Source organism: Microbacterium sp. JZ101 (assembly GCF_053903175.1).
The window spans coordinates 1,023,894-1,081,564 of the sequence record NZ_CP096400.1; the positions used below are offsets into that span (position 1 = coordinate 1,023,894).

Annotated in this window: 53 protein-coding genes (2 of these 53 cut by a window edge); 39 read left to right on the top strand and 14 right to left on the bottom strand. The window is 72.2% G+C overall.

Annotated features, from left to right (window positions below; all coding sequences use genetic code 11):
- The 9 genes from argS to M1D56_RS04735 all read left to right on the top strand — a co-directional run.
- A protein-coding gene (argS, locus tag M1D56_RS04695) for an arginine--tRNA ligase (protein ID WP_271172245.1) crosses the window boundary here: on the top strand, positions 1-1,073 show its 3' portion. The gene continues 595 nt to the left of window position 1, outside the view; 1,073 of the gene's 1,668 nt are visible here — the last part of the coding sequence; the start codon falls outside the window, past its left edge; it ends in the stop codon at positions 1,071-1,073.
- A gap of 1 nt (position 1,074) precedes the next feature.
- Complete coding sequence (locus tag M1D56_RS04700) at positions 1,075-1,845, top strand: LmeA family phospholipid-binding protein (protein WP_456284846.1); 771 nt, start codon at positions 1,075-1,077, stop codon at positions 1,843-1,845.
- A gap of 120 nt (positions 1,846-1,965) precedes the next feature.
- Complete coding sequence (lysA, locus tag M1D56_RS04705) at positions 1,966-3,396, top strand: diaminopimelate decarboxylase (protein WP_456284847.1); 1,431 nt, start codon at positions 1,966-1,968, stop codon at positions 3,394-3,396.
- Entirely contained in the window at positions 3,393-4,697 is a 1,305-nt protein-coding gene (locus M1D56_RS04710; protein WP_271172242.1) for a homoserine dehydrogenase, read from the top strand. The genes lysA and M1D56_RS04710 overlap by 4 nt, the downstream gene beginning before the upstream one ends.
- 2 nt (positions 4,698-4,699) lie before the next feature.
- Complete coding sequence (gene thrC / locus M1D56_RS04715) at positions 4,700-5,788, top strand: threonine synthase (protein ID WP_271172241.1); 1,089 nt, start codon at positions 4,700-4,702, stop codon at positions 5,786-5,788.
- A complete protein-coding gene (thrB, locus tag M1D56_RS04720; protein ID WP_271172240.1) occupies positions 5,785-6,717 on the top strand; it encodes a homoserine kinase in 933 nt (310 codons plus the stop codon). Before thrC ends, thrB begins: the two co-directional genes overlap by 4 nt.
- A 153-nt stretch (positions 6,718-6,870) precedes the next feature.
- Entirely contained in the window at positions 6,871-9,096 is a 2,226-nt protein-coding gene (rho, locus tag M1D56_RS04725; protein ID WP_456284848.1) for a transcription termination factor Rho, read from the top strand.
- 19 nt (positions 9,097-9,115) lie between these two features.
- Positions 9,116-10,189, top strand: a complete 1,074-nt coding sequence (gene prfA, locus M1D56_RS04730) for a peptide chain release factor 1 (RefSeq protein WP_324012044.1) — start codon at positions 9,116-9,118, stop codon at positions 10,187-10,189.
- A 380-nt stretch (positions 10,190-10,569) separates the two neighbouring features.
- Positions 10,570-11,973: an amidase gene (locus M1D56_RS04735; RefSeq protein ID WP_456284849.1), complete on the top strand. Its 1,404-nt coding sequence runs from the start codon at positions 10,570-10,572 to the stop codon at positions 11,971-11,973.
- 70 nt (positions 11,974-12,043) lie between these two features.
- Here the strand turns inward: M1D56_RS04735 and epsC are convergent, their stop codons facing one another.
- Complete coding sequence (gene epsC / locus M1D56_RS04740; RefSeq protein ID WP_456284850.1) at positions 12,044-12,613, bottom strand: serine O-acetyltransferase EpsC; 570 nt, start codon at positions 12,611-12,613, stop codon at positions 12,044-12,046.
- 7 nt (positions 12,614-12,620) lie between these two features.
- Complete coding sequence (gene cysK, locus M1D56_RS04745) at positions 12,621-13,559, bottom strand: cysteine synthase A (protein WP_282978117.1); 939 nt, start codon at positions 13,557-13,559, stop codon at positions 12,621-12,623.
- A 111-nt stretch (positions 13,560-13,670) separates the two neighbouring features.
- Here cysK and prmC point away from each other — a divergent pair, with 111 nt between their 5' ends.
- The 16 genes from prmC to M1D56_RS04825 all read left to right on the top strand — a co-directional run bounded on the left by prmC (position 13,671) and on the right by M1D56_RS04825 (position 29,776).
- Positions 13,671-14,558, top strand: coding sequence for a peptide chain release factor N(5)-glutamine methyltransferase (prmC, locus tag M1D56_RS04750; protein WP_456284851.1), 888 nt, complete (start codon positions 13,671-13,673; stop codon positions 14,556-14,558).
- 80 nt (positions 14,559-14,638) lie between these two features.
- Positions 14,639-15,346, top strand: a complete 708-nt coding sequence (locus M1D56_RS04755; protein WP_271172234.1) for an L-threonylcarbamoyladenylate synthase — start codon at positions 14,639-14,641, stop codon at positions 15,344-15,346.
- Positions 15,343-16,518: an MraY family glycosyltransferase gene (locus M1D56_RS04760; protein ID WP_271172233.1), complete on the top strand. Its 1,176-nt coding sequence runs from the start codon at positions 15,343-15,345 to the stop codon at positions 16,516-16,518. Before M1D56_RS04755 ends, M1D56_RS04760 begins: the two co-directional genes overlap by 4 nt.
- On the top strand, positions 16,518-16,988 hold the full coding sequence (locus tag M1D56_RS04765) for a hypothetical protein (protein WP_324012038.1): 471 nt from the start codon (positions 16,518-16,520) through the stop codon (positions 16,986-16,988). The genes M1D56_RS04760 and M1D56_RS04765 overlap by 1 nt, the downstream gene beginning before the upstream one ends.
- A gap of 176 nt (positions 16,989-17,164) precedes the next feature.
- Positions 17,165-17,971 (top strand): F0F1 ATP synthase subunit A, encoded by an 807-nt coding sequence (gene atpB / locus M1D56_RS04770; protein WP_271172231.1) that lies wholly within the window; start codon positions 17,165-17,167, stop codon positions 17,969-17,971.
- A gap of 43 nt (positions 17,972-18,014) precedes the next feature.
- Positions 18,015-18,254 (top strand): F0F1 ATP synthase subunit C, encoded by a 240-nt coding sequence (gene atpE / locus M1D56_RS04775; protein WP_156241867.1) that lies wholly within the window; start codon positions 18,015-18,017, stop codon positions 18,252-18,254.
- Between the two features lie 28 nt (positions 18,255-18,282).
- Positions 18,283-18,834 carry a F0F1 ATP synthase subunit B gene (locus M1D56_RS04780; protein ID WP_271172230.1) on the top strand — a complete coding sequence of 184 codons (552 nt, stop codon included), beginning with the start codon at positions 18,283-18,285 and terminating at the stop codon, positions 18,832-18,834.
- Positions 18,834-19,616, top strand: coding sequence for a F0F1 ATP synthase subunit delta (locus tag M1D56_RS04785; RefSeq protein WP_324012035.1), 783 nt, complete (start codon positions 18,834-18,836; stop codon positions 19,614-19,616). Before M1D56_RS04780 ends, M1D56_RS04785 begins: the two co-directional genes overlap by 1 nt.
- Before the next feature lie 64 nt (positions 19,617-19,680).
- Positions 19,681-21,324 carry a F0F1 ATP synthase subunit alpha gene (gene atpA / locus M1D56_RS04790; protein ID WP_271172228.1) on the top strand — a complete coding sequence of 548 codons (1,644 nt, stop codon included), beginning with the start codon at positions 19,681-19,683 and terminating at the stop codon, positions 21,322-21,324.
- A gap of 22 nt (positions 21,325-21,346) precedes the next feature.
- Positions 21,347-22,237: a F0F1 ATP synthase subunit gamma gene (locus M1D56_RS04795; protein ID WP_271172227.1), complete on the top strand. Its 891-nt coding sequence runs from the start codon at positions 21,347-21,349 to the stop codon at positions 22,235-22,237.
- Between the two features lie 31 nt (positions 22,238-22,268).
- Positions 22,269-23,717: a F0F1 ATP synthase subunit beta gene (atpD, locus tag M1D56_RS04800; RefSeq protein WP_271172226.1), complete on the top strand. Its 1,449-nt coding sequence runs from the start codon at positions 22,269-22,271 to the stop codon at positions 23,715-23,717.
- 2 nt (positions 23,718-23,719) lie between these two features.
- Positions 23,720-23,980 (top strand): F0F1 ATP synthase subunit epsilon, encoded by a 261-nt coding sequence (locus tag M1D56_RS04805; protein WP_271172225.1) that lies wholly within the window; start codon positions 23,720-23,722, stop codon positions 23,978-23,980.
- 91 nt (positions 23,981-24,071) lie between these two features.
- A complete protein-coding gene (locus M1D56_RS04810; protein WP_456284852.1) occupies positions 24,072-24,830 on the top strand; it encodes a YaaA family protein in 759 nt (252 codons plus the stop codon).
- Between the two features lie 70 nt (positions 24,831-24,900).
- On the top strand, positions 24,901-25,656 hold the full coding sequence (locus M1D56_RS04815) for a large exoprotein (protein WP_456284853.1): 756 nt from the start codon (positions 24,901-24,903) through the stop codon (positions 25,654-25,656).
- A gap of 148 nt (positions 25,657-25,804) precedes the next feature.
- The gene (locus M1D56_RS04820; RefSeq protein ID WP_271172222.1) at positions 25,805-26,710 is read left to right on the top strand and encodes a PP2C family protein-serine/threonine phosphatase; all 906 of its coding nucleotides are present in this window, start codon (positions 25,805-25,807) and stop codon (positions 26,708-26,710) included.
- Positions 26,711-27,010: 300 nt separating this feature from the next.
- Positions 27,011-29,776 carry an FtsK/SpoIIIE domain-containing protein gene (locus M1D56_RS04825; protein WP_456284854.1) on the top strand — a complete coding sequence of 922 codons (2,766 nt, stop codon included), beginning with the start codon at positions 27,011-27,013 and terminating at the stop codon, positions 29,774-29,776.
- A 27-nt stretch (positions 29,777-29,803) separates the two neighbouring features.
- Here M1D56_RS04825 and M1D56_RS04830 read toward each other — a convergent pair whose 3' ends face one another.
- Complete coding sequence (locus M1D56_RS04830; RefSeq protein WP_456284855.1) at positions 29,804-30,799, bottom strand: asparaginase; 996 nt, start codon at positions 30,797-30,799, stop codon at positions 29,804-29,806.
- A 62-nt stretch (positions 30,800-30,861) separates the two neighbouring features.
- On the opposite strand from M1D56_RS04830, the gene M1D56_RS04835 reads away from it, so the two are divergent.
- Positions 30,862-31,329, top strand: coding sequence for an OsmC family protein (locus tag M1D56_RS04835; RefSeq protein WP_421075635.1), 468 nt, complete (start codon positions 30,862-30,864; stop codon positions 31,327-31,329).
- A gap of 3 nt (positions 31,330-31,332) precedes the next feature.
- Here the strand turns inward: M1D56_RS04835 and M1D56_RS04840 are convergent, their stop codons facing one another.
- Positions 31,333-32,103: a lysophospholipid acyltransferase family protein gene (locus M1D56_RS04840; RefSeq protein WP_282978104.1), complete on the bottom strand. Its 771-nt coding sequence runs from the start codon at positions 32,101-32,103 to the stop codon at positions 31,333-31,335.
- Positions 32,104-32,257: 154 nt separating this feature from the next.
- On the opposite strand from M1D56_RS04840, the gene M1D56_RS04845 reads away from it, so the two are divergent.
- A complete protein-coding gene (locus M1D56_RS04845; protein WP_271172217.1) occupies positions 32,258-33,214 on the top strand; it encodes an FKBP-type peptidyl-prolyl cis-trans isomerase in 957 nt (318 codons plus the stop codon).
- Between the two features lie 5 nt (positions 33,215-33,219).
- Positions 33,220-34,305: a 1-deoxy-D-xylulose-5-phosphate reductoisomerase gene (gene dxr / locus M1D56_RS04850; RefSeq protein WP_456285267.1), complete on the top strand. Its 1,086-nt coding sequence runs from the start codon at positions 33,220-33,222 to the stop codon at positions 34,303-34,305.
- Between the two features lie 133 nt (positions 34,306-34,438).
- On the opposite strand, the gene M1D56_RS04855 is transcribed toward dxr, so the two are convergent.
- The 3 genes from M1D56_RS04855 to M1D56_RS04865 form a co-directional block, all read right to left on the bottom strand.
- Positions 34,439-36,049, bottom strand: a complete 1,611-nt coding sequence (locus tag M1D56_RS04855) for a Mur ligase family protein (protein WP_421075636.1) — start codon at positions 36,047-36,049, stop codon at positions 34,439-34,441.
- Between the two features lie 74 nt (positions 36,050-36,123).
- Complete coding sequence (locus M1D56_RS04860) at positions 36,124-36,819, bottom strand: YcnI family protein (protein ID WP_456284856.1); 696 nt, start codon at positions 36,817-36,819, stop codon at positions 36,124-36,126.
- A gap of 154 nt (positions 36,820-36,973) precedes the next feature.
- Positions 36,974-37,576: a hypothetical protein gene (locus M1D56_RS04865; protein WP_456284857.1), complete on the bottom strand. Its 603-nt coding sequence runs from the start codon at positions 37,574-37,576 to the stop codon at positions 36,974-36,976.
- 77 nt (positions 37,577-37,653) lie between these two features.
- On the opposite strand from M1D56_RS04865, the gene M1D56_RS04870 reads away from it, so the two are divergent.
- Positions 37,654-38,988 (top strand): M50 family metallopeptidase, encoded by a 1,335-nt coding sequence (locus tag M1D56_RS04870; protein ID WP_421075639.1) that lies wholly within the window; start codon positions 37,654-37,656, stop codon positions 38,986-38,988.
- A 17-nt stretch (positions 38,989-39,005) separates the two neighbouring features.
- Here M1D56_RS04870 and M1D56_RS04875 read toward each other — a convergent pair whose 3' ends face one another.
- Positions 39,006-40,940: a chorismate-binding protein gene (locus M1D56_RS04875; RefSeq protein WP_456284858.1), complete on the bottom strand. Its 1,935-nt coding sequence runs from the start codon at positions 40,938-40,940 to the stop codon at positions 39,006-39,008.
- A gap of 243 nt (positions 40,941-41,183) precedes the next feature.
- Between M1D56_RS04875 and ispG the strand changes: the two genes are divergently transcribed.
- Both ispG and M1D56_RS04885 read left to right on the top strand, forming a co-directional pair.
- Positions 41,184-42,335 (top strand): flavodoxin-dependent (E)-4-hydroxy-3-methylbut-2-enyl-diphosphate synthase, encoded by a 1,152-nt coding sequence (gene ispG, locus M1D56_RS04880; RefSeq protein WP_271172211.1) that lies wholly within the window; start codon positions 41,184-41,186, stop codon positions 42,333-42,335.
- A gap of 22 nt (positions 42,336-42,357) precedes the next feature.
- The gene (locus M1D56_RS04885; RefSeq protein ID WP_456284859.1) at positions 42,358-43,113 is read left to right on the top strand and encodes a metallophosphoesterase family protein; all 756 of its coding nucleotides are present in this window, start codon (positions 42,358-42,360) and stop codon (positions 43,111-43,113) included.
- A 6-nt stretch (positions 43,114-43,119) separates the two neighbouring features.
- Here the strand turns inward: M1D56_RS04885 and M1D56_RS04890 are convergent, their stop codons facing one another.
- Together M1D56_RS04890 and M1D56_RS04895 are read right to left on the bottom strand one after the other, a co-directional pair.
- Positions 43,120-43,806, bottom strand: coding sequence for an alpha/beta fold hydrolase (locus tag M1D56_RS04890; RefSeq protein WP_456284860.1), 687 nt, complete (start codon positions 43,804-43,806; stop codon positions 43,120-43,122).
- 58 nt (positions 43,807-43,864) lie between these two features.
- Entirely contained in the window at positions 43,865-44,476 is a 612-nt protein-coding gene (locus M1D56_RS04895; protein WP_456284861.1) for an NAD(P)H-dependent oxidoreductase, read from the bottom strand.
- A gap of 66 nt (positions 44,477-44,542) precedes the next feature.
- Here M1D56_RS04895 and M1D56_RS04900 point away from each other — a divergent pair, with 66 nt between their 5' ends.
- On the top strand, positions 44,543-45,130 hold the full coding sequence (locus M1D56_RS04900; RefSeq protein ID WP_456284862.1) for a TetR/AcrR family transcriptional regulator: 588 nt from the start codon (positions 44,543-44,545) through the stop codon (positions 45,128-45,130).
- 10 nt (positions 45,131-45,140) lie between these two features.
- On the opposite strand, the gene M1D56_RS04905 is transcribed toward M1D56_RS04900, so the two are convergent.
- Genes M1D56_RS04905 through M1D56_RS04915 form a run of 3 tightly spaced genes read right to left on the bottom strand, consistent with a single transcriptional unit; the run spans position 45,141 to position 47,958 of the window.
- Positions 45,141-46,568 (bottom strand): RNB domain-containing ribonuclease, encoded by a 1,428-nt coding sequence (locus tag M1D56_RS04905; RefSeq protein WP_456284863.1) that lies wholly within the window; start codon positions 46,566-46,568, stop codon positions 45,141-45,143.
- A 35-nt stretch (positions 46,569-46,603) separates the two neighbouring features.
- Complete coding sequence (locus M1D56_RS04910) at positions 46,604-47,494, bottom strand: sigma-70 family RNA polymerase sigma factor (protein ID WP_456284864.1); 891 nt, start codon at positions 47,492-47,494, stop codon at positions 46,604-46,606.
- 5 nt (positions 47,495-47,499) lie between these two features.
- Positions 47,500-47,958: a carboxymuconolactone decarboxylase family protein gene (locus tag M1D56_RS04915; protein ID WP_282978092.1), complete on the bottom strand. Its 459-nt coding sequence runs from the start codon at positions 47,956-47,958 to the stop codon at positions 47,500-47,502.
- 132 nt (positions 47,959-48,090) lie between these two features.
- Between M1D56_RS04915 and M1D56_RS04920 the strand changes: the two genes are divergently transcribed.
- From M1D56_RS04920 to rbfA, 6 genes are all read left to right on the top strand, one after another.
- Positions 48,091-49,845: a proline--tRNA ligase gene (locus M1D56_RS04920; protein ID WP_282978091.1), complete on the top strand. Its 1,755-nt coding sequence runs from the start codon at positions 48,091-48,093 to the stop codon at positions 49,843-49,845.
- 51 nt (positions 49,846-49,896) lie between these two features.
- The gene (locus M1D56_RS04925; RefSeq protein WP_455968174.1) at positions 49,897-51,372 is read left to right on the top strand and encodes an alanine/glycine:cation symporter family protein; all 1,476 of its coding nucleotides are present in this window, start codon (positions 49,897-49,899) and stop codon (positions 51,370-51,372) included.
- A gap of 106 nt (positions 51,373-51,478) precedes the next feature.
- A complete protein-coding gene (nusA, locus tag M1D56_RS04930; protein WP_271172201.1) occupies positions 51,479-52,468 on the top strand; it encodes a transcription termination factor NusA in 990 nt (329 codons plus the stop codon).
- Positions 52,469-52,565: 97 nt separating this feature from the next.
- Positions 52,566-52,805 (top strand): YlxR family protein, encoded by a 240-nt coding sequence (locus M1D56_RS04935; protein ID WP_456284865.1) that lies wholly within the window; start codon positions 52,566-52,568, stop codon positions 52,803-52,805.
- Between the two features lie 60 nt (positions 52,806-52,865).
- On the top strand, positions 52,866-55,640 hold the full coding sequence (gene infB, locus M1D56_RS04940; protein WP_310089089.1) for a translation initiation factor IF-2: 2,775 nt from the start codon (positions 52,866-52,868) through the stop codon (positions 55,638-55,640).
- Between the two features lie 74 nt (positions 55,641-55,714).
- Complete coding sequence (gene rbfA, locus M1D56_RS04945) at positions 55,715-56,158, top strand: 30S ribosome-binding factor RbfA (RefSeq protein ID WP_271174195.1); 444 nt, start codon at positions 55,715-55,717, stop codon at positions 56,156-56,158.
- Positions 56,159-56,161: 3 nt separating this feature from the next.
- On the opposite strand, the gene M1D56_RS04950 is transcribed toward rbfA, so the two are convergent.
- Positions 56,162-57,034 (bottom strand): HhH-GPD family protein, encoded by an 873-nt coding sequence (locus M1D56_RS04950; RefSeq protein ID WP_421076006.1) that lies wholly within the window; start codon positions 57,032-57,034, stop codon positions 56,162-56,164.
- A gap of 160 nt (positions 57,035-57,194) precedes the next feature.
- On the opposite strand from M1D56_RS04950, the gene M1D56_RS04955 reads away from it, so the two are divergent.
- Positions 57,195-57,671 carry the 5' portion of a hypothetical protein gene (locus M1D56_RS04955; protein WP_421076005.1) on the top strand. It continues 192 nt past the right edge of the window, so the window shows 477 of its 669 coding nt (coding positions 1-477); its start codon is at positions 57,195-57,197; its stop codon lies off the right edge, out of view.

Consider the following 57,671-nt stretch of genomic DNA (forward strand, 5'->3'; position numbering starts at 1 on the left):
GCCAGTACATCGCCGATCTCGCTGCGCACGTCCTCGAGCAGCGCCCCGATCTGCTCGAGCTCGACGACGACGCGCAGCTCGCCGTCGCCCGCGAGCTCGGCTATGCGCGCCAGCTCGAGGAGATCAAGCAGTCCCTCGAGACGTTCAACGTGCACTTCGACGTCTTCTTCAGCGAGCGCACGCTGCACGAGAAGGGCGCCGAGGGCGCCAGCGCGATCGACCAGGCCATCGACCGCCTGGCCGAGCAGGGACACGTGTTCGAGGACGGCGGTGCCGTCTGGGTGCGCACGACCGCGTTCGGCGACGACAAGGACCGCGTCGTCCGCCGCTCCGACAGCGAGATCTACACGTACTTCGCTGCCGACGCGGCGTACTACCTCTCGAAGTCCGACCGCGGCTATCAGCACAAGATCTACCTGCTGGGCGCCGACCACCACGGCTACGTCCACCGTCTCAAGGCCCTCGCGGGCGCGGCGGGCGACGACCCCCAGAAGGACATCGAGGTGCTCATCGGGCAGCTCGTCTCGGTGAACGGGGCGCGCCTGTCCAAGCGCGCGGGCAACATCATCGAGATGGACGACCTCATCTCGTGGATCGGGACGGACGCGCTGCGGTACTCGCTCGCACGGTATCCCGCCGACTCGCCGCTCGCGCTCGACCCCGAGCAGCTGCGCAGGCGCACGAACGACAACCCGGTCTTCTACGTGCAGTACGCGCACGCGCGCACGGTGAACGTCGCGCGCAACGCCGTCGACGCGGGAGTCGACCGCTCGACGTTCGCGCCCGAGCTGCTCGACCACGAGACCGAGAGCGCGCTGCTCGGCGCCCTCCAGGAGTTCCCCCGCGTCGTGGCGTTCGCCGCCGAGCTGCGCGAGCCGCACCGCATCGCGCGCTACCTCGAGGAGCTCGCCGGCCTGTACCACCGCTGGTACGACAGCTGCCGCGTCACGCCCAAGGGCGACGAGCCCGTCGAGCCCGTGCACGGCACGCGCCTGTGGCTCAACGACGCGACCGGCCAGGTGCTCCGCAACGGGCTCGACCTCCTCGGTGTGAGCGCGCCCGAGCGGATGTGACGTGGCGCGCCGCCGTCGTCCGCTGAGGGCGCTCGTCGCCGTCGGCGCGATCGTCGCCGTCGCGGTCGCGGCGTTCCTCGTCGGCGAGGCGGTCGCGCGCGAGCTCGTGAAGCAGCAGGTGCGCGACGTGATCGTGTCGGAGCTCGCGCTGCCGGCCGACCAGCCCATCGAGGTCGGGGTCGGCGGGCTCGTCATCCCGCAGCTCATCGCGGGCCGGCTCGACGACCTCGCCGTCGCGAGCGACGACGTCGCGGTCGGCGGGCTGTCCGGCGACGTCGCGGTGCGCGCTCACGGGGTGCCTGTGCGGGGAGACGACCTGAGCGCGCTCGGCGGCACCGCCGCCATCCGGATGGACGCGGCGGATGTCGACGCGCTGCTCGCCGCGGTCGGCGGCAGCTGGGCGACGTGGGGGGATGCCGCCGTGCAGCTCCCCGGGCCCGCCGCGCGCCTGTCGACGCACGTGAGCCTGCTGGGCGCGGACATCCCGCTGTCGTTCAGCGCCGTGCCGAGCGTGTCGGACGGCGACGTCGTGCTCACCCCCGAGGCGATCTCGATCGGCGACCTCGAGCTGACCGCGGACACGCTCGCGCAGGCGCCGGTCGACCTCAGCGCCCTCGCGCGGCCGTTCACGCTGTGCCGCGCCGCTGCGCTCCCCGACGGCCTCGAGGTGACCGCGGCCGACATCGTCGACGAGCATCTCGTCGTCCGCCTCGCGTTCGCTGACGGCGTCCTCTCCGACGCCGACGCCCTCGCTGCGGCGAGCTGCGGCTGATGCGTCGTCGTGCGTCGTCCCGCGGCACGGGTCGCGCGCGGCGTGCCATAGACTCTCAGTCACCGCGGCGACGTGACCATCCCGCGCCGCGGCGAACCCCCATCCACTGATTGGTGCCCCGTGTCCTCGTCCGCCCTCGCGCCCGAATGGCTCACGTCTCCCGCTGACCCGAACGACCTCGCGCCCGGTGTCTGGCCGGCATCGGCGTCGCGCGATGCGAACGGGGTGCTCGTCATCGGCGGGGTGCCCGCCACGGCGCTCGCGCGAGAGTACGGGACCCCGGTCGTCGTGATCGACGAGGACGAGGCGCGCTCGCGCGCCATGCGCACGCGCGACGCGTTCGCGTCCGCTGCGGCTCGCCGCGGCGGCGACGCGCGCGTCTACTACGCGGGCAAGGCGTTCCTGAGCGCCGAGATCGCGCGGTGGATGGTCGACGCGGGCCTGCGGATCGACGTCTGCTCGGGCGGCGAGCTCGCGGTCGCCCTGGCCGCCGGCGTGGCGCCCTCGCACATCGGCTTCCACGGCAACAACAAGCAGGCGTGGGAGCTCGAGCGCGCCGTCACCGCCGGCGTCGGCACGATCATCGTCGACTCGCTCATCGAGATCGAGCGCCTCGCGGCGATCACGGAGCGCCTCGACGTCATGCAGAGCGTGCTCGTGCGGGTGAACAGCGGCGTCCACGCCGAGACCCACAGCTTCCTCGCGACGGCGCACGAGGACCAGAAGTTCGGGTTCCCGCTCAGCGCGGCCGAGGAGGCGGTGGCCCGCATCCGCGAGCTGCCGCACGTGCGCTTCGCCGGCCTCCACTGCCACATCGGCTCGCAGATCTTCGGCGTCGCCGGCTTCCGCGAGTCGGCCTCGCGGCTCGTCGAGCTGCACGAGCGCCTCCTCGCGGGCGGCGACATCCCGCTGCTCAACCTCGGCGGGGGCTTCGGGATCGCCTACACGCGAGCCGACGATCCCTCGCCCATCGAGGAGCTCGCGGAGGGCATCGTCGGGGCCGTCGCAGACGAGTGCGACGCGCGCGGCATCCCGCTGCCGACCCTCGCCTTCGAGCCGGGCCGCAGCATCATCGGCACTGCGGGCGTCACGCTCTACGAGGTCGGCACCGTGAAGCCGGTCCGCGTGCAGACGCCCGACGGAGAGCGCGACCGCGTCTATGTGAGCGTCGATGGCGGCATGAGCGACAACGCGCGCGGCGCGCTGTACGGCGCGCAGTACTCGGCGCGGCTCGCGTCGCGCGAGGGGATGGACGCTCCCGCGCTCGTGCGCGTCGTCGGCATGCACTGCGAGTCGGGCGACATCGTCGTCGACCACGAGTACCTTCCGGGCGACGTCACGCCCGGCGACCTGCTCGCCGTCCCCGCGACGGGCGCGTACACCGTGCCGCTCGCGAGCAATTACAACCACGTTCCGCGTCCGCCCGTCGTGGCGGTCCGCGGGGGGAGCGCCCGCGTGATCGTGCGCGGCGAGACGATCGACGATCTGCTCGCGCGCGACGCCGGGCTCGACACCGAGACCGGCCTCGCGGCCGGAGAGGGAGAAGGATGATCGACCACCGCACGCTGAGGGTCGCCCTGCTGGGCGCCGGTTCCGTCGGCTCGCAGGTCGCGCGCCTGCTTCTCGAGCACGGCGACGACCTCGCCGAGCGCAGCGGCGCGAGCCTCGAGCTCTCGGGCATCCTCGTCCGCGACCTCGACGCCCCTCGCGACGTCGAGCTCCCGCGCGAGCTGCTCACGACCGACGCCGAGAACCTCATCGTCGGCGCCGACATCGTCATCGAGCTCATGGGCGGCATCGAGCCCGCCCGCACCCACATCCTCACCGCCCTGAACTCGGGCGCCGACGTCGTGACGGGCAACAAGGCCCTCCTCGCCGCTCACGGCGCCGAGATCTTCGACGCGGCCGACCAGGTCGGCGCGTCCGTCTCGTACGAGGCCGCCGTCGCGGGCGCGATCCCGATCATCCGCCCCCTGAAGGACTCGCTCGCAGGCGACCGGATCGTCCGCATCTTCGGCATCGTCAACGGCTCGACGAACTTCATCCTCGACAAGATGGACCGCGAGGGGCTCTCCGCCGAGGAGGCGCAGCGCATCGCGACGGATCTCGGCTACCTCGAGGCCGACCCGACCCTCGACCTCGAGGGATACGACGCGGCCCAGAAGGCGGCCATCCTCGCGAGCCTCGCTTTCCACACCGAGGTCGCGATGGAGCACGTGCACCGCGAGGGCATCGAGTCGATCACGGCCGACATGATCGAGGGCGCGCGCCGCGCGGGCTTCGTCATCAAGCTCCTCGCCGTGTGCGAGCGCCTGCCCGGCGCCGACGGGGAGGACGAGTCGATCTCGGTGCGCGTGTATCCCGCGCTCATCAGCCGCGACCATCCTCTCGCGACGGTGCACGGCGGCAACAACGCCGTGTTCGTCGAGGCGGAGGCGGCGGGCCCCCTCATGTTCTACGGCGCGGGAGCGGGCGGCGTGCAGACCGCGTCGGCCGTGCTCGGCGACGTCGTCTCGGCCGCCCGCCGTCACATCGCCGGCGGCGTGGGCGTGGGGGAGTCGGCGCGCCAGAGCCTGCCGACCGCCGAGATCGGGCGCATCACGACGCGCTACCAGATCACCCTCGAGGTGTCGGACGAGCAGGGCGTGCTCGCGACGATCGCGGGCATCCTCAACGACGGCGGCGTCTCCGCGGCGACCGTCGAGCAGACCGTCGATGACGAGGGCACCGCCCGCATCGTGATCGGAACCCACAGGGCTCGGGAGCAGGCGCTCAGCGACACCGTCGCCCGCCTCGCTCAGAGCGATGTCGTCGAGCGCGTGGCCTCGGTGCTGCGCGTGGAAGGAGAATGACCATGGCCCACGTCTGGCGCGGAGTGATGCGCGAGTACGCCGACCGTCTGGGCGTCACCGACGCCTCGACCGTCGTGACCCTCGGCGAGGGCGGCACGCCGCTCATCCCGGCACCCGCCCTGTCGCAGCGCACGGGCGCGGATGTCTGGATCAAGTTCGAGGGCATGAACCCGACCGGCTCGTTCAAGGACCGCGGCATGACCGTCGCGCTCTCGCGCGCCGTCGAGCACGGCGCGAAGGCCGTCATCTGCGCGTCGACCGGCAACACGTCGGCCTCGGCCGCGGCGTACGCCGCGCACGCGGGGATCACCGCGGCGGTCCTCGTGCCCGAGGGCAAGATCGCCATGGGCAAGCTCAGCCAGGCCGTCATCCACGGCGGCCAGCTCATCCAGATCCGCGGCAACTTCGACGACTGCCTCGAGATCGCGCGCGAGCTCAGCGAGAGCTACCCCGTGCACCTCGTGAACTCGGTCAACCCCGACCGCATCGAGGGCCAGAAGACCGCGGCGTACGAGATCGTCTCGCAGCTCGGCGACGCCCCCGACTTCCACTTCATCCCGATCGGCAACGCGGGCAACTACACCGCCTACTCGCGCGGGTACGTCGAGGACGCCGAGGCCGGCACGTCGACGCGCGTGCCGCGCATGTTCGGCTTCCAGGCCGAGGGCTCGGCGCCCATCGTCCGCGGCGAGGTCGTGAAGAACCCGGAGACGATCGCCACGGCCATCCGCATCGGCAACCCCGCCTCGTGGGAGCTCGCCCTCGCGGCGCGCGAGAAGACCGACGGGTACTTCGGCGCGATCTCCGACTCGGCCATCCTCGCCGCGCAGCGGCTCCTCGCGAGCACGGCCGGCGTGTTCGTCGAGCCGGCGTCCGCGATCGGCGTCGCCGGTCTCCTCGAGCGCGCCGAGGCGGGCGCGATCCCCGCGGGCTCGCGCGTCGCGATCACCGTCACGGGGCACGGGCTCAAGGACCCGCAGTGGGCGCTCAAGCAGGAGGACGGCTCCGAGGTGACCCCGACGGTCGTCGACGCCTCGACGTCCGACGTCGCCGACGTGCTCGGGCTCGCTCCCGTCGGAGCGCCCGCGTGACGCCAGCCCGGCGCTCGGTGCACGTCCGCGTGCCGGCCACGAGCGCCAACCTGGGCCCCGGGTTCGACACCCTCGGCCTCGCGCTGTCGGCGTACGATGAGCTCACCGTGACGGCCCTGCCGGAGGGTGAGCTCGAGATCGAGGTGACCGGGTCGGGCGCGGAGGAGATCCCCCGCGACGAGTCGCACCTCATCGTGCGCGCCATCCGCCACGTCTTCGCCGATGCGGGGCGCCCCGCGCCGGGCCTGCGGCTCGTCGCGCACAACGGCGTCCCGCACGGGCGCGGCCTCGGCTCCTCGGGCGCCGCCGTCTCGGCCGGCGTGCTCGCCGCGAAGGGGCTCCTCGAGGGCGACGTCGAGCTCTCCGAGAACGACCTCCTCCGCCTCGCGACCGAGCTCGAAGGACACCCCGACAACGTCGCCCCTGCCCTCTTCGGCGGGCTCACGATCGCGTGGGTCGACGAGCGGGGCCCGCAGCACAAGAAGCTCCTCGTGCATCGCGGCGTCGCGCCCGTCGTCTTCGTCCCGGAGACGACCATGTCGACCTCCCTCGCGCGCAGCCTGCAGCCCCTGCAGGTGCCGCGCGAGGACGCCGTGTTCAACGTCTCGCGCTCGGCGCTCCTCATCGCGGCGCTCACGCAGAGCCCCGAGCTGCTGCTCGCCGCGACCGAGGACAAGCTCCACCAGAACTACCGCGCCGAGGCGATGCCCGAGACGCACCGGCTCGTGCAGGCGCTGCGCGCGGCGGGCTTCGCGGCCGTCGTCTCGGGCGCAGGCCCGAGCGTCCTCGTCCTCGCCGACGGCCCCGGCCGCCGCGTCGAGGCAGCCGAGCTCGTCGCCCGGGTCGCGGACACCCCGTGGGACGCCCTCATGCTCGCCGTCGATTTCAAAGGTGGTACAGTGAGGGACATCCCGGTGGGTGCTGAATAGCACGTTCGAAGCCACCGTCGCAATTCTGCGAAGCCCCCGCACGATCCCCGCCGTCTCCGAGACCGGCCGAGATCCACGCGCGTCGTGGCGCGCGTCACGCGAATCCCGCCAGTGCGGTTCGGGTCATGCCACGCAATACCGACAGGAGTACTCGTGGAGCCGATCTCCGAGATCCAGAACGACGCCGTCGGCGGAGAAGAGACCCTCTTCGACGCGCAGCCCGAGGCGCAGGCGACCGAGACGTCGCCCGCCGAGAGCGCGCAGGCCGACGCCCAGCCCGCCGCAGATGCGGCACCCGCCGAGGAGGCGCCCGCCAAGCCCGTGCGCAAGCGCGCGCCGCGCCGCGTGAAGTCGGCCGGCACGGCCGACGCGGCCGTCGAGGCGCCCGCCGAGGAGGCCCCCGCGGCCGAGGAAGCACCCGCCGCCGACGAGGCGCCCGCGGCTGAGGAGGCGCCCGCGAAGCCGGTGCGCAAGCGCGCGCCGCGCCGCACGAAGAAGGCCGACCCCGTCGTCGAGACGCCGGCAGAGGAGGCCCCGCAGGCCGACGCGGCGGCATCCGCCGACGCCGCGGAGGTCGTCGAGGTCGCCGAGCAGGCGGTCGAGACCGCTCCCTCGCCCGAGGCCATGGACGAGGCGCCGACCGCGGAGGAGACCCCCGCCGACGAGGCGACCTCCGCTGAGGGGACGCCGGCCGCTGACGAGACGGCCGCCGCGGAGGACGCCGTCGAGGCGCCCGCGGAGGACGCCGAGAAGCCCGCCGAGCAGGCCGACGCCGCCCCGGCGGAGCAGGCCGAGGCCGAGCAGGCCGAGGGCGGCCGCGGCCGTGGCCGCAACCGCCGTCCGGTCCGCAAGGCCGAGCCGGCCGCCGAGGAGGCACCCGCCGAGGCGCAGGGCGACGCCGACGAGGCGTCCGACGCCGCACGCGCCGAGGGCGGCCGCGAAGGCGAGCGCTCGGAGGAGGGCACCGGCCGCCGAGGCCGCAACCGCAACCGCCGAGGCCGCAACAAGGGCAACGGCGAGGCACAGGGCGACGACGCCCGCGCGACGCAGGACGACGCCAACGACGAGGGCGACCGCGGGGACCGCGGCGGTCAGCGCCAGGGGCGCGGCCAGGCACAGGCCCAGGCGCAGAGCGAGGGCCGTGGTCGCGCGCGCAACAAGCGCCGCGGCGGCGCCGACGACGAGTTCGACACCGAGATCGGCGAGGACGACGTCCTCATCCCGATCGCGGGCGTTCTGGATGTGCTCGACAACTACGCGTTCGTCCGCACCACGGGCTACCTCCCGGGGCACCAGGACGTCTACGTCTCGCTCGGCCAGGTGAAGAAGTACCACCTCCGCAAGGGCGACGCGATCGTCGGCGCGATCAAGCAGCCGCGCGAGGGCGAGTCGACCGGCCGGCAGAAGTACAACGCGCTCGTCAAGGTCGACTCGATCAACGGCCTGTCCGTCGAGGACGCCGCGAACCGCGTCGAGTTCGGAGACCTCACGCCGCTCTACCCGCAGGAGCGCCTCCGCCTCGAGACCGCGCCCGAGAAGCTCACGCAGCGCATCATCGACCTCGTCGCGCCGATCGGGAAGGGCCAGCGCGGCCTCATCGTCGCGCCGCCCAAGGCCGGCAAGACGATCGTCCTGCAGCAGATCGCGAACGCGATCTCGCAGAACAACCCCGAGGCCCACCTCATGGTCGTGCTCGTCGACGAGCGGCCCGAGGAGGTCACCGACATGCAGCGGTCGGTCAAGGGCGAGGTCATCGCCTCGACGTTCGACCGTCCCGCGGAGGACCACACGACGGTCGCCGAGCTCGCGATCGAGCGGGCGAAGCGCCTCGTCGAGCTGGGCCGCGACGTCGTCGTGCTGCTCGACTCGATCACGCGCCTCGGACGCGCGTACAACATCTCGGCCCCGACCTCGGGCCGCGTGCTCACCGGCGGCGTCGACGCGTCGGCGCTCTACCCGCCCAAGCGCTTCTTCGGCGCCGCGCGCAACATCGAGAACGGCGGCTCGCTGACCATCCTCGCCACGGCGCTCGTCGAGACCGGATCGAAGATGGACGAGGTGATCTTCGAGGAGTTCAAGGGCACCGGCAACATGGAGCTGCGCCTCTCGCGTCAGCTCGCCGACAAGCGGATCTTCCCGGCGGTCGACGTCAACGCGTCGTCCACGCGCCGTGAGGAGATGCTCCTGTCGCCCGACGAGGTGAAGATCACGTGGAAGCTGCGTCGCGCCCTCGCGGGCCTCGACCAGCAGCACGCGCTCGGCGTCATCCTCGACAAGCTCAAGGAGACGCAGTCGAACGTCGAGTTCCTCGTGCAGATGCAGAAGTCGATCCCGGCGACGGGCGGCCGCGGCTCGGGCCACGAGAACGACATCCGCTGACGCGGGCGGGGGAGCACGCGTGTTCGAGTCCGTCCAGGCGCTGATCGACGAGCACCGGCGGGTGCAGGAGGAGCTCTCCGACCCCGCCGTGCACGCCGACGCGGCGCGCGCCAAGCGGGTCAACCGGCGCTACGCCGAGCTCAGCCGCATCGTGCGCGCGCACGAGGAGTGGATCGCCGCGGGGGAGGACCTCGAGGCCGCTCGCGAGCTCGCGAAGGAGGACGACGCCTTCGCCGAGGAGGTGCCGGCACTCGAGGAGCACCTCGCGCAGGCGCAGGAGCGGCTGCGGCGTCTCCTCATCCCGCGCGATCCGGATGACGCGCGCGACGTGATCATGGAGATCAAGGCCGGCGAGGGCGGCGCCGAGAGCGCCCTCTTCGCGGCCGATCTCCTGCGCATGTACATGCAGTACGCGGCGTCGAAGGGGTGGAAGACCGAGCTCCTCGAGCGCGACGAGTCCGACCTCGGCGGCTACAAGAACGTGCAGGTCGCCATCAAGGGATCCTCGAACGACCCCGCGCAGGGCGTGTGGGCGCACCTCAAGTACGAGGGCGGCGTGCACCGCGTGCAGCGCGTGCCCGCGACCGAGTCGCAGGGGCGCATCCACACCTCGACGACCGGCGTGCTCGTCTTCCCCGAGGTCGACGAGCCCGAGGAGATCCACATCGACCCGAACGACCTGAAGATCGATGTCTTCCGGTCGTCCGGACCCGGCGGCCAGTCGGTCAACACGACCGACTCGGCGGTGCGCATCACGCACGTGCCGACCGGCATCGTCGTGTCGATGCAGAACGAGAAGTCGCAGCTGCAGAACCGCGAGGCGGGCATGCGCGTCCTCCGCGCGCGTCTGCTCGCGAAGCAGCAGGAGGAGCTCGCGGCCGTCGCGGCCGACGCGCGCAAGTCGCAGATCCGCGGCATGGACCGCTCGGAGCGCATCCGCACGTACAACTTCCCCGAGAACCGCATCGCGGACCACCGCACGGGATACAAGGCGTACAACCTCGACCAGGTGATGGACGGCGCGCTCGAGCCCGTCGTGCAGTCCTGCATCGAGGCCGACGAGGCCGAGCGCCTCGCGTCGCTCGGGGAGTGATCTCGGCCGGCTGACGCCATCCGTCGTCCCGTTGGGTCATCCGTCGTCCCCGTTCGGGTCGCGGTTTCCGTCCGTATTGGTCGGTTGGGGGCCGCGAAGTGCGACCTGGGCGGGTGTCGCCGTGTCGGGGTCGCGGTTTCCGGCCGTATTGGTCGGGTTGAGGCCGCCAAGCGCGACCTGGGCGGGGTGTCGCCCCGTTCGGGTCGCGGTTTCCGTCCGTATTGGTCGGTTGGGGGCCGCGAAGTGCGACCTGGGCGGGTGTCGCCCTGTCGGGGTCGCGGTTTCCGGCCGTATTGGTCGGGTTGAGGCCGCGAAGTGCGACCTGGGCGATCGCCGCCGTGGACCAAGGCGGTGCGGCGATCGTGCGGGAGGATGGTCGGATGGACATCCACGAGCTGAGCGCCGTCGAGCTCGCGGCGGCACTCCAGCGCGGCGAGGTCGCGCCGCGCGAGGTCGCGACGCACTTCCTCGACCGGATCGCCCGACTCGACGACGGCCTCGGCGCCTTCGCCGAGGTGACGGCCGCGCGGGCCCTCGCGGCCGCCGATCGGCTCGGACAGCCTGACCCGACGCGTCCCCTGTGGGGCCTGCCTCTCGCCGACAAGGACCTCACCGCGCGCGCCGGAGTGCCGACCCGCTACGGATCGCGAGCGTTCGCCGCGTACGTGCCCGTGGCATCCGACCCGCTCGCGCTCGCGCTCGACGAGCTCGGAGCCGTGAGCCTCGGGAAGACGAGCACCCCCGAGTTCGGCATGACCGGCTACACCGAGTCGCGCGTCGCCCCGCCCACGCGGAACCCGTGGGACCCGGCGACGGGCGCCGGCGGATCGAGCGGCGGGGCGGCCGTCGCGGTCTCGGCCGGCCTGCTGCCCGCAGCTCCCGCCTCGGACGGCGGCGGATCCATCCGCATCCCCGCCGCGACCGTGGGGGTCGTCGGGATCAAGCCGTCGCGCGGCCGCCTGCCGATCGGCTCGGGGCTCGATGCGCCGGGCGGGCTGTCCGTCGCCGGCCCGATCGCCCGCACCGTCGAGGACGCGGCGTTCCTGCTCGACGCGCTCGCGGCATTCGCTGCCTACACCTACGCGACGCGCGCACCCGGACGCGGCCCGTTCGCCGCGGCCGCCCGGTGCGACCCTGGCCGACTCCGCGTGGGCATCACGACCGTCACGCCGTGGGACGGATGGACCGACACGGCCCTCGATCCCGCCGCGCGCGCGGCGTTCGACCGCGGGATCGCGCTCCTCGAAGCCGCGGGGCACGATGTCTCGGACGCGGACTGGCAGCCGCGCGGGTACCCCGAGCTCTTCACGACGATCTGGCGCGCCTCCGCTGCGCGGATCCCCGTGGCCGACGATCGCCTGGACCTCGACCTCGAGCCCCTCACGGCGTGGCTCGTGCGCGAGGGGAGGGCGCTCGCGGCTGAGCGCGTGCTGGCCGCATATGCCGCCGCGACCGTGTTCGAGCGGGAGACGATCGCGGCGTTCGCGCCGTTCGACGTCGTCCTGACGCCCGCGCTCGCGCAGTCGCCGCGCCCCGTGGGGTGGTACGACCAGGACGATCCCGAGCGGAACTTCGCGCAGCAGTGCTCCTACGCGCCGCACACCAGCTTCGTGAATGTGAGCGGGCTGCCCGCGCTCACGGTGCCGCTGCTGCCCGACGCGTCAGGGCGCCCCGTGAGTGTGCAGCTCATCGGACGCCCAGGAGGCGAGGGCACGATCATCGCCGTTGCAGCGCAGCTCGAGGCCGCGCGCGGGCCCCTGCCGCGCCCGCCAGTCGCGGCCTGACGGCCATCCGCTGGTTCCGCGAAACGCGGCGAACCAGCGGCGCCTTGCGGAGACCGGCGTCGAGCAGCGGTCAGATGCTGTACTCGGGCGCCATGAGGATGAGGCGCGCGTCCTCGCCGGACCGGCGGGCCCGCGCCTTCGCGGGGATGCCGACGAGCACCGTGTCGGCCGGAGCGCTGCGGGTGACCACGGCGTTCGCGCCGATCATCGAGCGGTCGCCGATCACGACGGGGCCGAGGACCTTGGCTCCCGCGCCGACGGCGACGCCGTCGCCCAGCGTGGGGTGGCGCTTTCCGCCGTCGTGGGTGCGGCCGCCGAGCGTGACGCCGTGGTAGAGCATGACGTCGTCGCCGATCTCGGCGGTCTCGCCGATCACGACGCCCATGCCGTGGTCGATGAAGAACCGGCGGCCGATCACGGCGCTGGGATGGATCTCGATGCCGGTCAGCCAGCGCGTGAGCTGCGAGCCCGCGCGCGCGACGAACCGGAGGCCCCGGATCCACAGGGCATGCCACAGCCGATGCGCCCAGATGGCGTGGAGGCCGGGGTAGAGGAGGGCGATCTCGAGCGCGGAACGCGCCGCGGGATCCCGACGCCGGGCGGCGTCGAGATCCTCGCGGACGCGACTCCAGAAGGACATCGGGCGGTCAGTCCTCGCGCAGGTCCTCGAACAGGGCCGTCGAGAGGTAGCGCTCGCCCGTGTCGGGGATGATCACGACGATCTTCTTGCCGGCGTTCTCGGGGCGCTTGGCGACCTCGATCGCGGCCCAGGCGGCCGCGCCCGACGAGATGCCGACGAGCAGGCCCTCGTTCGCGGCGAGCGCGCGCGAGGTGGCGATCGCGTCGTCGAACTCGACCGTGACGACCTCGTCGAACACCTCGGTGTCGAGGATCGGGGGCACGAAGTTCGGGCCGATGCCCTGGATCTTCGCCGGGCCGGGGGTGCCCTGCGACAGCAGCGGCGAGGCGCTCGGCTCGACCGCGACGACCTTCACGTCGGGGTTGCGCTCCTTGAGCACCTGCCCGACGCCCGTGATCGTGCCGCCCGTGCCGATGCCGGCGACGAAGATGTCGACCTGGCCGTCGGTGTCGCGCCAGATCTCCTCGGCCGTGGTCTTGCGGTGGATGGCGGGGTTCGCCTCGTTCGCGAACTGCTTCGCGAGGATGGCGCCGGGCGTCTCGGACGCGATGCGCTCGGCCTCCGCGACGGCGGCCTTCATGCCGCCGGCGGGGTCGGTGAGCACGAGCTCGGCGCCGAACGCCTTGAGGAGCACGCGGCGCTCCTTCGACATCGAGGCCGGCATCGTCAGGATGACCTTGTAGCCGCGGGCGGCGCCGACGAGCGAGAGGGCGATGCCCGTGTTGCCGCTCGTCGCCTCGACGATCGTGCCGCCGGGCTTGAGCTCGCCCGACTCCTCCGCCGCGTTGATGATCGCGATGCCGAGGCGGTCCTTGACGCTCGAACCGGGGTTGAAGTACTCGAGCTTGGCGTACACCTCGGCGCCCGCGCCCTCGACGACGCGGTTGAGGCGGACGAGCGGGGTGTTGCCGAACGCGGTGGTGACGTCTGCGTGGATACCGGTCATGACGGCCTTTCTGCGGAGGAGATCCTGCGATCGGCTTCACATTAGGGCACAACGCCCGGGGCGCCGCGCGACGGCGTAACCGAGTTACGCCGTCCGTAGACTGGACGGGCCATGACGCCCCCTGCCCCTCGGCCCGCCGCCGCCTCCGTCCGCTCCGCTCTGTCGGAGGCCGCCCGGATCCTCGCCGACGCGGGGGTGCCCGACCCCGACGTCGACGCCGAGCTCCTGCTCGCGCACGTGTGCGGCGAGAGCCGCGGGGGAGTGCAGGCCGCGGTCATCCGCGGCGATGCGCTCGCCCCCGAGCACGCGGCGGCGTTCGAGGCCCTCGTCGAGCGCCGCGCCGCGCGCGTGCCGCTGCAGCACATCACGGGCGTCGCGCACTTCCGGCACCTCGACCTCGCGGTCGGCCCCGGGGTGTTCGTCCCCCGTCCCGAGACCGAGATGGTGGCCCAGCTGGCGATCGACGCGCTCCGCGCCGACCCGTCGCCCGAGCCCGTCGCCGTCGACCTCGGCACGGGCAGCGGCGCCATCGCGCTCGCGCTCGCGACCGAGGTGCCGCACGCGCGCGTGCACGCCGTGGAGAAGTCGCCCGACGCGCACGCGTGGACCCTGCGCAACGCCGAGCGGATCGGCGCCGAGAACCTCCGCATCGTCCTCGGCGACCTCGCCGACGCGCTCCCCGAGCTCGACGGCACGGTCGCGGTCGTCGCCTCCAATCCGCCGTACGTCCCCGACGACGCCATCCCGCGCGACCCGGAGGTGCGCCTGCACGACCCTGCCGCGGCGCTCTACGGCGGGCCGGACGGCCTCGACGTCGTGCGGGTCCTGAGCCGGACGGCCGCGCGCCTCCTGCGCCCCGGCGGCGTCCTCGTCATCGAGCACGGCGAGTGGCAGGGCGCGCCCATCCGCGATCTCCTCACGGCCGACGGATGGCGCGGAGCCGCGACCCATCCGGATCTCACGATGCGCGACCGCGCGACCACGGCCATCCGCGCCTGACCGCCTGCCGCACCGGTTCGGGCGCCGCCGCGGCGTCGCGACCGGCGTTCCCAGCGGCGTCGCCGTAGACTTGACCCGCTATGTCCCCCCTCTTCGATCTGCGCGACGAGACGCAGCTCCTCCCCGGCATGCGCCAGGCCCGTCAGGCGATCGCCCGCGGCGAGCTCGTCGTCCTCCCGACCGACACCGTGTACGGCGTCGCGGCCGACGCGTTCAGCCCCGAGGCCGTGCAGCGTCTGCTCGACGCGAAGGGGAGGGGGCGCCAGCAGCCGCCGCCCGTGCTCGTGGCGGGCGAGGACGCGATGCGCGCTCTCGTCGAGGAGGTTCCCGAGGCCGTCCAGCGCCTCGTCTCGCGCTTCTGGCCCGGCGGCCTCACGATCGTGCTCCCCGCCCAGCCGTCCCTCAGCTGGGACCTCGGCGAGACGCACGGCACCGTGGCGGTGCGCATGCCCGACCACCGGCTCACCCTGGAGCTGCTGACCGAGACCGGTCCGCTCGCCGTCTCGAGCGCGAACCTCACGGGGCGCCCCGCCGCCGTGACGATCGACTCCGCGATCGGCATGCTCGGCGAGAGCGTCGCGGTCTACCTCGACGCGGGCGCCTCCGCGACGGGCATCGCGTCGACGATCATCGACGCGACGTCGCTCGTGGGCGGAGTCGCCGACCCGGTCGTCCGCGTGCTGCGCGACGGCGCCGTCACGCGCGCGGAGCTGCGCGACGTGCTCGGCGACCTCCTCGAGCCCGACCCCGAGACCGAGGCCGAGCCCGAGGCAGCGAGCGGCCCGTGAGACAGTACGTCTTCATCATCGTCCTGACGGCCGCGGTCACCTACGGCCTCTCGTGGACGGTGTGGAAGCTCGCGATGCGGTACAAGCTGTACCCCGGCATCCGCGAGCGCGACGTGCACAAGACGCCAACGCCCCGGCTGGGCGGCGTGGCGATGTTCCTCGGCATCGCGACCGCGTTCGCGGTCTCGGCGGCGAACCCGTACTTCGGGATCTTCTGGGACGAGCCGCAGCGCGTGTGGTCGATCCTCGCCGCCGTGACGCTCATCATGCTCGTCGGCGTCGCCGACGACCTGTGGGACCTCGACTGGATGATCAAGCTCGCGGCGCAGTTCCTCGCGGCGGGCATCATCGCCGTGGGCGGCCAGCTGCAGATCTTCTTCCTCCCGTTCGGCGGCATCACGGTGTGGGGGAGCTGGTTCAGCATCGGCGTCACGATCCTCTCGATCGTCATCGCCATGAACGCCGTGAACTTCATCGACGGCCTCGACGGGCTCGTCGCCGGCGTCTGCCTCATCTCCAACGCCGTGTTCTTCGTGTACTCGTATCTGCTCATCCGCGACATCGGCGCGACGAGCTACTTCAACTTCGCGACCTTCATCGCTGCGGTCCTCATCGGCGCCTGCATCGGCTTCCTGCCGCTGAACTGGAGCCCCGCGAAGCTCTTCATGGGCGACTCCGGCGCGCTCGTGCTGGGCCTGCTCATGGCCACGAGCGCGGTCGCGATCACGGGTCAGCTGCCTCCGTCGATCGTCGGGCGCGAGGACTTCGACTCGCAGCTGCTCGGAGCGTTCATCCCGATCATCCTGCCGATCATCGTCGTCGCGCTCCCGCTGGCCGACTTCGGCCTCGCCGTCATCCGCCGCATGGGCGCGGGCAAGTCGCCGTTCTCGCCCGATCGCAAGCACCTGCACCACCGGATGCTCGACATGGGCCACAGCGACCGCGACTCGACCCTCATCTTCTACGCGTGGACCTCGATCTGCTCGCTCGCGGTGCTGCTCATGTACATCGCGACGCAGAACGGATGGCCCGGCGACTGGTGGATCGGCATCGCGTTCGGCGGCGTCGGCATCATCGCGTGCCTCGTCGTCACGCTCACCCCCTCGCGCCGCGCGCCGCGCGGCGACGGCGCGGACACCCCCGCCGGCGCACCGACCCCACAGGAGGCCTGATGTCGCCCTCTCCCGTCTCGAGCACGCCCGTCCTGCGCGCGGCCATCCGGTGGAGCGTCATCGCGACGCTCGTCATCGCGATCGTCGGAGGAGCGATCGGCTTCCTCGTCGCGGGGGCGAACGGGCTGTGGTCGGCGCTCGCAGGCGCCCTCGTGGCCGCGGTGTTCCTCATCCTGACGAGCGTGAGCGTGCTCGTGGCGAACCGCTGGTTCGGCGACCCCCTCTACGTGCAGATCTTCTTCGGCATCGTCCTGGGCGGATGGTTCCTCAAGCTCATCGTCTTCATCGGCGCGCTCTTCCTCCTGCGCGGGCAGCCGTGGCTCGAGCCGGTCGTGTTCTTCGTCGCGATCGTCGCGAGCGTCGTCGCGTCGCTCGTCGTCGACGTCATCGTCGTGCGGACCATGCGCATCCCGCATGTGTCCGACGTCGCGCTGCCGGGGGAGGACGCCCCCGACGCCGACGCGCCCTGACGGGCGCCCGCCCGGATTTCTACAGAGCGTCAAAACCTGGGTTCGACCTTTGATAGGCTGGACTCACCTGCGGCCGGTGTGCGGCGCGATGAACGCGACGAGGCCCCGCAGACCCGCTCTCTCATGACAATTCACCGTGCTGGGCACTGCTCCGCGCGAGAAGCTGGAGCCACAGGTTGACTCAGGCAGCGAACCTCATCGCCAAGATCGCTGACGGCGAGGAATTCCACCCGCCGTCGATCGCGGACTTCTTCCCCGAGGGGCTGCTCTTCGTCGGCACGCCGTTCGAGATCACGCGCATCAACCTCGCGCAGTTCCTCGCCACCGCGGTCCTCGTCCTCATCCTCGTGCTCGGCACGCGCCGGATGACCGTGGTCCCCGGCCGCTTCCAGAGCATCGTCGAGATGGGCATGCTGTTCGTGCGCGACACCTTCGCGCACAACATCCTCGGGCGCAAGGACGGCGACCGCTTCCTGCCGCTGCTCATGACGATGTTCTTCATGATCCTGTTCATGAACCTGACGGGCATCATCCCCGGCATCAACATCGCCGGCACGAGCGTCATCGCGGTCCCGCTGCTGCTCGCGGTGGTCGCGTACGTGGCCTTCATCTACGCGGGCATCAAGAAGAGCCCGGCCGGGTTCTTCCGGAACGCGCTCTTCCCGCCCGGGGTCCCGCCGTTCCTCTACATCATCGTCACGCCGCTCGAGTTCCTCTCGACGTTCATCATCCGTCCCGTCACGCTGACGCTGCGACTTCTGATGAACATGATCGTCGGGCACCTCATGCTCGTGCTGTTCTTCTCGGCGACGCAGTTCTTCCTCATCTCGATGGGCGGATGGTGGTCGCTGCTGAGCGTGGGAACGCTCGCGTTCGGCTTCGCCTTCACCCTGTTCGAGGTCCTGGTCGCCGTGCTCCAGGCCTACGTCTTCACGATCCTCACCGCGGTCTACATCCAGCTCGCGGTTGCGGAAGAGCACTGACGGACGACCACACGGTCATCCGCCTTACCGAAAGGAAAAACCCGTGGACGCTACCACGATTCTGGCCGAGGTCAACGGTTCGATCGCGACGGTCGGCTACGGCCTCGCCGCCATCGGCCCCGCGATCGGCGTGGGCATCGTCGTCGGCAAGACGATCGAGTCGACTGCCCGCCAGCCCGAGCTCGCCGGCCGCCTCCAGACGCTGATGTGGATCGGTATCGCCTTCACCGAGGCCCTCGCCTTCATCGGCATCGCCACCGGCTTCATCTTCGGCTACAACTGATCCCTCGCCAGACATTTAAGGAGGCAGGATGCTGAACGCTCTTGTCACTGTCGCCGCCGAGGAAGCCGAGCACAACCCGCTCCTCCCGGCGATGTACGACATCGTCTGGTCCGCGGTGTGCTTCATCATCATCCTCGCGGTGGTGATCTTCGTCGCCATCCCGCGCCTGACGAAGATGCTCGACGAGCGCTCTGCCGCCATCGAGGGCAACATCGCGAAGGCGGACGAGGCCCAGAAGCAGGCCGAGGCCGCCCTCGAGGAGTACACCAAGCAGCTCGCCGAGGCCCGCAAGGAAGCCGGCGACATCCGCGAGGCCGCCCGCGAGGACGGCAAGAAGATCGTCGCCGAGGCCAAGGACACCGCGGTGGCCGAGGCCGAGCGCATCCAGGCGACCGCGCACGCGCAGATCGAAGCCGAGCGCCAGGCGGCGCTCGTGTCGCTCCGCGGCGAGGTGGGCACGCTCGCCCTCGACCTCGCTTCGGGCGTCATCGGCGAGACCCTCACGGAGGACCAGAAGGCCCAGGCCGTGGTCGACCGCTTCCTCGCCGACCTCGAGGCATCCGAGAAGGCGGCGAAGTAATGGGAAGCGCGACCACTCAGGCGCTCGCGGTCGGCGCGGAAGCGCTCGACGCGGCGCAGGTCGACCTCGACACGGCGCGCGAGCTGTTCGCCGCGTCGCGTGCCGTCGCCGGCTCGTCCGCGCTGAGCGGCGCGCTCGCAGATCGCGCGGCGACCCCCGAGGCGCGCGGCGCGCTCGTCGCCAGGGCCTTCGGGTCGCTGTCGCCGGCCGCCCAGGGTCTGCTCCAGCAGACCGTCGCGCAGCGCTGGTCGTCGGGCGACGACCTCGTCCTCGGTCTCGAGGAGCTCGCCATCCGCGCGGCCGCCAAGGCCGAGCAGAGCGACGTCGAGGCCGAGCTCTTCCAGGTCGCCCGCATCGTCTCGGCGAACCCGGAGCTCGAGCTCGCGCTCGGCAGCCGGCTCGGCGACGACGCCAAGAAGGGGGAGCTCATCGCCTCCCTCCTCCAGGGACGCGCCAGCGAGGGCACGACGCTCATCGTCTCGTCGCTCGTGCAGCAGCCGCGGAACCGTCGCGTGCGCGCGATCCTCTCGCGCGCCATGAAGATCGCCGCCGCCCAGCGCGGCCGGACGGTCGCGACCGTCTACACCGCCGTGCCGCTCTCGGCCGCGCAGAGCGAGCGTCTCGCCGCCGCGCTGTCGAAGCAGTACGGAGGCGCGGTCGCGCTGAACCCGGTGATCGACCCGACGGTCGTCGGCGGCATCCGCATCCAGGTCGCCGACGACGTCATCGACGGCAGCATCTCGTCCCGCCTCGCCGATCTCCGGCAGAGGCTCGCAGGCTGAAAGCTCTCCCGCCCCGGCGGACGGCTCAGGGGTCGCCATCGGCCCCACAACACTAAGGAAGACAATGGCAGACATCACCATCAGCCCCGACGTCATCCGTGACGCGCTGAAGGACTTCGTCGCCGCCTACGAGCCCACCGGTTCCGCGGCGAACGAGGTCGGCACGGTCACCGACGCGGCAGACGGCATCGCCCACGTCGAGGGCCTCCCGGGCGTCATGGCGAACGAGCTCGTCCGCTTCGCGGACGGCACGCTGGGCCTGGCCCAGAACCTCGACGAGCACGAGATCGGCGTCGTCGTCCTCGGCGAGTTCACCGGCATCGAGGAGGGCCAGACGGTCACCCGCACGGGCGAGGTCCTCTCGGTCCCCGTCGGCGAGGGCTACCTCGGCCGCGTCGTCGACCCGCTCGGCAACCCGATCGACGGCCTCGGCGAGATCACCGGCGTCGAGGGACGCCGCGCGCTCGAGCTCCAGGCCGCCGGCGTCATGCAGCGCAAGAGCGTCCACGAGCCGATGCAGACGGGCATCAAGGCCATCGACGCCATGATCCCGGTCGGCCGCGGCCAGCGTCAGCTCATCATCGGCGACCGCCAGACGGGCAAGACCGCGATCGCGATCGACACGATCATCAACCAGAAGGCGAACTGGGAGTCGGGCGACCCGACCAAGCAGGTCCGCTGCATCTACGTCGCGATCGGCCAGAAGGGCTCGACCATCGCCTCGGTGAAGGGCGCCCTCGAGGACGCCGGCGCCATGGAGTACACGACGATCGTCGCGGCTCCCGCCTCGGACCCGGCGGGCTTCAAGTACCTCGCCCCCTACACCGGCTCGGCGATCGGCCAGCACTGGATGTACCAGGGCAAGCACGTCCTCATCGTGTTCGACGACCTGTCGAAGCAGGCCGAGGCCTACCGCGCCGTGTCGCTCCTGCTGCGTCGTCCGCCGGGGCGCGAGGCGTACCCCGGTGACGTCTTCTACCTGCACTCGCGTCTGCTCGAGCGCTGCGCGAAGCTCTCCGACGAGCTCGGCGCCGGCTCGATGACGGGTCTGCCGATCATCGAGACGAAGGCGAACGACGTCTCGGCGTACATCCCGACCAACGTGATCTCGATCACCGACGGCCAGATCTTCCTCCAGTCCGACCTCTTCAACGCCAACCAGCGTCCTGCGGTCGACGTGGGTATCTCGGTCTCGCGAGTCGGCGGCGACGCGCAGCTGAAGCACATCAAGAAGGTCTCCGGCACGCTCAAGCTCGAGCTCGCGCAGTACCGCTCGCTCGAGGCCTTCGCGATGTTCGCGAGCGACCTCGACGCGGCGTCGCGCCGTCAGCTCGCGCGCGGTGCGCGTCTGACCGAGCTGCTCAAGCAGCCGCAGTACACCCCGTACCCCGTCGAGGAGCAGGTCGTCTCGATCTGGGCCGGAACGAACGGCAAGCTCGACACGATCGAGGTGGAGGACGTCCTCCGCTTCGAGCGCGAGCTGCTCGACTACCTCCGCCGCAACACGTCGATCCTCGACACGCTGCGCGACTCTGGCAAGCTCGAGGACGACACGGTGGCCGAGCTCGAGAAGCAGGTCGACAAGTTCGTGCTCGAGTTCAAGCAGGGCGACGGCAAGCACCTCACGGACGCAGGACGCGAGGAGTTCGCGCCGGCCGCCGCCGAGGACGTGAACCAGGAGCGGATCGTCAAGGGCCGCAAGGCGTAACGCCTTCCGGAGAAGACGCATCATGGGCGCACAACTCAGGGAGTACAAGCAGAAGATCTCTTCTGCTCAGACGACCAAGAAGATCACGAAGGCGATGGAGCTCATCGCGGCTTCGCGCATCCAGAAGGCGATGGCGCGCGTGCGCGCGTCATCGCCCTTCGCCCGCGCGGTGACGCGAGCGGTCTCGGCCGTGGCCACGCACACGTCGATCGACCACCCGCTCACGCGCGAGCCGGAGACGGTGCGGCGTTCGGCGGTCGTCATCATCAGCGCGGACCGCGGCCTCGCGGGCGCGTTCAACTCGCAGGTGATCCGCGAGGGCCTGGAGCTGGCGGAGCTGCTGAAGTCCGAGGGCAAGGAGATCGACTTCTACCTCTTCGGACGCAAGGCGGTGGGCTACTTCCAGTTCCGTCGTGTCGCGGCGAAGGCGGAGTGGGTCGGCGACGCCGACACGCCCCACTTCGACACGGCCGAGGAGATCGCCCAGGCACTCATCGAGGCGTACGAGCTCGACGCGAGCGAGGGCGGCGTGGACGAGATCCACGTCGTGTACAACCGCTTCGTCAGCATGATGACGCAGACGCCGGAGTCGGTGCGCCTGCTCCCGCTCGAGGTCGTCGACGCGGATGACACGGCCCCGGCCGACGTCTACCCGCTCTATGAGTTCGAGCCGGAGCCCACGCAGGTGCTCGACCGCCTGCTGCCGGTGTACATCCAGAGCCGCATCTTCAACGCGCTCCTGCAGTCGGCGGCCGCCAAGCAGGCCGCGACGCAGAAGGCGATGAAGTCGGCGAGCGACAACGCCGACAAGCTGATCACCGACTACACGCGCCTGCGCAACAACGCGCGACAGGCAGAGATCACTCAGCAGATCGCCGAGATCGTCGGCGGCGCCGACGCGCTGGCGTCCTGAGCTGCAGACCCACCAGGAAAGAGACGAAAGTATGACTGCCAACGCCACGGCTGAGACCACTGCGGTGGTCGGGCGCGTCGCACGCGTCACGGGCCCCGTCGTCGACATCGAGTTCCCGCACGACGCCATCCCCGACGTCTACAACGCGCTGAAGACGACGATCACGATCGGCGAGGAGTCGACCGAGATCACGCTCGAGGTCGCGCAGCACCTCGGCGACGACATGATCCGCGCCATCTCGCTGAAGCCGACGGACGGCATGGTCCGCGGCCAGGAGGTGCGCGACACCGGCGAGGCCATCTCGGTGCCCGTCGGCGACATCACCAAGGGCAAGGTCTTCAACGTGACCGGCGACGTCCTCAACCTCGGCGAGGGCGAGACGTTTGAGGTCACGGAGCGCTGGCCGATCCACCGCAAGGCGCCGAACTTCGACCAGCTCGAGTCGAAGACGCAGATGTTCGAGACCGGCATCAAGTCGATCGACCTCCTCACCCCCTACGTGCAGGGTGGGAAGATCGGCCTCTTCGGCGGTGCGGGCGTCGGCAAGACCGTCCTCATCCAGGAGATGATCCAGCGCGTCGCGCAGGACCACGGCGGTGTGTCGGTGTTCGCGGGCGTCGGCGAGCGCACGCGTGAGGGCAACGACCTCATCCACGAGATGGAGGACGCGGGCGTCTTCGACAAGACCGCGCTCGTCTTCGGCCAGATGGACGAGCCGCCGGGGACGCGTCTGCGCGTCGCCCTGTCGGCTCTGACGATGGCGGAGTACTTCCGCGACGTGCAGAAGCAGGACGTGCTCCTCTTCATCGACAACATCTTCCGCTTCACGCAGGCGGGCTCCGAGGTGTCGACCCTTCTGGGCCGCATGCCCTCGGCCGTGGGCTACCAGCCCAACCTCGCCGACGAGATGGGTGTGCTCCAGGAGCGCATCACCTCGACGCGCGGTCACTCGATCACCTCGATGCAGGCGATCTACGTGCCGGCCGACGACTACACCGACCCGGCTCCCGCCACGACGTTCGCGCACCTCGACGCGACGACCGAGCTCTCGCGTGAGATCGCGTCGAAGGGTCTGTACCCCGCGATCGACCCGCTGACCTCGACGAGCCGCATCATGGACCCGCGCTACCTCGGCGCGGACCACTACCGCGTCGCGACGTCGGTCAAGCAGATCCTCCAGAAGAACAAGGAGCTGCAGGAGATCATCGCGATCCTTGGTGTCGACGAGCTCTCGGAAGAGGACAAGATCGTCGTGTCGCGTGCACGCCGCATCCAGCAGTTCCTCTCGCAGAACACCTACATGGCGAAGAAGTTCACCGGTGTCGAGGGCTCGACCGTTCCGCTCAAGGAGACGATCGAGTCGTTCGACGCGATCGTCAAGGGCGAGTTCGACCACGTCGCGGAGCAGGCGTTCTTCAACGTCGGCGGCATCAGCGACGTCGAGGCGCAGTGGGCGAAGATCCAGAAGGAGAACGCCTGATCATGGCGCTCAACGTCACCCTCGTCTCCGCTGAGGCGGAGGTCTGGACGGGCGAGGCGAGCCTCGTGGTCGCCAAGACCACCGAGGGTGAGATCGGCTTCATGCAGGGGCACGAGCCCGTGCTGTCGATCCTCTCTCAGGGGCAGGTCCGCATCACGCAGGCGGATGGCACGAAGATCGTCGCGGACGCCCGCGACGGGTTCGTGTCGATGGAGGGCGACGTGCTCACCATCGTCGCCGGCCACGCCCAGCTCGTCGACTGACGCAGCTCACCTTCCCGCCAGGGCGGAGGATCCTCGGATCCTCCGCCCTGGCGCTTTCGTCTGTGCACCATCCGTGCGGAAGGGACCATCCGTGCTCCTCCTCCTTCCCCCGTCCGAGACCAAGCGGCCCGGCGGCGACCGGCCCCCGATCGACCTCGGCGGCCTGCGTCTGCCCTCGCTGCGGCGCCACCGCGAGGACGTCGCCGAGGCCCTCGTCGCGCTCTCGGCCGACGTCGACCGCGCGGCGCGCGTGCTGAAGCTCAGCGAGCGCCAGCGCGGCGAGATCGCGCACAACGCCGCGCTGCTGACGGCGCCGACGATGCCCGCCATGGACCGCTACACGGGCGTGCTGTTCGACGCGCTCGACGCGGCGTCGCTGTCGGGTGCCGCGCGTGGCTGGCTCGCACGGCATGCGCTCATCCAGACGGCGCCGTTCGGCCCGGTCGGCGCGGGCGACCTCGTGCCGGCGTATCGGCTGGCCGCGGGCACCTCGCTGCCGGGCGTTCCCGCGCTCCGCCGCCACTGGGCGGGCCCGACCGGGGAGGCGCTGCGGGAGGCGGCCGATGGGCTCGTCGTCGACCTGCGCTCGAAGGCGTATGTCGACCTCGGCCCGGTGCCCGACGACGTCGCGTCGGTCTACGTGTCCGTCGTCGTCGAGGGCGCGGACGGAGCGGTGCGCGCCCTCAACCACTTCAACAAGAAGGCGAAGGGCCTGTTCGTGCGCGCCCTCGCGGAGTCGCGTCCGACGTGGCGGACGGCGGATGGGCTCCTCGCGTGGGCCGCGGATGCCGGTCTGGACCTGCGGCCGGGGGAGAGCTCGCGCGAGGTGCTGCTCTTCGCGCGGGAGTAGCGGGGGATACCGCGCTTCTGGCATCGTGTGAGCTGCGGCTGACGGCAGCTGCAGACAGAGGGGAACTTCCATGTATGACGACGTGTACGGTCCCGACAGCAGCGCGATTCTCGCGCTCGCGGGACTCTTCGCCTTCTTCGGACTCCTGATCGGCGTTGTCTTCTACGTCCTGGGCTCGTGGTTCCTGATGAAGATCTTCGACAAGGCGGGCGTGCAGGGGCGCTGGCGCGCCTGGGTGCCGGTCTACAACATGATGGTGTTCTTCAAGCTCGGCGACCTCAGCCCCTGGCTCGTCCTGTACGGCCTCGGCGGCGCGCTGCTGCTGAGTTGGATCGGCATCGGGTATGTCTTCAGCCTCGCCATCGCGGTCCTGTCCGCGATGGCGGCCTACCGCGTCGGGCTCAAGCTCCAGAAGGAGGGCGCGTGGGTCGTCCTCTATGTGTTCCTGTCGCTCGTGTGGCTCGGCATCAACGCCTTCGACAAGTCGCGCTGGAACCCCAACGTCGCGCCCGCCTCGTGGGCCGGCAACGGATTCCTCGGCGACCGCACCGTGTGGGACGGCGTGCCGACCCAGCCCGCTGCCGCGCCCGGCTACGGCCAGGCCGCCCCGGCCTACGGTCAGCCCGCGGCCGGTCAGCCCGGCGCGTACCCGCCGCCGCCCGCCCCGGGTGCGTACCCGCCGCCGGCCGACGCGACCGGCGCCTTCCCGCCCGCGGGCGACGCGCCCGGAGCGTACCCGCCGCCTCCCGGCGGGACCACGCCACCCGCCCCGTCGGCGGGAGACGACCGTCCGCCGTCCCCGCCCGCGCCTCCCGCGCAGCCGTGACGCGCTGACGACCTCGCGGAGGGCCCGCACCGGCACCGGTGCGGGCCCTCCGCCGTGCGGCCGACGCAGCCGGGTCGCACGGCTCGACTAAGATGTGATGACCCGCGCTCGCTCGCACGAGCGCTCCACGACACCCGGAGGCCGATCCGTGCCAGACGCACCCGTGACGACGCAGTCGACGATCGTGCGACGATCCGGAGGCGACGTCACCGTCTCGTGGGCGGCCGTGACGGACCGCGGTCGCAAGCGCGAGATCAACCAGGACGCGGTGCTCGCGCAGTTCCCGCTCTTCGTCGTGGCCGACGGCATGGGCGGCCACATCGGCGGCGAGATCGCGAGCGCCAGCACGATCGCGCAGCTGCAGCGCGTGGTCGAGCACGGCGACATCACTCCCGAGGCGATCGAGGAGGCTCTCCAGCGCGCCGTCGGCGACATCGGCGATCACCCCGAGACGACCGACGAGGGCACCGGCACGACGGTCACCGGCATCTACCTCCACGCGGACGGCGAGGAGGACGCCTGGATCGTCCTGAACATCGGCGACTCGCGCGTCTATCTCGACCGCGACGACGCGATCGCCCAGATCACGGTCGACCACTCGCTCGTGCAGGAGCTCGTAGCCTCGGGTCGGCTCAGCCCCGAGGAGGCCGAGAACCACCCGTACGGCAACGTCATCACGCGCGCCGTGGGGCCGAGCGAGAGCGTGATCCCCGACTACGTGCGGCTCGACGTGCGCGCGGGCGACCGCTTCGTGATCTGCTCGGACGGGCTCACCAAGGAGCTCACCGACTACGGCATCCTCCATTTCCTCCGGCAGAACCCCGACCCTGCCGCGGCCATCGAGGCCATGCTCGCCGCGGCGCTCGAGAACGGCGGGCGCGACAACATCTCGATCATCGTCGTCGACGTCACCGAGCCCGGCGCTCCGGCCCCTGCGTCCGCCGATGACGCCGCGACCGCGCAGCTGCCGACCGTCGACGCCGCCGAGACGGCAGGCGCCTCGGGCACGGATGAGGACCCGGACCCGTCCGAGACGGCGGGCCCGGCCGCGTAGCGCGTCCTGACGTCGGCGCGGGCCGGCACGCGCCGCGGGCACAGGCCCTCGCGCCGGATCGGCCCACGCCGGATCGGCCTGCGCGCTGGATCGGCCCGGGGATGCGAGCGTCACCGGATTCGGATCGGCGGGGCGGGTGAGCGCTCCTGGGACAGACACGCGCACAGGAGCCCCGGCCATCCGATTCCGGGCACCACAACGCGGCCCGCGCCGCGTGCACAGGCCTGCGCGCCCGGCGCGTCTGTCCACAGGGGAGCAGTCGCCGGCCATCCGACTCGTCATCCGCGATGACATGGGAGCATGACGAGTCCCCTCGCGGCGCGCATCGACGAGCCGCTCTCGCTGCCGTCGCCCGCCCCGCCGCCGCGGCCCGCACGCTGGCCGCTGTTCGCGGCGCTCGTGCCCGTCGTCGGCGGCGTCGCCATGTGGTTCGTCACGGGGTCGCTGCTGTCCCTCTGCTTCGCCGCCCTCGGCCCGCTCATGGCCGTCGCCGCCGCGGTCGACGCGCGACGCAGCTCCCGACGGGAGCGTCGGCGCGCCGACGCCGCCTACGCCGAGGCGTGTGCGCGCATCGAGCGCGAGATCGAGCAGCGCCACGATCGCGAGCGGGTCGAGCTGAACCGCCGGCTCGTCGATCTCGGTGCGCTGCTCGCCGACGAGCGCGCGGTGTGGCGCGCTCCCTCCGACGAACTCGTGGTCGGCCGCGGGGAGGCATCGAGTCGCGTCCGCGTGTCGGGCGGCGAGGGCGAGCGCGCAGACGCCCTGCGCCGGCGGGCGGGCGTCCTTCCCGATGCCCCGATCTCCATCGCACCGGGCGAAGGCGTGTGCGTGCGGGGAGCGCCGGTCGTGGCCCAGGCGGTGGCGCGCGCCCTCGCGCTCCAGGTCTGCCTGCGGATGGCTCCCGAGGCTCTCGGCGTCGCGGCGGCTCCTCCCGGGGAGGAGTGGATGGAGGCGCTGCCGCATCGGCAGACCTCGGCGCCGTCGCGGCGTCTGGCGCTCTCCGGCGAGGGACCGCCGCCGGACGCGGACATCGTGATCGCGGTCCGCGCGCCGGATGCCGCTCCGCCCGAGGCCTGCGGGGCGGTCCTCGACGTCGGCGAGGGCCTGCAGGGGCGGCTCATCCGCGGCACGCACGAGGAGGACGTCGCCCTCGAGGCCGTCTCCCGCGCGCAGGCGCAGGCCGTGGCCGAGGGGCTCGCGGGCCGCGGAGCCGAGCGCGGCGGCCGCGGCGGGCCCGATGCCGCGCTGACCCTCGGCGAGCTCGAGCCCGTCGCATCCGGGGATCGCGCGGGTCTGCCGGCGGTCGTGGGGCGGGCGGACGGCGAGCCGGCCGTGATCGACATCGTCGCCGACGGTCCGCACGCGGTCGTCGTGGGGACGACGGGAGCGGGCAAGAGCGAGCTGCTCGTCACGTGGGTCGCCTCGCTCGCGAGGACCTACACCGCCGACCGCGTGGTGTTCCTCCTCGCGGACTTCAAAGGCGGAACCGCGTTCGATGCGCTCTCCGAGCTGCCGCACGTGACCGGGGTCATCACCGACCTCGATGGGGCGGCATCGCGGCGGGCGGTCGAGAGCCTGCGCGCCGAGGTGCGCCGGCGCGAGGCACGGCTCGCTGCGTGCGGGGCGCGCGATGTCGGCGCGCCCGGCGTCGAGCTGCCTCGCCTCGTCATCGTCGTCGACGAGTTCGCGGCCATGCTGCAGGAGCACCCGGATCTCCACGCCGTCTTCGCCGACGTCGCCGCACGCGGCCGGGCGCTGGGCATGCATCTCATCCTGGGCACGCAGCGCTCGACGGGCGTGCTCCGCGATGCCCTGGTCGCCAACTGCCCCCTGCGCATCGCCCTGCGCGTCGCCGAGCCGTCCGAGAGCCGCGGCGTGATCGGCGTCGATCTCGCCGCGACGCTGCCGGGCGGCGCCGACGGGCGCGGCCTCGCGTACATCCGCCGAGCGGCCGACGCGGCGCCACGGCTCACGCGCATCGCGCTCACCACCCCGCGCGAGCTCGCGCCGATCGTCGCCGAGGGGGCGCCGCGCGCACAGGGCCCGTGGCTGCCGCCGCTGCCGTCCGAGCTGCCCCTCGCCGCGGTGCGCGGCCGCGAGCCGGATGCCTCCGCCGTCGTGCTCGGCATCGCCGACGATCCGGAGCGGCAGCGCCAGCCGGTGGTGACCCTCCGCCCCGGTGTCGAGCGCGGGCTCGTCGTCGTCGGCGGATCGGGGAGCGGCACCTCGAACGTCGTGCGTCTCGTCCGTGCGCAGCGCCCCGATGCCATCGTCGTCCCCCGCGACGCGGAGGGAGCCTGGGATGCCGTCGAGCGCGCCGAGCACGCCGTCGACGGGCTGCTCCTGATCGACGATCTCGACGCTCTGCTCGCGCGATTCCCCCACGACTACGCGCACGCCATCGCCGAGCGCATCGAGAACGTCGTGCGCGATGCGGGGGAGAGGCGGATGACCGTCGTCGCGACGACCGCGCGCGTCACCGGCGCGGTCGCGCGGATCATCGATCTCCTTCCGCGGCGGGCGCTCCTGGCGCTCGCGTCGCGCGCCGACCACGCCGCGGCGGGCGGCGACGCGACGACGTTCGACCCGCGGCGGCCGCCCGGGCGCGGGGTCCTCGACGGGCAGGAGGTGCAGTTCGCTCTCGCTCCCGGCGCAGCTCGCGACGACGCTGAGCCGGCCACGCCCGTCGCCTGGCGCCCGGGCGCTCCCGTCACCGCGCTGGTCGTGAAAGCGGCACGTCGACGCTGCGCCGCGCTCGCCGACGGATGGGGCGACGGCGTGCGGATCCTCGCCCTGGACGAGCTCCCGCCGGGATCCTCTCTCGAGAGCCTCGCTTTCGCGGACGCGCCGGTCGTCGTCGCGGGGGAGCCTGAGTCGTGGCAGCGCCAGTGGGCGCTTCTTCAGGAGGCGCGCGGCGGCCATCCGCTGGTCGTGGGCGCCGAGTGCGCGACCGAGCTGCGCGCGCTCACCGGGGAGCGGGAGCTGCCGCCCTTCGCGCGCACGCGCGCCTCGCGGGCGTGGCTGTGCGCCGACGGGCTCCCGCCGCGACGGATCGTGCTGCCATGATCCGACACGGCTCGGTCGGGCTCGGCGTCACACGGTCGCGCGGATGCGACCCACCTCGACGCAGCCGCCGCGGATCGACAGCAGCGGGTGGCTGCGCGCGAAGGAGTCGACCGCCTCCGCCGAGAGAGCGCCCGCCCGCGCGAGCAGGGTGAGCGCGACGACGACCCCCGCGCGCGTCGAGCCGTCGAGCATCTTGAGTGCCACGGTCGTCCCGTCAGGAGCGATCATCGTCTGCACGCCCTCCGCGCCGAACTTCGAGTAGACCCCGAACGTCTCGATCGCGACCGTGTCCGGGCGGCCCGGCCCGTCGACCGTCCAGGGGTGCTCGCGCACCGCCCGGACGAGCGCGCCTGCGACGCGGTGCATCGCGAACGGCGACCGCTCCGACGAGTTGCCCGCGCGGTGCACGGCGCGCGCGAGCCCCGCGAGCGTGATCGCGTGCACCGGCGCGCCGCAGCCGTCCACGACCGTGGCGCCGACGCGCTCGCCCGACAGTCGCTCGACGACCTCGCGGATGTGCAGCTGCAGCGGGTGCGCGGGGTCGAGATACGTCGCGGTGTCCCAGCCGCTCGCGACGCACGCCATGAGCATCGCGGCGTGCTTGCCCGAGCAGTTCATCCGGAGGCGGGACGGCTCGAAGTGGTCGCGCACCATCGCGTCGCGGGTCGTCGAGTCGCTCGGCCACTGTGCGGGGCATCCGAGGGCGTCCTCGCTGAGGCCGACCGATCCGAGCATGTCACGCACCACCGAGGCGTGACGGTCGGTACCCGCATGGCTCGCGGTGGCGAGCGCGAGTCGCTCGCCCTCGAGGGGCGCGCCCGCGGTGACCGATCCGATGGCCTGCAGCGGCTTGAGCGCCGAGCGGGGGAGCACGAGCGCGTCGGTGCGGCCGAGCGCCGTGACCACCTCGCCGTCGGGCGACAGCACGAGCGCGGCGCCGACGTGGCGGGACTCCACGAACCCTCCTCGATCGACGACGGCGAGCTCGACGGCATCCGGGGCGGTGAAGGTCTCTGGGGTCACCTCACAACCCTAACGAAGCGCCGCGGGCCCTCCGCCGGCGTCCGCGGTGCGACACTGGGGGCATGCTCGGCGAACACCACTACGCGCTCACCGCCACCTGGACCGGCAACCGGGGCACCGGGACATCCGGATACCGCGACTACGACAGGTCCGTGTCCCTGAGGATCGAGGGCAAGCCCGAGGTGCTCGCATCCGCCGACGTGCCGTTCCGCGGAGACGGTGCGCGCTGGAACCCCGAGGACCTGCTCCTCGCGGCGCTGTCGGAGTGCCATCTGCTCTCCTACCTGCACGCGTGCGTCGTCCGCGGCGTCGTCGTCACGTCGTACGTCGACGAGGCGGTCGGAACCATGCGCCAGCAGGGCAACGGCGGGCGGTATGAGAGCGTGACGCTGCGCCCGCGGGTCACGGTCGCCGACGCGTCGATGGTCGAGGACGCGCGCGCGGCGCACGACGACGCCCACGAGTGGTGCTTCATCGCCAACTCGGTGAACTTCCCCGTGCACCACGAGGCGGAGGTCTCCGTCGGCTGACGGCTACAGGCGCTCGTGGGGCAGGGCGCGCTTGATCTTCTCGAGCGTGCTGCTCGCCGGAAGCTCGTTGTAGACCCCGGCGAGCTCCTGGCCGGACAGCTCGTGGATGGCCGCCATGATCTGATCCGTGGCCGCGCGGCGCGCCTTGCCCGAGGACGCCGGTCCGTGCACGGACACATCGATCGGCGCGCCGAAGCGCACCGTCACCCGGTCGCGGAGCGACGGCATCCGAGCGCCCACCGGCATCACCTTGTCCGTGCCGATGAGCCCGATCGGCACGACCGGGGCGCCGCTCTCGAGCGCGAGGTACGCGACGCCCGTCCGGCCCTTGTACAGGCGCCCGTCGCGCGAGCGCGTGCCCTCCGGGTGGAGCGCCACGGCCGCGCCCGTCGCGAGGATGTCCTTCTGCCGGTCGAGCGCGTCGAGCGCGGCCTGCCCGGCGGCGCGGTCGACAGGGATCGCGCCGACGGCCGTGAAGAACGTCCGCGAGAACCAGCCCTTGAAGCCGGTGCCGGTGAAGTAATCCGACTTCGCGAGGAAGTGGACAGGGCGCGGTGCCGCCGCGATCGGGATGACGATCGAGTCGATGAACGACAGGTGGTTGCTCGCGAGGATGACCGCCCCTTCGGCGGGGATGTTCTCCCTGCCCTCGACTCGAGGGCGGTAGACGGCGCGCGCGAGAGGAGCGAGGACGACGCGCCCCAGCGTGTAGACCCAGCTGGGGCGGACGGGTGAGCCGTCGGACTCGGCCGGGTTCTGCACGTCGTCGGTCATCCCTCCAGGGTACTGCCGACGTATGCCGCCGCCGGAATCCTGCGGATCGCCGGTGCGACCGCGGCGTTCAGCGCATGCGGAGCGGAAATCGGGGAGGATGGGACGCGATCCCCCGATGAATGAGGTTTCCGTGCGTGCTCGCTCCCTTGGCCTGATGTCCACCGCCGTCGTCGCGGCTCTCGCCCTCGCGGGCTGCGCGCCCTCGGGAGAGGCGGAGCCGGAGGCGTCGCCCACGGGCACGCCCGCCGACCTCTGCGCGGCCGCCGCCCCCACGGGTGAGGCCGTGGAGTCGGTGACGGTGGACGGCGAGCTCGGCGAGCCGTCGACGGCCACCTTCGAGAAGCCGATCGAGGTCCCCGAGGCCCAGCGCCTCGTCCTCGAGGAGGGCGATGGCGAGCCGGTCCAGAGCGGCGACTACCTCAACTACGCGCTCACCGCCTACGACGCCGTGAGCGGCGAGAAGGTCGGGGAGCTCGGCTACAACGAGGGCGAGCTGCTCCCCGCGCTCGTGTCGCCCGAGTCGCTCGGCCAGTTCACGGGGTGCGAGAACGTCGGCTCGCGTCTCGTGCTCGCGCTTCCGTCGGGCACCGACCAGGCCGGCACCGCGACGAACGCGCAGATCTACGTCTTCGACCTCCTGAGCGTGACGCCGACCGCGGCGTGGGGTGAGGAGCAGGAGCCGACCGAGGGCATGCCCACGGTCGAGCTCGCCGAGGACGGCGCTCCGACCGTCACGATCCCCGAGGGCGCCGAGGCGCCGGAGACGACCGAGCTGTCGACCCTCAAGGCCGGCGACGGCGCCACGGTCGAGGCGGGCGACATGGTCCTCGTCCAGTACACGGGCGTGAAGCTCTCCGACGGCTCCGTGTTCGACTCGAGCTGGGACCGCGGCACGCCCGCGCAGTTCGAGACCACGGGCGTGGTGACGGGCTTCAAGAAGGCCCTCGAGGGCCAGAAGGTCGGCTCGCAGGTGCTCGCGGTCATCCCGCCCGCCGAGGGCTACGGCGCGAGCGAGGGCAACGAGCTCCAGGAGGAGACGCTCGTCTTCGTCGTCGACATCCTCGCGACCCAGCACCCGGCGCCCGCCGCAGAAGAGGCTCCGGCGGAGTGACCCGCGTGCGTCGCGTCATCGTCCTGGGGTCGAGCGGGTCCATCGGCACGCAGGCGCTCGAGGTCATCCGCGCGCACCGCGACCGGTTCGAGCTGGTCGGCCTCTCGACGGGATCCAACGAGGACCTGCTCCGCGCGCAGGCGGCCGAGTTCGGCGTCGAGCACACGGCCCTCGGCGCGGAGGGCTCGGCCCAGCTCGTGCGGGACGTGGACGCCGACATCGTGCTCAACGGCATCACGGGCTCCGTCGGCCTCGGCCCCACGCTCGCCGCGCTCGAGGCCGGGCGCACGCTCGCCCTCGCGAACAAGGAGTCGCTCATCGTCGGCGGCGAGCTCGTCAAACGGCTCGCCCGCCCGGGGCAGATCGTCCCGGTCGACTCGGAGCACTCCGCGATCGCCCAGGCCCTGCGGGCCGGGGAGCGCGGCGAGGTGCGCCGCCTCGTCGTGACCGCGTCGGGCGGGCCGTTCCGCGGATGGTCGCGATCCGCGCTCGAGGACGTCACGCCCGCCCAGGCGCTCAAGCACCCGAACTTCTCGATGGGGCGCGTCATCACGACGAACTCGGCGACGCTCGTGAACAAGGGCCTCGAGGTGATCGAGGCGCACCTGCTCTTCGACGTGCCGTACGACCGGATCGAGGTGGTCGTGCACCCGCAGCAGCTCATCCACTCGATGGTGGAGTTCCACGACGGCTCGACGATCGCGCAGGCCGGACCGCCGCGCATGCTCGTCCCGATCGCGCTCGGCCTCTCGTGGCCCGAGCGTCTCGTCGACGTCGACGTGCCGATCGACTGGACCGCGGCGCAGACGTGGGAGTTCTCGCCGCTCGACGACGACGCATTCCCGTCGGTGCGGCTCGCGCGACGTGCGGGTGAGGCGGGTGGCACGCATCCCGCCGTCTACAACGCCGCCAACGAGCAGGCGGTCGAGGCGTTCCACGACGGGCGGCTGTCGTTCCCCGGCATCGTCGACACGATCGCCGCCGTGCTCGACCGACACGAGGCTCCGGCCGAGCTCACGCTCGAGACCCTCGCCGACGCGGAGGCCTGGGCGCGGCGCAGCGCCGACGAGCTCATCGCCGTACGCGGCTGACGGCGCGCGCGCCCGCGGGTGCACTTGCCGCGTGCGGCCGCCATCCGCGGATCTGACCGGCCGGACGGGGCAAACGCCAGGGCACGGGGCAAGCGCCAGGGCTCGGGGGCAAGCGCTAGGGCTCGGGTGTGGCTCAGTCCTCGTAGGGGACGGGCCAGGCCGGGTCCGGCACGGGCCAGCCGGCGTCGCGCAGCGCGCGCCGTGCGAGCTCGCGCGCTGAGTACGGCGTGCGAACGCCCTTGATGTCGCGGTAGTCCTGGTGACCCGGGCCCGCCCAGAGGATCGCGTCGCCCGGTCCGACGAGCTTGACCGCCTCGACGATCGCGGTCTCGGGCGGCGAGAACTCGTAGATCGGGTGATCCGGGTTCGCCGCGCGTGCGCCCTCGAGGAGGGTCGCGCGGATGGCCGCGGGGTCCTCGTGACGCGGGTGGTGGTCAGTGATGACGACGATGTCGCTTCCCTCGACCGCCGTGCGGCCCATGTCGCGGCGCTTCGTCTTGTCGCGGTCTCCGTCGGCGCCGAAGAGCATGAGCACCTTGCCGGGAGTCACGCGGCGGACGGCCGCCAGCGTCTTCTCGAACGCATCGGGCGTGTGGCCGAAGTCGACGTAGACCGCCGGGCCCTCCGGTCCCGAGACGAGCTGCGTGCGCCCGGGCAGGTAGGCGCGGATGCCGCCGTCGCGCTCGAGCGCCTCGACGATGCGCTCCCACGCGAAGCCGGCCTCGAGCAGCATGACGATGGCGGTGCCGGCGTTCGACGCCATGTGCGGGCCGATGACCGGCACGACCGACGTGAGCGCGCGGCCATCCGGTCCGGTCAGCGTGAACCGCGTGCCCTCCTGGCGCTCGTCGTCGATCGTGACGATCCAGTCCGCCTGGGCGGCCGCATCGGGGTCGGCCGCGATCGACGGGGTGGCGACGGTGACCACGGGCACGGTCGCGCGCGCGACGTACTCCGCACCGGGAGCCGAGTCGAGGGAGATGACCGCGCGGCGCGAGCGCTCGGGCGTGAAGAACGACGCCTTCGCCTCGAAGTACTCGCGCATGTCGGCGTAGTCGTCGAGGTGGTCGTGCGTGAGATTCGTGAACGCCGCGACGTCGAAGACCAGGCCGTCGACGCGATGGCGGGTCAGCGCCTGCGCGCTGACCTCGACCGCGACGGCCTCGACGCCCCGCTCGCGCATGAGGGCGAGCAGCGCGTGGAACTCGCTCGCCTCGGGGGTCGTCAGACGCGACACGATGACCTCGCCCGCGATGTGGCGCTCGGCGGTAGAGGAGAGCCCCGTCACCACGCCCATCTGGGTGAGGATGCCGTCGAGAAGGTGCGTGATCGAGGTCTTGCCGTTCGTGCCGGTCGTCCCGAGGAGCAGCGGCAGGTCGCGGTCGGTGCCGTAGACCCACGCCGACAGATCGCCGAGCACGGCGCGCGGGTCGGAGACGACGACGATCGGCAGACCGGCCGACGCCGCGATCTCGGCGCCCTCCGTGTCCGTCACGACCGCGACGGCGCCCTTCTCGGCCGCGGCCGCCGCGAACTCCGCACCGTGGCGGTTGACGCCGCGGATCGCGACGAACGCCTCGCCCGCGCGCAGGTCTGCGGTCGCGAGCGTGACGCCGGTGAGCTCGACGCCCGTCGCCTCCCCGCGCAGCTCGCCGCCGAAGCGCTCGGCGAGCTCGGTCAGGGAGCGTCGCGGCGGGTTCTCCGGTCGCAGGACGGGGGGCAGGTTCGACGGTGTCGCGGACATCCTCTCCATCGTCTCACGCGCGATCCGAGGAGAGCATGCGAGGCGCCGACGGGGTGTCGGCGCCTCGCATCGTCTCAGCGTCGCGCGGTGCGGCGATAGGCGAGGATGCTCACGACGAGCGCGGCGATCCCGGCAGCGAGCCCGCCCGCACCGAGCGCGACCGGCACTGCGCCGCTGTCGGCCTCGCCCGCGTCCGTCTCCGTCGTCGCGTCGTCCGCAGCGTGGCCGTCCTCTTCCGCCGCCGGCGCGAGCGTCACGACCGGTGCCGGAGCCTCGAGGTCGTGCGGGTCCTCGCCGTCCTCGGCGATCTCGGACCACGAGGTCGACCCGTCGACGCACAGCTGCTCGACGGGGAATGCGAGCGTGTCGGGAGCGTCGGCGGCGTAGGCGACCGAGAGCTCCACCGCGGCGCGCATCGCGTTCGGGACGGGCTCGTCCGCCGTGTACGTGATCGACTGCACGAGGCCGGTCGACGCGTCGCGCTCGACGTCGATCGACCATCCGGCCTGGACCGTCGGGACGACCGAGTCGATGCCGTCGGCGGGCGGCGTGATCACGAGGGCGGTCGTGGGGGAGTCGTCGCATCCGTGCGAGAACGCGAACGTCAGCACGTCGTACCCGCCCGCGACGGGAGCGTCGGGCGTCACGGTGACGTGCGCGTGCGCCGCGAGCGGTGCGGCCACGAGGGCGGCGGCGAGGGCGCCGGACGCGGCGAGGCGGATGCCGCGACGGCGGATGGCGGGACGACGGGCAGGGGCGATGGGAGTCATGGCTGTTTCCTTCGGGGTCTTCGATTCGCTCCGGCGCAGCGCGGCCCGGCTGCGGGGCAGGCCGGAGGGCGCGCGGGGGTGCCGGATGGCGCGGATGCGCCGGACGTCGCGCGCGGCGATCGCGGAGCGCGACGGGTGCCCGGGGTGGGCGATGTCAGGCGAAGGAAGCCGAAGGCGGTCCGCGCTGCAGGCGGATGTCGTGGAAGCGCCGGCTCGCCCGCTCGCTGCGGCGGTCTGCACGCAGAGGAAGCCGACGACGGATGCGCACGAGCGGGAGCGCGGCCGCGCGCACGAGGCGCGCGATCGCCCACGCGGCAATCGCGCGGACGAGCTGCTCGCCGCGCCAGAGGAGCGCCGTCGTGACGAGCGCGGCGACCGCGTGCGCCGCGAGCATGGGGGCATCGGCCGCCGTCGCGAGGACGGCCGTCTCGACGAGGGCCGGATGCGCGTGCGCCTCGGCGTGCAGATGCCCCGCGTGCGCGCTCGCGGAGATGCGCGTCGCGACCGGCGACCCGAGCGCGAGGAATGCGAGGTGGAACGCCGCCTGGGTCGTGACGACGGCGGCGAGCACGCGGGACAGACGCGGACGCGGGCCGACGACGAGGATGGCCGGCAGAGCGAGCACCGCGGCCATCGCGACGACGAGGAGCGGAGCGGGAGCGGCTCCGCCGCCGACCGTGTGCGAGACGGCGGCGAGCACGGTCGCGACCGTCGACGCAGACGCCCCGCGGAGGGCGCGCAGCTGCCGGTCGGTCACGCCCCCCAGGATAGGCGCTCGCCGCGTGCGTCCGTGCCGTGCGGGGAACTCCGAGGCGTGGCCGCTAGCGTGGCGGCGTGGATGTCCTCGCGTTCGTGATCGGTGTGCTGGTCATGGTGGTCGGCCTCGCGGTCTCGATCGCGCTGCACGAGATCGGGCATCTCGTGCCCGCCAAGCGCTTCGGCGTGCGGGTCGGGCAGTACATGATCGGCATGGGCCCGACGCTGTGGTCGACGCGCCGCGGCGAGACCGAGTACGGCGTCAAGGCGCTCCCGATCGGCGGCTACATCTCGATGGCGGGCATGTACCCGCCGGCGAAGGACGAGCCGACGACCGCGGCCGACTCGGCCGCGGTCTCCGCGCGCACCGCCCGTCGCCGCGGCATCTACGCGACGCTCGTGCAGGACGCGCAGGCGGCGAACGCCGAGACGCTCGAGGGCGTCGACGACGCGCGCACCTTCCATCGGCTGCCGGTGTGGAAGCGCGTCGTCATCATGCTCGGCGGCCCGATCATGAACCTCGTGCTCGCGGTCGTCCTGTTCGCGGTGCTCTTCAGCGGCATCGGCATGCAGCAGGCGACGACGACGGTCGCCGCCGTGTCCGAGTGCGTCCTTCCTCCCGGTTCGACAGCCACCGAATGCGCGGCCGACGACCCCGAGGCGCCGGCGCACGCGGCCGGCATCCTCCCCGGCGACCGTCTCGTCGAGCTCGACGGAACCCCCGTGGAGACGTTCGCCGAGGCATCCGAGATCATCCGCGCGCACCCCGGCACGGCCATCCCCGTCGTCGTGGAGCGCGACGGCGCCCGTGTCCCGCTGACGCTCACGCCCGTCGAGAACGAGGTCGAGGTCACCGCGGACGACGGCACGACGTCGGTCGAGACCGTCGGCTACGCCGGCATCAGCTCGTCGGTCGAGCGCGTGCGCGAGCCGATCTGGGCGGGTCCGCAGGCGGCAGCAGACAACGTCGCGGCGGTCGTGGGGATCGTCGTCGACCTTCCCGCTCGGCTGTACGACACCGCCTACGACCTCTTCACCGGCGGGGAGCGCGACGCGGACGGCCCGATGAGCGTCGTCGGCGTGGGGCGTCTCGCGGGTGAGGTGGCCGCGACCGACGCGCCGATCCTCGACCGCGTCGCCGTGATGACGAGCCTCCTGGCGTCGCTCAACGTCGCGCTGTTCGTCTTCAACCTCGTGCCGCTGCTGCCGCTCGACGGCGGTCACATCCTCGTCGCCCTGTGGGACGGCGCGCGCCGGGCGGTCGCCAAGCTCCTCGGCCGCCCCGAGCCGGCGCCCACCGACGCCACGCGCCTCGTGCCCCTCACGCTCGTCGTGGTGGTGCTCCTCATCGGCATGGGCGCGCTGCTGTTCGCGGCCGACATCTTCAACCCCGTGCAGCTGCTCGGCGGCTGAACGCGCGCCAGGCGGTCTCAGGCGAGCGCGTGCGCGACGAGGCGCTCGAGGGTCCGCATGCCGTCGCGCGACAGGATGGACTCGAGGTGCCCCTGCACCGACGCGAAGCCCGCACCGCGGAGGGCGTAGACGTCGCCTGTCGACAGGTCGGCCGCGACCTCGACCTCGCCGACCGCGCCGCACCGCGTCTCGCTCGGCGTGAGCCGCGTGACGCCGGGCGTCACGCGGGCCGTGAAGGTGTTGTAGAAGCCGATCGATGCGCGCTCGCCGAACAGGTCGACATCGAGCTGGAGGCCCTGGTGGGGGCTCGCGAGCGTCCCGAGGCCGACGCCGATGCGGTCCGCGAGGATCTGGTGGCTCAGGCACACGGCGAGAAGGGGTCGGTGCTGCTCGAGTCGGCGCACGACGACCTCGCGCATGCGGGCGACGCGCGGGCTCTCGTCGTCGCGCGGATCGCCGGGGCCGGGGCCCGAGACCACGAGCTCCGCCGCGTCGAGGCGGGCGGGCTCGGCCTCGCTCCAGTGCACGATCTCCACGTCGAGGCCCAGGTGGCGCAGCTGGTGCGCGAGCATCGTCGTGAAGCGGTCCTCGGCATCGACGACGACCGCGCGTCGGCCCGTGTACGGCGCCTGCCGGGCACCCGGCTCCTGCTCCTGCATCCAGAACGGCGCGAGGCGCGCGTTGCGGGAGGCCAGGAGCGTCGCGATGTCGGGGTCGTCGGCGAGACGACGGGCGGGGGCCGGCTCGTCGTCGTCGGGCACGATCGTGATCGCGCGCGGGATGGCGCCGATCGCGCCGAGCACGCCGGCCGCCTTGCCGTGCGTCTCGCTGACCTCCCCGTACGGATCCGAGTGCCGCACGAGGGTCGCGCCGACCGGCACGCGGAGGCGCCCGTCCTCGAGATACGCGGTGCGGATGAGGATCGGGGCGTCGAGGTCGTGCCCGCCCTCGGCGTTCGGCGTGAACAGCGCGGCGACACCCGAGTAGTACCCGCGCGGCGACGCCTCGTGGCGGCGGATGACCGCGCACGCGTTCTGCATGGGGGAGCCCGTGACCGTCGGGGCGAACATCGTCTCCCGGAGGATCTCGCGCGGGTCCAGGCGCGAGCGCCCGCGCAGCACGTACTCCGTGTGCGTGAGGCGCGACATCTCCTTGAGATGCGGGCCCGTGATCCGGCCGCCGTCGCTGCAGACGGCGCTCATCATCTTGAGCTCCTCGTCGACGACCATGAAGAGCTCCTCGGTCTCCTTCGTCGACGAGAGGAACTCCGTCAGCGTCTCGACCGTCGCGCCGCCGGCCGGATGGCGGAAGGTGCCCGAGATCGGGTTCATCGTGACCACCCCGTCGCGCGCGCTGACGTGCGCCTCGGGGCTCGCCCCGACGGCCACGTGCCCGGGCGTGATGATCGCGAAGGTCCAGTACGCGCCGCGCTCGTGCTCGAGCAGCGCGCGGAACCAGGTCAGCGCGGCCACGCGCGGGTCGGCGTCGACGCCGGCCACGTAGTCGCGGCGGATGACGAAGTTGGCGCCCTCTCCGCGCCCGATCTCCTCAGAGATGACACGGCGGACGATCGCCGCGTACTCCGCGTCGTCGAGGTCGAAGCCCGCGGACGCGAGCGGGATGTGCTCGGCCGGCAGCGCGGCGACGGCGGCGTCGAGCGGGATGGCCGAGTGGGCGTCGACGGTGAGGCAGCGCAGCGGCGCGTCGTCGTCGTGCGCCTCGAAGCCGCGCTCGCGCACCTGGCGGAACGGCACGAGCGCGAGCACCTCGCGCGGGGTGCCGTCGGGCCCGGTCAGCGGGATGTCCGCGAGCAGCTCGACGTCGACGACCTCGCCCTCGAGCACCTCAACCGCGTCGCCGCCCTCTCGGACGATGAGCGCGAACGAGGCGCCGGGGTCGGCGGCGAGGCGGGCGATGAGGTCGGCCGTGGCGGGGGCAGCGGTCCCGGTCATGCGTGAAACTCCTCCTGGGCGAGGCTGCCCTCAGACAGAAAAGACCGCCCCATCCGGTTGAACTGGGCGGTCGAATTCGAGGTTCGCGAAGCACCGCCTATCGGGCGGGCCACCAGGTGCGGTTCGCGAACATGCGCCTGAAACTACCACAGGCGCGCGGAGCCTGCCCGCGGTGCGACGCTCCCGCCGCTCCGCTCGCCCGCCATCCAGCCCGCTTCCACCCGTGCGGCGTAACCTGGACCCGTGCCTGCAGTGAACATCGGTATGCCCCGCGTGCCCGAGACCCTCGCCCCGCGCCGCAAGTCGCGTCAGATCCGGGTCGGGAAGGTCCTCGTCGGCGGCGACGCCCCCGTCAGCGTGCAGTCCATGACGACGACGCCGACCACCGACATCAACGCGACGCTGCAGCAGATCGCCGAGCTCACGGCGTCGGGCTGCGAGATCGTCCGCGTCGCGGTGCCGAGCCAGGACGATGCGGATGTCCTCCACATCATCGCGAAGAAGAGCCAGATCCCGGTCATCGCGGACATCCACTTCCAGCCGAAGTACGTGTTCCAGGCGATCGACGCCGGGTGCGCGGCTGTCCGCGTGAACCCCGGCAACATCCGCAAGTTCGACGACCAGGTCGGCGCGATCGCGAAGGCCGCGCAGGCCGCCGGCGTCTCGCTCCGCATCGGCGTGAACGCGGGCTCGCTCGACCGCCGCCTGCTCGAGAAGTACGGCAAGGCGACGCCCGAGGCCCTCGTCGAGTCGGCGGTGTGGGAGGCGAGCCTGTTCGAGGAGCACGACTTCCACGACTTCAAGATCTCGGTCAAGCACAACGACCCGATCGTCATGGTGAAGGCGTACCGACTGCTCGCCGAGCGCGGCGACTGGCCGCTGCACCTCGGTGTGACCGAGGCGGGCCCCGCCTTCCAGGGCACGATCAAGTCGGCCACGGCGTTCGGCATCCTCCTCGCGGAGGGCATCGGCGACACCATCCGCGTCTCGCTCTCGGCGCCGCCCGCCGAGGAGGTCAAGGTCGGCCACCAGATCCTGCAGTCGCTCAACCTGCGCGAGCGCAAGCTCGAGATCGTGTCCTGCCCGTCGTGCGGACGCGCCCAGGTCGACGTCTACTCGCTCGCCGACAGCGTCACCGAGGGGCTCAAGGACATGACGGTGCCGCTGCGCGTGGCGGTCATGGGGTGTGTCGTGAACGGGCCCGGCGAGGCGCGCGAGGCCGACCTCGGCGTCGCATCGGGCAACGGCAAGGGCCAGATCTTCGTCAAGGGCGAGGTCATCAAGACCGTGCCGGAGGCCGAGATCGTGCAGACGCTCATCGAGGAGGCGAACCGCATCGCCGACGCGATGGGCCCGGACGCCCCGCTCGGCACCGCGCAGGTCGTCACGGCGTAGCGCCGCGCGGCGCCGTGCCAGGATGGCGTCCGTGCCCCTCGACCGCATCGCCCTGATCTCCGACGTCCACGGCAACCTCACGGCGCTCGAGGCCGTGCTCGCCGACATCGCCGCGCGCGGCATCGGGCACATCGTCAACCTCGGCGACACGGCGGGCAAGGGCCCGCGCGGAAGCGCCGCCGTGGCGCGCGTGCAGGAGGCCTGCGCGGTCAACGTGCGGGGCAACTGGGACGACTTCCTCGACACCATCCCGGACGAGGGCCCCGCCGAGATGGTCTGGTGGCGCGACGAGCTCACGGCCGCGCAGCGCCTCTGGCTGCGCACGCTGCCGCTCTGCCACGATCTCGCGCTGAGCGGGCGCCGCATCCGCCTCTTCCACGCGTCGGCGGAGAGCCCGCACGTGCGCGTGCACTTCCACCACACGGCCGAGCAGTTCGCCGGGATGTTCCGCGCCACCGAGATGACCGGACCGGGCGCGGCTCCCGACGTCGTCGGCTACGGCGACATCCACGACGCGTACATCGAGTCGACCGACGGACGCACGCTCTTCAACGTCGGCAGCGTGGGCAACCCGCTCGACGAGCCCACGCCGTCGTACGTCATCCTCGAGGGCGAGCTCGATGGGGAGCGCGGCGCCCCCTTCGGCGTCCAGTTCGTGCGCGTGCCGTACGACGTCGAAGCCGAGATCGCGGTCGCCCGGGAGCGCGCGATGCCCACGGCGGACGTGTGGGAGATCGAGCTGCGCACCGCCGTCTACCGCGGTCGCCAGACCGCCTGAGCGGCCTCAGCGCACGGCGGCGGCGACGAGCTCGGCGAGCCGCTCCGGCTGCGTGAACTGCGGCCAGTGCCCCGAGCCGATGCGCACGACCTCGACGTCGGCGATGGCGCTGAACTCGTCCGCGAACGGCCCCCACTGCGCGAGCTCGGCGCGGAGGGCGTCCTCGTCCATCGACCCCATGAGGAGCGTGACCGGCACGTCGTGCCGTCGCGGATCCGAGAGCGCGATCTCGTCGGTCGGGACCCGGGTCGGCACGCTTCCGGTGAGCGCGGCCGTCCGCTCGCGCGTCTCCGCGTCGAGGTCGGCGGTCTCGGGCGCGTCGAAGAAGTCCCACCCCGGGAACGGCACGACGCCGCCCTCGACGGGGAACTCCGAGATGCCGAAGCCGGGCGCAGGCGGCACCGTGTCCACGAAGACCGCGCGTGCCACGCGATCGGGCCGCGCATCGACCGCGCCCCAGGCCACGTTGCCGCCGCCCGAGTGGCCCACGAGGACCACCGGCTCGGCGGCGGCGTCGATCTCCGCGACGACCGCGTCGATCCAGTCGGCGAGGCCGATGTCGCCGGGATCGGGGTCCCCGACGCCGGGCATGGTGAGGGGGCGAGGGCGATGGCCGGCGGCCGTGAGCGCGTCGACGATCGGCCCCCAGGACCGTGCGTCGAGCCAGAGACCGGGAATGAGGAGGACGTCCATGCCCTCGACGCTAGCGGCGGCCTCCGACATGGCGGAAGGGGCGGCGCCGCGTTCTGCTTCAGGCGGATACGGGGCGGGCGATCAGGGCGCCGGGCGCCTCTCGCGAGACGCGCGCGGCGTCTCGCCGCGCGTCCTCGGCGACCCGCTCCAGCCATCCGCTCCGCCGCTGCGCGTCGGCATGGCGGACGTCGGTGAAGCGAGAGGCGCGCACCCGGCGGATGCCGCAGAAGCGCAGGGTCTGTGCGCGCAGCTGGCGCATCGCGGGGTCGCCCGTCGCCCACAGGAACCATCGCGGTGAGTCGCTCGTCATGATGACCCGGCCCGTGCGCCCGTGGAGGAGCCCCTCGGGGAACCCGTTCGCCCGATATCGGTAGGCGACGCGGGGCAGGAGCACGCGATCCAGGAAGCCCTTGAGGAGTGCGGGCGTCGATGCCCACCAGACCGGGGTCGCGACGACGACGTGGTCGGCGGCGAAGATCGCCTCGAGGGCGCGCTCGAGGTCGGGCTCGAGCGGCTGCTCGGCCCGATAGCCCGCGCGCAGCACGGGATCGAAGTCGAGATCGCGCACCGCGAGCACGACCGCGTCGCCATGCGCCTCCGCGTAGCGGCGGGCCAAGGCGGACACGAGGGAATCGGGCGACGGATGGCCGTCGATGACGAGAGCGGGCACGGCTCCTCCTGAGATGTGGGCACTGTCCAGAATGTGGACACTGTCAGGATAGCTAGGATCTTGCGCGTGTCAACATCCGTCAGCAGGTACCACCATGGCGACCTCGGTCCCGCGCTGCTCGAGGCGGCGGACGCGCTCCTGTCCGAGCGCGGTGCGGCGGCGCTGAGTCTCCGTGAGGTCGCACGCCGGGCGGGTGTGAGCCACAACGCGCCGTATCACCACTTCGCCGACCGCCTCGCGCTCCTCAAGCGCCTCTCCGAGCGGCACATGGACGCCCTCCTGGACGCGCAGCGCCGCGCGGCGGAGGGGGAGCGCGATCCGCGCGCACGGCTCCGCGCGATCGCGTCGGCCTACGTCGGGTACGCGCGGGAGCATCCGCACGGCTTCGGCATCGTCTTCGACCCCGAGGTGTGCGTGCCCGGCCATCCGTCGGAGGCGATGGCACCGCTCATCCGCGCGAACGAGGAGCTGATCGCCGAGGTCGTCGCACAGGCCGCGCCCGAGCTCGACGCTCCGACGCGGGAGGCCGCGGTCGCCGGTGTGTGGGGCCTCGCCCACGGACTCGCGACGCTCGTCGTCGCGGGGCACATCGACGCGGGGCAGGTCGACGCGGGCATCGACGGCGTCATCGCCCTCGCGAGCGCATCCGCCTGAGCGCCGGGCGTCACGCGACGGAGAGGACGACCTCTCCCGTCGCGATGTCGGTCGACTCGACGCGCACGCGGATGCGCGTGCCCGGCTCGACCGCCTCCCGCACCGTCGCCGTCACGAACGGGTCGGCGATCTGCACGCGGCGTCCGCCCTTCGTCTCGGCGAGGACGACCGCGTCCAGGACGTCGCCGATGCGCGTGTGCAGGACGGCCGCCTCGACGCGGTCGACGGCGCGGGACTCGAGACGAGACGCGAGGGCCGACGACCGGCGCATGATGTCGGGCAGAAGCGGCAGGGTGTCGACATCGGCATGCCCCGTGCAGGCGAGCAGCACGAAGCGATCGACGAGCCGCCGCAGGGGAGCGGTCGCATGCGCGTAGGGCGCGCCGATCGCGGCCTGGCCGGCATCTGCCGGGATCTCGTCGGGAGACGTGAACGCCGCGTAGTCCGCACCGCGGAAGAGCGCGCTCGCGGCCTGCAGGACCGCGGGCGTCGCGGGGTCGGCGGGGTCGAGCCGGCGCAGGTACTCGCCGTAGTCCACGGCGTCGTCCCAGGGGCGACCGAGGAGCGCGACGCGCCGCCGGAACTCCGCGAGCGACTCCTCGTCGGCCGGCGGCATCGTCCGCAGGATGCCGCGGCCCTCCCGCTGCATGATCGCGGCCGCGGCCATCCCCGTCATGAGGGAGATCTGCGCGTTCCAGTCCTCGACGGGAAGGGGCCTGCGCATCCGCAGCGTGTAGCCGTCCGGCCCGTCGACGATCTCCTCCTCGGGGGCGTTGAGGCTCGCTCCGCCGCGCGCGGCCTCCTGCGCGATCCGCAGGGGGCCGACCTCTGCAAGAAGCCGGAGCGTCTCCGGAGCCGAGCCGTCGTCGATCGCCCGCTGGGCCTCCTCGTACGTCCACTGGCGCCGCGATCGCACCCACGCGCGCTCGAGCGTCACGTCCTCGGGGCCGTGCGCTCCCTCGGCATCGAGCGCGAAGCGCCACACATAGGCGCGGCGGTCCTCGTCGGGCAGGAGCGACGCGGCCCCGTGCGACAGGGCCTCGGGATGGAGCGGGATGGAGCCGTCCGGTGCGTAGAGGGTCTGCCCGCGGCGCCGTGCCTCCGCGTCGATCGCCCCGCCGGGGCGCACGAACGCCGCGAGGTCGGCGATCGCGTAGTGGACGACGAAGCCGTCACCCGCGCGGGCGATGTGCATCGCCTGATCGAGATCGCGCGATCCCTCGGGATCGATCGTCAGGAACACGAGGTCGCGCAGATCCGCGCGCTCGGCGTCCGAGCCGTCGACGGCGGCATCGCTCGCGGCGACCTCCTCCGCCTCGGCGACGACCTCGGGCGGGAACGAATCGGGCAGCTCGAGCGATCGCCGCAGCTCGGCGAGCGCCTCTCCGAGCGCGCTCTGGACGGCGGACGGCGACAGGCGGGTGTGACGTGCCGGCATGCCGTCAGCCTAGGGGTGCGCCCGCCGCGCGGGAGTCAGGCGAGCACGCGCGTGAGCTTCTCGGGGTTCGACACCCGGCGGATGCCGCGGATGGCGCCGCTCGCGTCGAACTCGAACGCGATGACGTCGACCTCCGCCCCGATCGCGAGCGACAGCCCGGGCTCTCCGTTGACCTCCGTGTGCGCGACGCGGGGCTGCACGCCCGCTGCGATCGCCTTGCCGAGGATGCCCGCGAGGAAGCGGGCGATGCGACGCGGGCCGAAGACGGGGTTGAGAGCGCTGCGGACGCGTCCTCCGCCGTCCGCCCACAGGATGGCGTCGTCGGCGAGCGACGCCACCACGGCCGCGATGTCGCCGCCCTCGATGGCCTCGACGACGCGGGCGAGCGCCTCACGCGAGGGAGGGGGCGGCGACGCGGCGCGATCTCCGTCGAGCTGGAGCCGGCGCTCGCCGCGGGAGATGAGCTGACGCACGGCCGCCGGCGAGCGCTCGAGCACGCGTCCGATCTCGACCGCGCTCATGCCGAACGCCCGATGGAGCACGACGGCCGCGCGCGCCTCGGGCGAGAGCTGCTCGGCGAGGTGCAGCACCGTGAGCGAGAGCATCTCGCGATCGGCGACGACGTCCTCGGGAAGCCGGTCGACCGCAACCGGCTCGGGGAGCCACGGGCCGGGGTACTCCTCCCGCTCCGCCGCCAGCTGCCGCAGTCGGTCGATCGAGCGCCGCACGCACGTCGTGGTGAGCCATGCGGGCCACGACCGCACGGGCGCGCCCCGCTCGGCGCGGACGGCCTCGAGCGCCACCTCGGAGACCACGTCCTCCGCGTGGCCGAAGTCCCCGAGCATCCGATACGCGATGCCGATGAGGCGGTCGCGCTCCTCGCGCCAGGCGAGAGCGGCCGCCGAGCGCGACGACAGGGCCTCCACGATGCTCAGGCTACGGGGTGGGCGGCGTCCACCGGCGGCTCCATCTCGGTCGCGATCGCGATCCGGTTCCACACGTTGATCGTCGCAATCGCCAGCACGATGGCACCGAGCTGCCCGTCGTCGAAGTGCCTCGCCGCGGCATCCCAGACCTCGTCGTCGACCCCGTCGGGCCCGAGGCGGGTGACGGCGTCGGTGAGGGCGAGCACCGCCGTCTCGCGCTCGTCGAACAGGGAGCGCGCATGACGCCACGCGGCGACCGCGTGCAGCCTGCGCTGCGAGATCCCGCGCCGGGCTCCGTCGGTCGCGTGCATGTCCACGCAGAATCCGCATCCGTTCAGGACGGATGCCCGCAGCTTGATGAGCTCGTAGAGCTCGGCATCCACGGTCGAGCGCACATAGCCCTCGAGGCCGATCACCGCGGCATAGCCGAGCTTGTTGGTCTTCGCGATCGCGATGCGCGTCATGGGCGTCCTCCTCCGGTCGGTGTCGACGGCGGATGGCCGTCCGCCCATACCGTCGGAGCGCGTGCGCGAAGTGTGACAGGGGCGCCGCCGGCGTGTCGGAGCGGCGAGGGCGCGGGCCTAGACTTGTCGCTCGTGGTCACCCGTCTGTCGCAACTCTTCGTCCGCACGCTCCGAGAAGACCCTGCCGAGGCAGAGGTCGCGAGCCACCGCCTGCTCGTCAGGGCCGGTTACATCCGCCGTCAGGCGGCCGGCATCTTCGCGTGGCTCCCGCTCGGCCTGCGGGTGAAGGCGCGGATCGAGCAGATCATCCGCGAGGAGATGACGGCGGCCGGTGCGCAGGAGGTGCACTTCCCGGCGCTCATGCCGCGTGAGCCCTATCAGGCCACGGGCCGCTGGGACGAGTACGGCGACCTCCTCTTCCGTCTGCAGGACCGCAAGGGCGGCGACTACCTCCTCGCGCCGACGCACGAGGAGGCGTTCACGCTCCTCGTCAAGGACCTCTACTCGTCGTACAAGGACCTTCCGCTCACGATCTACCAGATCCAGGACAAGTACCGCGACGAGGCTCGGCCGCGCGCCGGCCTCCTGCGCGGACGCGAGTTCACGATGAAGGACGCGTACTCGTTCGACCACACCGACGAGGGCCTCGACCGCTCGTACCAGGCGCAGCGCGACGCGTACGAGCGCATCTTCCAGCGCCTCGGACTGGAGTACGCGATCGTGCAGGCCGACGCCGGGGCGATGGGCGGGTCGCGCTCCGAGGAGTTCCTCCACCCGACGCCCGTCGGCGAGGACACGTTCGTTCGCAGCGAGGGCGGCTACGCGGCCAACGTCGAGGCGTACACGACGACGGCGCCCGAGCCCGTCCCATTCGACGGCCTCCCCGAGCCCGTCGTCTTCGACTCGCCCGGCACCACGACCATCCAGACCCTCGTCGCGCACGCGAACGACGTGCTCGAGGGGGAGTGGACCGCGGCCGACACGCTCAAGAACGTCGTGCTCGCGCTCACCCATCTGGACGGCACGCGCGAGCTCGTCGTCGTGGGCATCCCCGGCGACCGCGACATCGACGACAAGCGCGTCGAGGTCGCCTTCGCGCCCGCCGAGGTCGAGCCCGCGACGGACGCCGACTTCGAGGCGAACCCGCTCCTCGTCCGCGGGTTCATCGGACCCTGGAGCGCGACCGGGCCCATCCTCGGCGAGGAGTCGGCCACGGGCATCCGCTACCTCCTCGACCCCCGCGTCGTCGACGGCACGCGCTGGATCACGGGCGCGAACCAGGCCGACCGCCACGTGCACGGGCTCGTCGCCGGGCGCGACTTCACGGCCGACGGCTTCGTCGAGGCCGCGACCGTGCGCGACGGAGACCCCGCTCCGGATGGCTCGGGCCCCGTGACGCTCGCGCGCGGCATGGAGATCGGCCACGTCTTCCAGCTCGGCCGGAAGTACGCGGAGGCGCTCGGCCTCAAGGTGCTCGACGAGAACGGCAAGCTCGTGACCGTCACGATGGGCTCGTACGGCATCGGCGTCACGCGCATCCTCGCGATCATCGCCGAGCTTTCGCACGACGACAGGGGCCTCATCTGGCCCGAGTCGGTCGCGCCGTTCGACGTGCACGTCGTGGCCACGGGCAAGGGAGACGAGGCGTTCGCGCTCGCCGAGCGGCTCGTCGCCGACCTCGAGTCGGCCCGCCTCGACGTGCTCTACGACGACCGTCCGAAGGTGTCGCCGGGGGTCAAGTTCGGCGACGCCGAGCTCATCGGCGTGCCGAAGCTCGTCGTCGTCGGGCGCGGTGCGGCCGACGGGATGGTCGAGCTGTGGGACCGTCGGACGGGCGACCGCGAGGTGGTCCCGTTCGCCGACGCCGTGGCGCGCCTGACGGCCTGACGCGCCGCGCGGCGTTTGGCCGCGGCACTCCGAGGCGACATACTGACGCGCATGGAAGACCTCGAAGCGTTCATCGGCTGGTTCGGCAACGAAGTTCTCTGGACCTGGATCGTGCTGCCGATCGTGGCGCTCCTCGGCGTGTACATCACGGTGCGCTCGGGCGCGGTGCAGATCCGCATGCTGCCGGAGATGATCCGGACCCTTGCGGACAAGACCCCGCTCGACGACGACGGCCGCCCGCAGTCGGTGTCCTCGTTCCAGGCGTTCACCATCTCGGCGGCCTCGCGCGTCGGCACGGGGAACATCGCGGGCGTCGCGACCGCGATCGCGGTCGGCGGGCCCGGCGCGGTCTTCTGGATGTGGCTCATGGCGACGATCGGCGCCGCCTCGGCGTTCGCCGAGTCGACGCTCGCGCAGCTGTTCAAGGTGCGCGACAAGGACGGCTTCCGCGGCGGCCCTGCGTACTACATGGCCAAGGGACTGCGTGCCCGCTGGATGGGCGTCGCGTTCGCGGTCATCCTCATCTTCTGCTTCCCGTTCGCCTTCTCGGCTCTGCAGGCGAACACGATCGCGCTCACGATGTCGTCCGCCATCACGCAGCTCTCCGGGGCCGAGGGCACCTGGCTGCTCTGGGTCGTCGGCATCCTCACGGCGGCGCTCACGGGCGTCATCGTGTTCGGCGGCGTGCGCCGGATCGCGAGCGTGACGCAGGGGCTCGTCCCCGTCATGGCGCTGGCCTACCTGCTCCTGGGCCTCGCGGTCGTCATCGTGCACATCGACCAGCTCCCCGCCGCGTTCGCGTCGATCTTCACGCAGGCGTTCGGGTTCAACCAGATCCTCGGCGCGACGCTGGGCCAGATCATCCTCACCGGCGTCAAGCGCGGCATGTTCTCGAACGAGGCCGGCCTCGGCTCGGCGCCCAACGCGGGCGCCGCCGCCGCCGTCACGCACCCCGCGAAGCAGGGCTTCGTGCAGTCGCTCGGCGTCTACTTCGACACCATGATCGTGTGCTCGATCACCGCGTTCACGGTCCTCGTCGCGGTCCCGATCGAGAAGGGCGGGATGTCCGGCATCGAGCTCACCGAGCACGCGCTGACCTCGTCGCTCGGGGGCTGGGCCACGATCGCCCTGGCGGTCGTCGTGTTCATGCTCGCGTTCAGCTCGATCATCGGGAACTACTACTACGGCGAGGCGAGCATGGAGTTCATCTCGACGAAGCCCGCGGTGCTCACGACGTTCCGGGCGCTCGTCGTGCTCGCGGTGCTCGCGGGGTCGGTCGCCGCCGCGAGCTTCGTCTGGACGCTCGCGGACGCGATCATGGGCGTCATGGCCGTGATCAACCTCGTCGCGGTCGCGCTGCTGTCGGGTCTCGTCTTCCGACTGCTCAAGGACTACTCGCAGCAGCGCCGAGCAGGTGCCGATCCGGTGTTCACGCGCGACCTCATGCCCGACGTGCAGGGCATCGAGTGCTGGGAGAACGCGGAGAGCGTGACCGGCCCGATCCGGGTGGTCGGCCGCAGGCGCTGAGGCCCGCGCCCGCGGCCCGCTCCCAGCGTGGGCGCGGCTCGATCCGGTATCGTTGCGGAGATGTCGGCGAGACGTGTGCCGATGAGAGCTGAATACGGAGGACGCTGTGGATATCGATCTCGGATTGCTGCGAACGGTCGAGCGCGAGAAGGAGATCCCGTTCGACGAACTCGTTCGGATCATCGAGCAGGCCGTCCTCACGGCATACGGCAAGCACGTCTCCCAGAGCGGCGAGATCCCCGAGGGCGCACGCGCGCACCTCGACCGCAAGACCGGCCACGTCGCGATCCTCGTCCCCGTGCGGGATGAGGAGGGCGCGGTCATCGGCGAGGAGGAGACGACTCCCGAGGACTTCGGCCGCATCGCCGCCTACGCGGCCAAGCAGGTCATCAGCCAGCGCCTGCGCGACCTGGCCGACGACGCCGTGCTCGGCGAGTTCCGCGGCAAGGAGGGCGACATCGTCGCGGGCGTCGTGCAGCAGGGGCCCAACCCGCGCATGATCCACGTCGACCTCGGCACGGTCGAGGCCATCCTGCCGCCCGAGGAGCAGGTGCCCGGCGAGGAGTACTCGCACGGATCCCGCCTGCGCGTCTACGTCACGAGCGTCGCGAAGGGCCTCAAGGGCCCGCAGATCACCGTGTCGCGCACGCACCCCGGTCTCGTCCGCAAGCTCTTCGCGCTCGAGGTCCCCGAGATCGCGAACGGACTCGTCGAGATCACCTCGCTCGCCCGCGAGGCGGGGCACCGCACGAAGATCGCCGTGCGCGCCAACGACCCGTCGATCAACGCGAAGGGCGCCTGCATCGGCGAGCTGGGCCGCCGCGTCCGCGCCGTCACCGAGGAGCTCAGCGGGGAGAAGATCGACATCGTCGACCACGATGACGACCTCCCGAAGTTCGTCGCGAACGCGCTGTCTCCCGCCAAGGTGACGAGCAGCTTCGTGCTCGACGCGACGACGAAGGCCGTTCGCGCACTCGTGCCCGACTACCAGCTGTCGCTCGCGATCGGCAAGGAGGGGCAGAACGCCCGTCTCGCCGCCAAGCTCACGGGCGCCAAGATCGACATCCAGCCCGACAGCATCCTCGAGCAGGGCTGAGCCGGCCCAATCGAAAGGGCCGTCGCGACACGCGCGACGGCCATCCGCGATGCCGAGGTGTAGGATGGAACCCGTACGGACGTGCGTCGCCTGTCGCATGCGCGCTCCCCGAGCCGCCCTTCTCAGGGTGGTCGTCATCGATTCCGAGCTCGTCCCCGATGAGCGCGCTGTCATGCCGGGCCGGGGGGCGTGGGTCCATCCGACGCCCGAGTGCATCGGAACCGCACTCACACGCCGCGCCTTCGTACGAGCACTGCGCGTGCCGGGCCCGCTCGACACGCAGACCTTCGAGAAATGGCTGAGCAGCTATGGAAATCAAGTGAACGGCTCGAAATGAGACCCGTCCGCCTTTAGAGGTCTGCCCTGTCCGGGGCAGGCCGCCCCAGACAGGAGAATTGTGGCAAAACCACGCGTACATGAGATCGCCGCGGAGCTGGGCGTCGACAGCAAGGTCGCGCTCGCGAAGCTCAAGGAGCTCGGCGAGTTCGTGAAGAGCCCGTCGTCGACGGTCGAACCGCCCGTCGCGCGCAAGCTGCGCGCCGCGCTCGAGTCGGAGGCCGCCGCGAAGCCCGCGGACGCCCCCGCCGACGCGAAGCCCGCGGCCCGCAAGCCCGCACCCGCGCGCCCCGGCGCGCCGCGCCCCGGCGCACCCAAGCCCGGTCCCGCGCGTCCGGCCGAGAAGCCGGCCGCCGAGGCGCCCGCTGCACCGAAGCCCGCACCCGCGAAGCCCGCTGCCAAGCCGGCTCCCGCGGCCCCGCAGGCCGAGAAGCCGGCCGCTGCCGAGGCGCCCGCCGCGCCGAAGCCCGAGGCCGCCGCTCCCGCGGCGCCCGGCGCACCGACCCCCGGGCCCCGTCCCGGCGGCCCGCGTCCCGGCAACAACCCGTTCGCGTCGCAGCAGGGCATGGGCAAGCGCCCGGGCGGTCCGCGTCCCGGCAACAACCCGTTCGCATCGGCGCAGGGCATGGGCCAGCGCCCGACGCCCGGCAACATCCCCCGCCCGCCGAAGCCGCAGGCTCCGCGCCCGGGTGCACCGCGCCCCGGCGCGCCGCGCCCCGGTCGTCCCGGTGGCGGCGCCGGTCGTCCCGGTGCTCCGTTCCAGCAGCGTCCGGGCGGCGCGGGTCGTCCCGGCGGCCCCGGTGCCGGCGGCGGCTTCCGTCCCGGCGGCGCACCCGGCGGCGGCTTCGCCGGCCGCCCCGGCCCCGGCGGCCGCGGTCGCGGCGGCACGGCCGGCGCATTCGGCAAGGGCGGCGGCAAGTCCAAGCAGCGCAAGTCGCGTCGGGCGAAGCGTCAAGAGTTCGAGATGCGGGAGGCGCCGATCGTCGGCGGCGTCAAGGTCCCGCGCGGCGACGGCAACACCGTCATCCGGATGCGCCGCGGCGCATCGATCTCCGACTTCGCCGACAAGATCGAGTCGATCACCGGCATGAGCGTCCAGCCGGGCAACCTCGTCACGGTGCTGTTCCACCTCGGTGAGATGGCGACCGCGACCGAGTCGCTCGACGAGGCCACGTTCGAGGTGCTGGGCTCCGAGCTCGGCTACAAGATCCAGATCGTCTCGCCCGAGGACGAGGACAAGGAGCTCCTCGAGGGCTTCGGCCTCGACCTCGAGAAGGAGGAGCTCGAGGAAGACGACGCCGACCTCGAGATCCGTCCCCCGGTGGTCACGGTCATGGGTCACGTCGACCACGGAAAGACGCGACTGCTCGACGCCATCCGCAAGACGAACGTCGTCGCGGGCGAGGCCGGCGGCATCACGCAGCACATCGGCGCGTACCAGGTGTGGACCGAGCACGAGGGCTTCGAGCGCGCGATCACCTTCATCGACACCCCGGGTCACGAGGCCTTCACGGCCATGCGCGCCCGCGGTGCCGAGGTGACCGACATCGCGATCCTCGTGGTCGCGGCCGACGACGGCATCATGCCGCAGACGGTCGAGGCCCTGAACCACGCGCAGGCGGCCGGCGTGCCGATCGTCGTCGCGGTCAACAAGGTCGACAAGCCCGAGGCGAACCCGGCCAAGGTGCGCCAGCAGCTGACCGAGTACGGCCTCGTGGCTGAGGAGTACGGCGGCGACGTCATGTTCGTCGACGTCTCCGCGCGTCAGAACATCGGCATCCAGGACCTCCTGGACGCCGTCCTCCTCACGGCGGACGCGGGTCTCGACCTGCGTGCGAACCCGAACAAGGCGGCGCGCGGTGTCGCGATCGAGGCGAAGCTCGACAAGGGCCGCGGCTCGGTGGCGACCGTGCTCGTCCAGGCGGGGACGCTGCGCGTCGGCGACCCGATCGTCGCCGGCACGGCGTACGGCCGCGTCCGCGCGATGATCGACGAGAACGGCGACGCCGTCACCGAGGCCGCTCCCTCGCGGCCCGTGCAGGTGCAGGGTCTCAGCTCGGTTCCCCGGGCCGGCGACACCTTCATCGTCACGGACGACGACCGCACGGCGCGTCAGATCGCCGAGAAGCGCGAGGCCGTCGAGCGCAACGCCCAGCTGGCCAAGGCCCGCAAGCGCATGTCGCTCGAGGAGTTCACGCGTGCGCTCGAAGAGGGCAAGGTCGAGTCGCTCAACCTCATCATCAAGGGCGACGTCGCCGGTGCCGTCGAGGCGCTGGAGGAGTCGCTGCTCAAGATCGAGGTCGACGAGAGCGTCCAGCTGCGGATCATCCACCGCGGTGTCGGCGCGATCACGGAGTCCGACGTCAACCTGGCCACGATCGACAACGCGATCGTGATCGGCTTCAACGTCCGCCCCGACGCCAAGGCCCGCGAGGCCGCGGCTCGCGAGGGCGTGGACGTCCGGTTCTACTCGGTCATCTACAACGCGATCGACGATGTCGAGCAGTCGCTCAAGGGCATGCTCAAGCCGGAGTACGAGGAGGTCCAGTCGGGCGTCGCGGAGATCCGCGAGGTCTTCCGCTCCTCCAAGTTCGGCAACATCGCGGGTGTCATCGTCCGCTCCGGCACGATCACGCGCAACGCCAAGGCGCGCGTCATCCGCGAGGGCGTGGTCATCGCGGACGGCCTGGCGATCGAGTCGCTGCGCCGCTTCAAGGACGACGTCACCGAGGTCCGCACGGACTTCGAGGCGGGCATCGGCCTCGGCAAGTACAACGACATCCAGGTCGGCGACGAGATCGAGACGACCGAGATGGTCGAGAAGCCGCGCGGCTGACGCGGATCTCACCCACCGGCCCTGTCGGGCGGCTTTGGCCGCTCGGCAGGGCCGTCTCATCCAAGGAGGACAACATGGCCGGACAGGAACGTCAGGCGCGGCTCGCGGATCGCATCCGCGTCATCCTCGCCGAGCGCCTCGAGAAGGGCCTGCGCGATCCGCGGCTCGGCTTCGTGACGATCACCGACGTGCGCGTGTCGGGTGACCTGCAGCACGCGTCGGTCTTCTACACGGTGTACGGCTCCGACGAGGAGCGCGTCGCGAGCGGCGCGGCCCTCAAAGCCGCCACCGGCATGCTCCGCCGCGAGGTCGGGAAGCAGCTCAACACGCGGCTCACGCCGTCGCTCGAGTTCATCCCCGACGCGCTGCCGGAGACGGCCGACCACCTCACCGCGCTCCTGCGCGAGGCGCGCGAGCGCGACGAGGCGGTCGCCGGGCTCGCCGCTGGCGCGCAGTGGGCGGCGGGGGAGGACCCCTACGTCAAGCCGCGTGAGACGGCGGACGAAGACGACGCCTGAGCCTCACCGAGGCAGGCGCAGCAGCTCTCCGTCGGTCTCGACGAGTCCGTCGGACAGCAGCGAGAGGATGGCCCGGTCGCGCTGAGCGCGGTCGGGCCATTCCGCGATCACGGCGTCCTGCGGGGCGCCATCCGGGCCGGCCTCGCGGAGCCGGCGCAGCACGGCGCCGCGGGCCTGACGGTCGCTGCCCTCGTACCGGGCCTGCCGTCGCCGCGTGTCCGGCGTCTCGGGCCGCCCCGCCGCCAGCCACGCGCACGACGCGCGGACCGGGCACTCGTCGCATCGCGGGGCGCGCGCCGTGCACACGACCTGACCGAGCTCCATCGCCGCGGCGTTCATCGCCGCTGCCTCGGCCGGGGTCTCCGGCAGGAGCGCGGTCATCGCCTCGAGGTCGCGGCGGTGGGGAGGACCCGGCTGCGCGCGGCCGTCCACGGCGCGCGCGATGACGCGCCGGGTGTTCGTGTCGACGACGGGATGGCGGTCGCCGTACGCGAAGACCGCGACGGCCCGCGCCGTGTAGTCCCCGATGCCCGTGAGCGCGAGGAGCGCGTCCACGTCACGCGGGACGACGCCCTCGTGGCGGTCGCGGATCTCGACCGCGGCGCGGTGCAGCCAGAGTGCGCGGCGCGGGTAGCCGAGGTTCGCCCACTGCCGCACCGCCTCGGCCGGAGCGTCGTCGGCGAGCGCGGTCGGCGTCGGCCAGCGCTCGAGCCATGCCTCGAGGTGCGGGATCACGCGCGCGACCGGGGTCTGCTGGAGCATGAACTCGCTCACGAGCGTGCCCCAGGCCCCGTATCCCGGGCGGCGCCACGGCAGATCGCGCGCGTGCGCGCGGAACCACGGCACGAGCCTGTCGGCGAGGTCGAGGGTGGGCATCGTCTCAGCCTATGACGCGCTCATCCGCGCTCCGTGCGCACCCGTTCAGGTGCTTCGCATCGGGGCGCGACCGAAGCGTTATCGGACGGCGTCCTAACCGTTACCGACCCCGCCGATCCGGGCACTACCGTCGAAGAGGGGCAGCTGAGAGGAGATCATCATGATGCGCATCCGAGCGGGAATCGCTCTGACCGGGGTGCTGGCGCTCGCGATGGCCGGCTGCGCTTCGGAGGGAGATCCGGCCGACACCGCGGAGCCGACGTCGCCCTCGCCGAGCGAGAGCGCGTCGCCCTCGCAGACGCCGAGCACGCCGCCGCCCACCCCCACGACGCCCGGGCAGGACGCCGAGGACCCGGCTGACCCCGCCACGTGGGAGATCGAGGACGGCGAGCTCGGCCCGATCGAGCTCGGCGACGACTTCGACGAGGTCGTGGCGTCGCTCCCCGGCGACTGGGTGAACGACGACAGCTGCGCGTGGGTCGCGTACTGGAGCGCACCCGACGGCACGTACCTCGTGTCGTTCCAGCGCGACGCCGAGGGCGCCGGCCCCGTCATCGCCGCGACCGTCGAGTCGCTGAGCGACCGGTCGGGGATCGGCCCGCGGACCGAGGACGGCCTCGGTGTGGGCGCGACGCGC

What these genes read in the sequence shown, in the direction of transcription:
- M1D56_RS04710 (WP_271172242.1), top strand. Translation starts at nt 3,393, where the DNA reads ATGATCGACCACCGCACGCTGAGGGTCGCCCTGCTGGGCGCCGGTTCC.
- thrC (WP_271172241.1), top strand. Translation starts at nt 4,700, where the DNA reads ATGGCCCACGTCTGGCGCGGAGTGATGCGCGAGTACGCCGACCGTCTG.
- M1D56_RS04735 (WP_456284849.1), top strand. Translation starts at nt 10,570, where the DNA reads ATGGACATCCACGAGCTGAGCGCCGTCGAGCTCGCGGCGGCACTCCAG.
- epsC (WP_456284850.1), bottom strand. Translation starts at nt 12,613, where the DNA reads ATGTCCTTCTGGAGTCGCGTCCGCGAGGATCTCGACGCCGCCCGGCGT.
- cysK (WP_282978117.1), bottom strand. Translation starts at nt 13,559, where the DNA reads ATGACCGGTATCCACGCAGACGTCACCACCGCGTTCGGCAACACCCCG.
- prmC (WP_456284851.1), top strand. Translation starts at nt 13,671, where the DNA reads ATGACGCCCCCTGCCCCTCGGCCCGCCGCCGCCTCCGTCCGCTCCGCT.
- M1D56_RS04755 (WP_271172234.1), top strand. Translation starts at nt 14,639, where the DNA reads ATGTCCCCCCTCTTCGATCTGCGCGACGAGACGCAGCTCCTCCCCGGC.
- M1D56_RS04765 (WP_324012038.1), top strand. Translation starts at nt 16,518, where the DNA reads ATGTCGCCCTCTCCCGTCTCGAGCACGCCCGTCCTGCGCGCGGCCATC.
- M1D56_RS04780 (WP_271172230.1), top strand. Translation starts at nt 18,283, where the DNA reads ATGCTGAACGCTCTTGTCACTGTCGCCGCCGAGGAAGCCGAGCACAAC.
- M1D56_RS04785 (WP_324012035.1), top strand. Translation starts at nt 18,834, where the DNA reads ATGGGAAGCGCGACCACTCAGGCGCTCGCGGTCGGCGCGGAAGCGCTC.
- atpA (WP_271172228.1), top strand. Translation starts at nt 19,681, where the DNA reads ATGGCAGACATCACCATCAGCCCCGACGTCATCCGTGACGCGCTGAAG.
- M1D56_RS04795 (WP_271172227.1), top strand. Translation starts at nt 21,347, where the DNA reads ATGGGCGCACAACTCAGGGAGTACAAGCAGAAGATCTCTTCTGCTCAG.
- atpD (WP_271172226.1), top strand. Translation starts at nt 22,269, where the DNA reads ATGACTGCCAACGCCACGGCTGAGACCACTGCGGTGGTCGGGCGCGTC.
- M1D56_RS04805 (WP_271172225.1), top strand. Translation starts at nt 23,720, where the DNA reads ATGGCGCTCAACGTCACCCTCGTCTCCGCTGAGGCGGAGGTCTGGACG.
- M1D56_RS04815 (WP_456284853.1), top strand. Translation starts at nt 24,901, where the DNA reads ATGTATGACGACGTGTACGGTCCCGACAGCAGCGCGATTCTCGCGCTC.
- M1D56_RS04825 (WP_456284854.1), top strand. Translation starts at nt 27,011, where the DNA reads ATGACGAGTCCCCTCGCGGCGCGCATCGACGAGCCGCTCTCGCTGCCG.
- M1D56_RS04835 (WP_421075635.1), top strand. Translation starts at nt 30,862, where the DNA reads ATGCTCGGCGAACACCACTACGCGCTCACCGCCACCTGGACCGGCAAC.
- M1D56_RS04840 (WP_282978104.1), bottom strand. Translation starts at nt 32,103, where the DNA reads ATGACCGACGACGTGCAGAACCCGGCCGAGTCCGACGGCTCACCCGTC.
- M1D56_RS04845 (WP_271172217.1), top strand. Translation starts at nt 32,258, where the DNA reads ATGTCCACCGCCGTCGTCGCGGCTCTCGCCCTCGCGGGCTGCGCGCCC.
- M1D56_RS04855 (WP_421075636.1), bottom strand. Translation starts at nt 36,049, where the DNA reads ATGTCCGCGACACCGTCGAACCTGCCCCCCGTCCTGCGACCGGAGAAC.
- M1D56_RS04860 (WP_456284856.1), bottom strand. Translation starts at nt 36,819, where the DNA reads ATGACTCCCATCGCCCCTGCCCGTCGTCCCGCCATCCGCCGTCGCGGC.
- M1D56_RS04875 (WP_456284858.1), bottom strand. Translation starts at nt 40,940, where the DNA reads ATGACCGGGACCGCTGCCCCCGCCACGGCCGACCTCATCGCCCGCCTC.
- M1D56_RS04885 (WP_456284859.1), top strand. Translation starts at nt 42,358, where the DNA reads ATGGCGTCCGTGCCCCTCGACCGCATCGCCCTGATCTCCGACGTCCAC.
- M1D56_RS04890 (WP_456284860.1), bottom strand. Translation starts at nt 43,806, where the DNA reads ATGGACGTCCTCCTCATTCCCGGTCTCTGGCTCGACGCACGGTCCTGG.
- M1D56_RS04905 (WP_456284863.1), bottom strand. Translation starts at nt 46,568, where the DNA reads ATGCCGGCACGTCACACCCGCCTGTCGCCGTCCGCCGTCCAGAGCGCG.
- M1D56_RS04915 (WP_282978092.1), bottom strand. Translation starts at nt 47,958, where the DNA reads ATGACGCGCATCGCGATCGCGAAGACCAACAAGCTCGGCTATGCCGCG.
- M1D56_RS04925 (WP_455968174.1), top strand. Translation starts at nt 49,897, where the DNA reads ATGGAAGACCTCGAAGCGTTCATCGGCTGGTTCGGCAACGAAGTTCTC.
- M1D56_RS04935 (WP_456284865.1), top strand. Translation starts at nt 52,566, where the DNA reads ATGCGCGCTCCCCGAGCCGCCCTTCTCAGGGTGGTCGTCATCGATTCC.
- rbfA (WP_271174195.1), top strand. Translation starts at nt 55,715, where the DNA reads ATGGCCGGACAGGAACGTCAGGCGCGGCTCGCGGATCGCATCCGCGTC.
- M1D56_RS04950 (WP_421076006.1), bottom strand. Translation starts at nt 57,034, where the DNA reads ATGCCCACCCTCGACCTCGCCGACAGGCTCGTGCCGTGGTTCCGCGCG.